The 57671-nt window shown below is 40.7% G+C and carries 45 protein-coding genes and 3 tRNA genes; 33 read left to right on the top strand and 15 right to left on the bottom strand.

Features of this window, described 5'->3' with window-relative positions:
* Positions 1-141: 141 nt before the first annotated feature.
* From miaB to BUA53_RS21175, 11 genes are all read left to right on the top strand, one after another.
* Positions 142-1599 (top strand): tRNA (N6-isopentenyl adenosine(37)-C2)-methylthiotransferase MiaB, encoded by a 1458-nt coding sequence (gene miaB, locus BUA53_RS05805; protein WP_072834398.1) that lies wholly within the window; start codon positions 142-144, stop codon positions 1597-1599.
* Between the two features lie 9 nt (positions 1600-1608).
* Complete coding sequence (locus tag BUA53_RS05800) at positions 1609-2847, top strand: sigma-54 interaction domain-containing protein (protein ID WP_072834397.1); 1239 nt, start codon at positions 1609-1611, stop codon at positions 2845-2847.
* 45 nt (positions 2848-2892) lie between these two features.
* Positions 2893-3432, top strand: coding sequence for an LPS assembly lipoprotein LptE (gene lptE, locus BUA53_RS05795; protein WP_072834396.1), 540 nt, complete (start codon positions 2893-2895; stop codon positions 3430-3432).
* 12 nt (positions 3433-3444) lie between these two features.
* The gene (locus BUA53_RS05790; protein WP_072834395.1) at positions 3445-4470 is read left to right on the top strand and encodes a hypothetical protein; all 1026 of its coding nucleotides are present in this window, start codon (positions 3445-3447) and stop codon (positions 4468-4470) included.
* Position 4471: 1 nt separating this feature from the next.
* Positions 4472-4828 (top strand): preprotein translocase subunit SecG, encoded by a 357-nt coding sequence (secG, locus tag BUA53_RS05785; RefSeq protein ID WP_072834394.1) that lies wholly within the window; start codon positions 4472-4474, stop codon positions 4826-4828.
* Positions 4829-4891: 63 nt separating this feature from the next.
* Positions 4892-5920, top strand: a complete 1029-nt coding sequence (gene mltG / locus BUA53_RS05780; RefSeq protein WP_072834392.1) for an endolytic transglycosylase MltG — start codon at positions 4892-4894, stop codon at positions 5918-5920.
* Between the two features lie 10 nt (positions 5921-5930).
* A complete protein-coding gene (locus BUA53_RS05775; RefSeq protein WP_072834390.1) occupies positions 5931-6866 on the top strand; it encodes a YihY/virulence factor BrkB family protein in 936 nt (311 codons plus the stop codon).
* An 822-nt stretch (positions 6867-7688) separates the two neighbouring features.
* Positions 7689-8603 (top strand): sugar phosphate isomerase/epimerase family protein, encoded by a 915-nt coding sequence (locus tag BUA53_RS05770; RefSeq protein ID WP_072834389.1) that lies wholly within the window; start codon positions 7689-7691, stop codon positions 8601-8603.
* Between the two features lie 333 nt (positions 8604-8936).
* The gene (locus BUA53_RS05765) at positions 8937-10634 is read left to right on the top strand and encodes a GMC oxidoreductase (RefSeq protein WP_072834388.1); all 1698 of its coding nucleotides are present in this window, start codon (positions 8937-8939) and stop codon (positions 10632-10634) included.
* Between the two features lie 467 nt (positions 10635-11101).
* On the top strand, positions 11102-11704 hold the full coding sequence (locus BUA53_RS05760; protein ID WP_072834386.1) for a hypothetical protein: 603 nt from the start codon (positions 11102-11104) through the stop codon (positions 11702-11704).
* A 631-nt stretch (positions 11705-12335) separates the two neighbouring features.
* On the top strand, positions 12336-12623 hold the full coding sequence (locus tag BUA53_RS21175; protein WP_072834385.1) for a thioredoxin domain-containing protein: 288 nt from the start codon (positions 12336-12338) through the stop codon (positions 12621-12623).
* 89 nt (positions 12624-12712) lie between these two features.
* Here BUA53_RS21175 and BUA53_RS05750 read toward each other — a convergent pair whose 3' ends face one another.
* Positions 12713-13309, bottom strand: a complete 597-nt coding sequence (locus BUA53_RS05750; protein WP_072834383.1) for a TrmH family RNA methyltransferase — start codon at positions 13307-13309, stop codon at positions 12713-12715.
* A gap of 154 nt (positions 13310-13463) precedes the next feature.
* On the opposite strand from BUA53_RS05750, the gene BUA53_RS05745 reads away from it, so the two are divergent.
* From BUA53_RS05745 to BUA53_RS05735, 3 genes are all read left to right on the top strand, one after another.
* Positions 13464-13540 (top strand) — tRNA-Pro (locus BUA53_RS05745).
* A 36-nt stretch (positions 13541-13576) separates the two neighbouring features.
* A complete protein-coding gene (locus BUA53_RS05740) occupies positions 13577-13846 on the top strand; it encodes a GIY-YIG nuclease family protein (protein ID WP_072834381.1) in 270 nt (89 codons plus the stop codon).
* A tRNA-Pro gene (locus BUA53_RS05735) sits at positions 13814-13889 on the top strand. The genes BUA53_RS05740 and BUA53_RS05735 overlap by 33 nt, the downstream gene beginning before the upstream one ends.
* Positions 13890-14097: 208 nt before the next feature.
* Here the strand turns inward: BUA53_RS05735 and BUA53_RS05730 are convergent.
* On the bottom strand, positions 14098-16353 hold the full coding sequence (locus BUA53_RS05730) for a TonB-dependent receptor (RefSeq protein WP_245793020.1): 2256 nt from the start codon (positions 16351-16353) through the stop codon (positions 14098-14100).
* 1407 nt (positions 16354-17760) lie between these two features.
* On the opposite strand from BUA53_RS05730, the gene BUA53_RS05720 reads away from it, so the two are divergent.
* Positions 17761-18741 (top strand): fasciclin domain-containing protein, encoded by a 981-nt coding sequence (locus BUA53_RS05720; protein WP_072834376.1) that lies wholly within the window; start codon positions 17761-17763, stop codon positions 18739-18741.
* Between the two features lie 403 nt (positions 18742-19144).
* Positions 19145-19218 (top strand) — tRNA-Pro (locus BUA53_RS05715).
* Positions 19219-19516: 298 nt separating this feature from the next.
* On the opposite strand, the gene BUA53_RS05710 is transcribed toward BUA53_RS05715, so the two are convergent.
* The gene (locus BUA53_RS05710) at positions 19517-19822 is read right to left on the bottom strand and encodes a KGG domain-containing protein (protein ID WP_217652939.1); all 306 of its coding nucleotides are present in this window, start codon (positions 19820-19822) and stop codon (positions 19517-19519) included.
* 239 nt (positions 19823-20061) lie between these two features.
* On the opposite strand from BUA53_RS05710, the gene BUA53_RS05705 reads away from it, so the two are divergent.
* The 10 genes from BUA53_RS05705 (at position 20062) to BUA53_RS05660 (ending at position 29918) form a co-directional block, all read left to right on the top strand.
* The gene (locus BUA53_RS05705; RefSeq protein ID WP_175546023.1) at positions 20062-20901 is read left to right on the top strand and encodes a cyanophycinase; all 840 of its coding nucleotides are present in this window, start codon (positions 20062-20064) and stop codon (positions 20899-20901) included.
* Positions 20902-20971: 70 nt separating this feature from the next.
* A complete protein-coding gene (locus BUA53_RS05700) occupies positions 20972-21997 on the top strand; it encodes a phosphatidylserine decarboxylase (protein WP_072834373.1) in 1026 nt (341 codons plus the stop codon).
* A gap of 100 nt (positions 21998-22097) precedes the next feature.
* Positions 22098-23357 (top strand): dihydroorotase, encoded by a 1260-nt coding sequence (locus BUA53_RS05695; protein WP_072834371.1) that lies wholly within the window; start codon positions 22098-22100, stop codon positions 23355-23357.
* Positions 23358-23363: 6 nt separating this feature from the next.
* Positions 23364-23885, top strand: a complete 522-nt coding sequence (locus tag BUA53_RS05690) for a DUF4199 domain-containing protein (RefSeq protein WP_072834369.1) — start codon at positions 23364-23366, stop codon at positions 23883-23885.
* A complete protein-coding gene (locus tag BUA53_RS05685) occupies positions 23885-24826 on the top strand; it encodes a glycosyltransferase (RefSeq protein ID WP_072834367.1) in 942 nt (313 codons plus the stop codon). The genes BUA53_RS05690 and BUA53_RS05685 overlap by 1 nt, the downstream gene beginning before the upstream one ends.
* The gene (locus BUA53_RS05680; RefSeq protein ID WP_072834365.1) at positions 24826-25956 is read left to right on the top strand and encodes a glycosyltransferase; all 1131 of its coding nucleotides are present in this window, start codon (positions 24826-24828) and stop codon (positions 25954-25956) included. Before BUA53_RS05685 ends, BUA53_RS05680 begins: the two co-directional genes overlap by 1 nt.
* 46 nt (positions 25957-26002) lie before the next feature.
* On the top strand, positions 26003-27025 hold the full coding sequence (locus BUA53_RS05675) for a GHMP family kinase ATP-binding protein (protein WP_072834363.1): 1023 nt from the start codon (positions 26003-26005) through the stop codon (positions 27023-27025).
* A 12-nt stretch (positions 27026-27037) separates the two neighbouring features.
* Positions 27038-27610, top strand: a complete 573-nt coding sequence (locus tag BUA53_RS05670; RefSeq protein WP_072834361.1) for a D-sedoheptulose-7-phosphate isomerase — start codon at positions 27038-27040, stop codon at positions 27608-27610.
* Positions 27611-27642: 32 nt separating this feature from the next.
* Complete coding sequence (locus BUA53_RS05665) at positions 27643-28884, top strand: HAD-IIIA family hydrolase (RefSeq protein WP_072834359.1); 1242 nt, start codon at positions 27643-27645, stop codon at positions 28882-28884.
* Positions 28885-28943: 59 nt separating this feature from the next.
* A complete protein-coding gene (locus tag BUA53_RS05660; protein WP_072834357.1) occupies positions 28944-29918 on the top strand; it encodes a hypothetical protein in 975 nt (324 codons plus the stop codon).
* A gap of 51 nt (positions 29919-29969) precedes the next feature.
* Here BUA53_RS05660 and lepA read toward each other — a convergent pair whose 3' ends face one another.
* Positions 29970-31760 carry a translation elongation factor 4 gene (gene lepA / locus BUA53_RS05655; RefSeq protein WP_072834355.1) on the bottom strand — a complete coding sequence of 597 codons (1791 nt, stop codon included), beginning with the start codon at positions 31758-31760 and terminating at the stop codon, positions 29970-29972.
* 160 nt (positions 31761-31920) lie between these two features.
* The gene (locus BUA53_RS05650; protein ID WP_072834354.1) at positions 31921-32268 is read right to left on the bottom strand and encodes an MmcQ/YjbR family DNA-binding protein; all 348 of its coding nucleotides are present in this window, start codon (positions 32266-32268) and stop codon (positions 31921-31923) included.
* 97 nt (positions 32269-32365) lie between these two features.
* On the opposite strand from BUA53_RS05650, the gene BUA53_RS05645 reads away from it, so the two are divergent.
* The 4 genes from BUA53_RS05645 to BUA53_RS05630 all read left to right on the top strand — a co-directional run bounded on the left by BUA53_RS05645 (position 32366) and on the right by BUA53_RS05630 (position 37729).
* Positions 32366-33652 (top strand): OmpA family protein, encoded by a 1287-nt coding sequence (locus tag BUA53_RS05645; RefSeq protein WP_072834352.1) that lies wholly within the window; start codon positions 32366-32368, stop codon positions 33650-33652.
* Between the two features lie 39 nt (positions 33653-33691).
* Entirely contained in the window at positions 33692-34312 is a 621-nt protein-coding gene (locus tag BUA53_RS05640; RefSeq protein WP_072834351.1) for a hypothetical protein, read from the top strand.
* 45 nt (positions 34313-34357) lie between these two features.
* A complete protein-coding gene (locus tag BUA53_RS05635) occupies positions 34358-36517 on the top strand; it encodes a hypothetical protein (protein ID WP_072834349.1) in 2160 nt (719 codons plus the stop codon).
* 144 nt (positions 36518-36661) lie between these two features.
* Positions 36662-37729: a hypothetical protein gene (locus tag BUA53_RS05630; RefSeq protein ID WP_217652938.1), complete on the top strand. Its 1068-nt coding sequence runs from the start codon at positions 36662-36664 to the stop codon at positions 37727-37729.
* A 34-nt stretch (positions 37730-37763) separates the two neighbouring features.
* On the opposite strand, the gene infC is transcribed toward BUA53_RS05630, so the two are convergent.
* Both infC and thrS read right to left on the bottom strand, forming a co-directional pair.
* Positions 37764-38378, bottom strand: coding sequence for a translation initiation factor IF-3 (gene infC / locus BUA53_RS05625; RefSeq protein ID WP_072834346.1), 615 nt, complete (start codon positions 38376-38378; stop codon positions 37764-37766).
* A gap of 168 nt (positions 38379-38546) precedes the next feature.
* Positions 38547-40490: a threonine--tRNA ligase gene (gene thrS / locus BUA53_RS05620; RefSeq protein WP_072834344.1), complete on the bottom strand. Its 1944-nt coding sequence runs from the start codon at positions 40488-40490 to the stop codon at positions 38547-38549.
* Positions 40491-40567: 77 nt separating this feature from the next.
* Here thrS and BUA53_RS05615 point away from each other — a divergent pair, with 77 nt between their 5' ends.
* Together BUA53_RS05615 and BUA53_RS05610 are read left to right on the top strand one after the other, a co-directional pair.
* Complete coding sequence (locus BUA53_RS05615; RefSeq protein WP_072834343.1) at positions 40568-41671, top strand: hypothetical protein; 1104 nt, start codon at positions 40568-40570, stop codon at positions 41669-41671.
* 52 nt (positions 41672-41723) lie between these two features.
* A complete protein-coding gene (locus BUA53_RS05610) occupies positions 41724-42518 on the top strand; it encodes a hypothetical protein (RefSeq protein ID WP_072834342.1) in 795 nt (264 codons plus the stop codon).
* Positions 42519-42570: 52 nt separating this feature from the next.
* Here BUA53_RS05610 and BUA53_RS05605 read toward each other — a convergent pair whose 3' ends face one another.
* The 3 genes from BUA53_RS05605 to BUA53_RS05595 all read right to left on the bottom strand — a co-directional run bounded on the left by BUA53_RS05605 (position 42571) and on the right by BUA53_RS05595 (position 47178).
* The gene (locus BUA53_RS05605; protein ID WP_072834340.1) at positions 42571-44139 is read right to left on the bottom strand and encodes a M28 family metallopeptidase; all 1569 of its coding nucleotides are present in this window, start codon (positions 44137-44139) and stop codon (positions 42571-42573) included.
* 97 nt (positions 44140-44236) lie between these two features.
* Complete coding sequence (locus BUA53_RS05600; protein ID WP_072834339.1) at positions 44237-46591, bottom strand: TonB-dependent receptor; 2355 nt, start codon at positions 46589-46591, stop codon at positions 44237-44239.
* Positions 46588-47178 (bottom strand): DUF3347 domain-containing protein, encoded by a 591-nt coding sequence (locus tag BUA53_RS05595; protein ID WP_072834338.1) that lies wholly within the window; start codon positions 47176-47178, stop codon positions 46588-46590. Before BUA53_RS05595 ends, BUA53_RS05600 begins: the two co-directional genes overlap by 4 nt.
* A 175-nt stretch (positions 47179-47353) precedes the next feature.
* Here BUA53_RS05595 and BUA53_RS05590 point away from each other — a divergent pair, with 175 nt between their 5' ends.
* Positions 47354-49327 (top strand): ABC-F family ATP-binding cassette domain-containing protein, encoded by a 1974-nt coding sequence (locus BUA53_RS05590; RefSeq protein WP_072834336.1) that lies wholly within the window; start codon positions 47354-47356, stop codon positions 49325-49327.
* Here the strand turns inward: BUA53_RS05590 and BUA53_RS05585 are convergent.
* The 5 genes from BUA53_RS05585 to hutU form a co-directional block, all read right to left on the bottom strand.
* Positions 49324-50379 (bottom strand): formimidoylglutamase, encoded by a 1056-nt coding sequence (locus tag BUA53_RS05585; protein WP_072834334.1) that lies wholly within the window; start codon positions 50377-50379, stop codon positions 49324-49326. The two genes, BUA53_RS05590 and BUA53_RS05585, sit on opposite strands and share 4 nt — an antisense overlap.
* Before the next feature lie 161 nt (positions 50380-50540).
* Positions 50541-51779, bottom strand: a complete 1239-nt coding sequence (hutI, locus tag BUA53_RS05580) for an imidazolonepropionase (RefSeq protein ID WP_072834332.1) — start codon at positions 51777-51779, stop codon at positions 50541-50543.
* 58 nt (positions 51780-51837) lie between these two features.
* Positions 51838-54069, bottom strand: a complete 2232-nt coding sequence (locus BUA53_RS05575) for a bifunctional alpha,alpha-trehalose-phosphate synthase (UDP-forming)/trehalose-phosphatase (RefSeq protein WP_072834330.1) — start codon at positions 54067-54069, stop codon at positions 51838-51840.
* A gap of 132 nt (positions 54070-54201) precedes the next feature.
* Complete coding sequence (locus BUA53_RS05570; RefSeq protein WP_139256350.1) at positions 54202-55134, bottom strand: hypothetical protein; 933 nt, start codon at positions 55132-55134, stop codon at positions 54202-54204.
* 217 nt (positions 55135-55351) lie between these two features.
* Positions 55352-57037 (bottom strand): urocanate hydratase, encoded by a 1686-nt coding sequence (gene hutU / locus BUA53_RS05565; RefSeq protein ID WP_245793019.1) that lies wholly within the window; start codon positions 57035-57037, stop codon positions 55352-55354.
* Between the last annotated feature and the right edge of the window lie 634 nt (positions 57038-57671).

Below are 57671 nucleotides of genomic sequence, written 5' to 3'. Positions count from 1 at the left end.
GGGATAGTAACCTTAACAATGAGCAAAAAAGAACCATGGTTTTACTTTTTATTTATTCTCTAATGGATTTCCTAAAATCTGTCATCCTGTCACTTTCACAGTCTTAATTATTTATCTTTGCAGCCAATTTTAGAGGAAATTATGTTTGAAGTAGCAACCACCAAGGTGCATGATGAGGCAAGACAGGGAGAAGCTTATGCTCCATTTGATAATGATCCTAACTTATACCAGCGTCGGTTTTATATAGAAAGCTATGGGTGCCAGATGAATTTCAGTGACAGCGAGATCGTAGCATCTATTTTATCAGCTGAAGGTTTTGGAGCAACAAGGAACTTTGAAGAAGCTGACCTGATATTACTTAACACCTGCTCTATCCGGGAGAAGGCTGAACAAACTGTAAGAAAACGTTTGACAGAATTCAGAAAGCTAAAGAAAGGAAGACCTTCAACCCTCATTGGTGTTTTAGGGTGCATGGCTGAAAGATTGAAATCAAAATTCCTGGAAGAAGAAAAATTGGTAGATATAGTAGTAGGTCCTGATGCTTACCGTACACTGCCACAACTTATAGCTGAGGCAGATGGAGGACAAAAAGGGGTTAATGTTCTTTTAAGCCGCGACGAAACTTATGCTGACATCTCCCCAATACGCTTAAATAGTAATGGCATCACAGCTTTTGTAAGTATTATGAGGGGTTGCAATAATATGTGCTCCTTTTGCGTGGTGCCTTTTACCAGGGGCAGGGAACGTAGTCGCAACGTTCAAAGTATACTGAAAGAATGCCAGGATTTGTTTGATGCGGGATATAAAGAAGTTACGCTACTTGGACAAAATGTAGATAGCTATTATTTTGTTCCTGATGAAACTGCGGTTGACAACACCATTCCCGGTGATCCGGCAATAAAACCAGGGGTTGTAAACTTTGCCCGGCTTTTGGAACTGGTAGCTCTTATCTCCCCAGACCTCAGGGTCCGTTTTTCCACTTCCCATCCCAAGGATATTACTGACGAGGTGTTGCATACGATGGCCAAATACGAGAACATCTGTAAATATATTCACCTGCCTCTTCAAAGCGGTTCTACAAGAATGTTGCAGTTAATGAACCGAAGCTATACCCGGGAATGGTATATGTCTAAAGTGGAAAGAATAAGGGAAATTCTCCCTGGCTGTGGAATCAGCTCTGACATCATTGCTGGTTTTTGCACCGAAACAGAAGAAGATCACAGGGATACACTTGACATGATGGAATTTGCCAGGTACGACATGAGCTATATGTTTTTTTACAGCGAAAGGCCTGGAACCCTCGCACAGCGCAGGTATGAAGATGACATTCCCCTGGAAATAAAGAAAAGAAGGTTGCAGGAAATTGTTGAAGTTCAAAACCGGCTTTCCCTGGAAAGCAACCTGAAGGATCTTGGAAAAACTTTCAAAGTATTAATAGAAGCTGAATCTAAAAAAAGCAAAGAGCACTGGATGGGCAGATCAGGAGAGAATAAAGTGATCGTATTCCCTAAAGGGAGCTCCAATTACAAGCCAGGTGATTATGTTCATGTTAAGGTCAGTGAATGTACACAGGCTACATTATTAGGCGAATTAGTTTAAACCATACGAATGGATCTACAGAGTATCAAAAACAGGTTTGGAATTATAGGTAACTCACCAGCGCTAAACTATGCCTTGCAGGTAGCAACGCAGGTGGCCAATACAGACCTGACGGTCTTAATATCAGGTGAAAGTGGTGTGGGAAAAGAAGCCTTCTCGCATATCATTCATTCTCTTTCATCCCGCAAACACAATCCCTTCATTGCAGTGAACTGTGGGGCCATCCCTGAAGGTACGATTGATTCTGAATTATTTGGTCATGAAAAAGGTTCCTTTACGGGTGCAGCAGACAGCCGTAAAGGTTATTTCGAAACTGTCAATAGCGGCACCATATTTCTTGACGAAATAGGTGAAATGCCATTAGGTACCCAGGCGCGATTGCTGCGTGTTTTGGAAAGCGGAGAATTTATCCGTGTTGGTTCTTCTAAAGTGCAGAAGACAGATGTGCGTGTAATTGCTGCAACCAATAAGGACCTGCTGCAACTGGTGCAACAACATAAATTCAGGGAAGACCTGTATTACAGGTTGAATACAGTACCTATCAGGGTGCCCTCTTTACGTGACCGCAAGGAAGATATTCCACTTCTATTCAGAAAATTTGCTGTAGACTTTGCAGAACGCTATAAGACCTCTCCGGTGCAACTGGATGATGAAGCCAGGCAATCACTGATGAATTATCCTTTTGCCGGTAATATCAGGGAATTGAAAAACATTGCTGAGCAGATATCCGTGTTGGCTGTGGACAGGCAGATCAATGGAAAAGAATTGGGCCGTTTTCTTCCGGAAACCAATACCAACCGTTTGCCCATTTTGGCGCATGTGAACGGACAGGAATCACATGAATTTAATAATGAAAGAGATATTTTGTACAAGCTCTTTTTCGATATGAAAAGAGATGTAACAGAATTGAAAAGATTGTTTTTTGAAGTCATTCAAAACCCTTCACTTGCACACCAGAATCCCGGTTTTTTGAACGAGGTTAAGGAATTGCAAACTTCAGATATAAGCGCACCTGTTTTAGTATCTTCAAATGTTCCTTCTGCTTCCCAGCCTGTGGTAATGCACGCCGGTGACATTCATGATCACGAAGAAGTTGAAGAAAGCCTGAACATTATGGATAAAGAAAAGGAACTAATCATAAAAGCTTTGAAAAAACACAGGGGGAAAAGAAAGGATGCAGCCATGGATTTAGGCATTAGCGAAAGAACCCTTTACCGTAAATTAAAGGAATATGATATTGACCAGTAAAGCCGGAAAGCTTTACTAAATCATACCGGGAAATAAATAATAATTATGCGCTCAAGATCTTCAATAGCTTTATTCCTCTGCATTGGGTTTATATTAATACTTATAAATTTTTCATTTTCTTCCTGTGGAGTTTATAGTTTTAATGATGTTGGCACTATACCAGACAGTATTAAAACGGTGCGGGTAAATTTTATTGAAAACAGGGCACCATATGTGAATCCACAGTTAAGTCCTACACTTACTGATAGGTTGAAACAAAAGATAACCAGCCAGACAAGACTTTCCAGCACCACCAACGATAATGCCAACTGGGATATCAGCGGAAGCATCACCGATTATTCTGTCAGCACTTCTGGTGTAACCAATACCAATGGACGCGCCCAATCTTCTTTGAACAGGCTTACAGTTTCTGTACATATCATTTTGAATAACCAGCTTTCCAGCCATGTGCAGGAGTTTGACATCAGCCGCAGTTTTGATTTTAGTTCCAGTCAAAGCTTGCAACAGGCTGAGGCAGGTTTGCTTGATGAAATGATACGTAACCTCACGGATGAAATTTTCAACCGTATATTTTCCAATTGGTAGTAAATTGCCGACATGAGCGAAAGAACACATGCACTGGCTCAACATTTGTTTGGCAAAGCGACGATTGATGAATGCGACCTGTCTGAAGTAAAAGGACTGGCACAACGCTATCCATATTTTGCTCCTGCACAATTCCTCTTGCTTGAAAAATTAAAACAGGAAGGTGCAGAAGCATATAACGCTCAGTTACAAAAAGCAATTCTATATTATCCGGACCCATTGCAATTCCAGTATTTTATTAATTCAGGCAGGTATTATACCGAGATCAGTTTTGATGACCAGGAAATTGCACCAGTTGAAATAGCTGATAAGATTTACGGTGATGAGCCAATTGCCACTGTAGTTGTGAATGAAGAACAAGATGCCCGTGATTTTAATACTACTTTAGAAGAAACTGAAGTGGGCACAGGTTTAGAGATAGCTGAAGTCCCAATGGAGGAGCCGGAGCGAGGCCATGAACCCGAGGCAGATAATGAGCCGGTAACTATTGAACCGGAAGTGCCGCCCACATTAATGGAACCGGATAAGGAAAATGAAATCAATAATACCCATATAACTGCAGTAAGTGAAACTGGCATTTCCACAGTTGATGAAACCACGGAGCAACCACCTGCTCCTGTGGCAGGCTTATTAAAAGATAAGTTAAACGAACCAGTAAAAGACACTGGCATCAGCTTTGAACCTTTTCATATGGTAGACTATTTTGCTTCGCAGGGTATTAAGATCTCCCAGGAAGAACTTCCAAAGGATAAATTTGGCAAACAGGTTAAAAGCTTTACGGAGTGGTTAAAGACAATGAAGCGATTACCAGCTACGCAGTTGACTGCTTCAGTTGATGCCGGTACTGAAACAAAGGTCCAGAATATGGCGCTGAATTCTATCCACGATGCCAGTGTGTGGACGGAAGCAATGGCTGAAGTGTGGGTTAAGCAGGGAAATGCTTCAAAAGCTATCGAAGTTTATAACAAATTAAGTTTGCTTAATCCCTCTAAAAGGGCTTATTTTGCAACGAAAATTGAAAATCTAAAGCGTTCCTGATATGACCTTGTTATTTGTTATCCTGATTATTGTGGCTTCTATAGTATTAAGTTTGATCGTATTGGTTCAAAACCCTAAGGGTGGAGGCCTGGCTGGAAACATTGCCGGATTTAGCAACCAGTTCATGGGTGTAAAGCAAACAACAGATGTACTTGAAAAAGGTACATGGATCTTTGCAGCAGTTATTGGTATTCTTTGTATTGTTTCTACCTTTTTCATATCTGGTGGTCAGCAGGTTCGTGATCGTATAGATAATGTAACAAATGGTCCGGTACCGGCTCAACAGCCCGTACAGCAACCACAGCAGGCACCAAACACTGGCACTTTCCCCGCTCAACCCCAGAACAATCCTAAATAATTAATTCTTTATAATTGGAAACCCTGTCCTGAAAGACAGGGTTTTTTATTTACTTTGAATCCTATGAAGAATGTAGTTTGGGCAATAGTGATCCTCCTCCTTATTGGAGTAATTGGCGCAGGTTGGTTTTTATTGGGACCTGCTACAGGATTTTCAACAGACAAGGAAGTATTGTACATCAGGACAAAAGCACCAACAAAGCAGGCAGTTCTTGATTCAATTGAGAAGAATAATATTGTTTATAATCTCAGCACATTTAAATGGCTGGCTTCATGGATGAACTATTGGACGAGTATCAAGCCGGGGAAATATGAAGTTAAGAAAGGAACAAGTCTTTTTACCCTTGTAAGAATGCTGCGCAATGGACACCAAACACCTGTAAAGCTGGTCATTACCAAACTACGCACCCGCGAAGACCTTGCCAGGCTAACCGGAAACAAATTTGAGTTTGACTCTTTACAAATGCTCCGTTTTTTATCCACCAGTGATTCCTTAAAAAGTTATGACCTTGATTCTACTACTGTCATGTCTGCAATAATACCTGACACCTATACCTATTTCTGGAATTCTACTCCATCTGTGGTTTTTGAGAAATTGTATGCCGAATCTAAAAAGTTTTGGACCAGTGAAAGAAAGCAGCAAGCACAGGCACATGGATTAACACCTCTTCAGGCCTACACTTTAGCTTCAATAATAGAAGAGGAAACCAATAATAACAATGAAAAAGCGAATATAGCCAGTGTGTACCTCAACCGCATGAATAAAGGGATGCCTTTGCAGGCAGATCCTACTATTAAATTCGCCCTTAGAGATTTTGGATTAAAAAGGATCTATGAGAAATACCTGCTCGTGGAATCGCCTTACAACACCTACAAAAATAAAGGCTTGCCCCCTGGTCCTATTTGCACGCCTTCCAAGAAATCTATTGATGCCGTATTAAACGCTCCACAAACAGAATATCTTTATTTCGTAGCCAGCCCTGATTTTAAACAGGAGCATGACTTTAGTACATCATATGAGGAGCATTTGAAAAAGGCTAAATTGTACCAGCAGGCATTGAATCGTAGAGATTCAGCAAATAAGGCCAAATAAGCTACTGATAATGGCTTTACACACAAGGATAACTAAACAGATCATAGAATCTGCGCCGGGGCAGCAGATAGTAACCAAAAGCAAAAAGGTTTACTTGCCAGGTTTTAAAGGATTATCCATTTATGAAGTATGGCCTCCCTTCCTGGCACAGTTGCGACGCACCAGTTTAACAGAAAGAGCCAGCGGTATATCTTTCAATATTGTCATGGCCATACCTCCTACCCTGATCTTTGTTTTTACCCTTGTGCCTTTATTACCTATTTCCCGGGAATTTATCCAGGAACTGTTTTCCCTGATAAGGGATATTATCCCTGGAGAAAAGAATAATGCAGTCATCATTGCTTTCCTGAATGATTTTTTAAGTAGCCCCCGCAATGGCTTGTTGTCATTTGGTTTATTGCTTGCCATTTATTTTTCCAGTAATGCCATGATGGGAATTCTCAGGGCCTTTGATAAAAATTACCCCGGTTTCAGGAAAAGGAAGTTTGTCCGGAGACGGTTAGTTGCTTTACAACTGACACTCATTGTTTTTGTATTGGTAGCGGTATTTGTATTCCTGCTGATCGCACAGGGCCAGGTTTTAAACTGGTTGGGTGTAAAAAGCCATTTTTGGCAAAGTCTTATCTATAACGCACGATGGGTTTTTATTGTCTTATTATTATTCTATATAGTTTCATTTGTTTACCGACATGGGCCTTCTATTACTAAAAAATGGCCTTTTCTTACACCTGGCTCTATACTGGCAACAGGCTTGATGATTATTACAACCCTTCTGTTCTCATTCTATGTCAACAACTTCAGTAATTATAACAAGCTATATGGCTCCATTAGTGCCATTTTCATTGTCATGTCCTTAATATATGTAAATGCTTTGGCAGTGCTAATGGGCTTCGAACTCAATGTCACGTTATCTAACCTAAACCGCATTAAAGAGGAAGCTAAGTAATAGTTCCTTTTTTGTTTATGTAGCCAGGACTGCAAAGTGCTAGACTTTTAAACTATGTGCTCTAAGACCGAAAACACAAATCAGCAGCTATAAAAAATTAAATCCCCTCTTTCGAGGGGATTAATATTTTCAGGTCGCCGGTACTTCGTGTTTAGGTTATTCGGTATTGGACGCCTGGGCATTCATAGGATTTGAAAAATGGATATCTGGATTTAATGGGTTCAAGGGATATATGGAAAATCGTTATTAATAATTAAAAATAGAAGTTGACTGATATTGGATTTTGGTTTTTCTTTTGGAATTGGATAATAACTTACTGGACGGTTGTTTTCTGGATACTGGATGGATTGATTTCGTATCAATCAACTTCTGACACAAAACTAAGTCCCGGACTGCTACTGAACAATAGCTTTAATACCTGATTTTTTATTTATGGTATTTACTTAACCAACCGTAAAACTACGAGTGAGGGTATAGGGAATATGCTTAGTAAAATAATTTGAAACACGGTTATTTGAAAGCTTTATACGATGGTGGTAAAGAAAAAGGCCGGATAGAAATCCAGCCTCGTGTAAAATCCAATATCCTATGAAAAACCAAGGCTAAAGTAACGGGTGATTTGTTACCAAGCAAGTAAGTTCCCAACTGTTTTGTGAAATGTTAATAACTAAGCATTAACTGGCCTTTAAAACCCTTTTTACTGTGTACAAATCAAATTGCGAATATGTCCCTTCATGCATTGGTATAAGATTAATGGTACACCATTGCCATTAGCCATAATGGTGTATATTGAAACAATAATATCATTATCTTTTTATTGATATGAACACTACTACCCGTAAAGAATTTATACAGGCCTCTGCCCTGCTCCTGGGTTCCTTGATTATAGGTAGCTCTTTTGACTTCCGAAAACAACCCGTTTTGTTGTCCTTTTCCACCCTTGGTTGTCCTGACTGGACACTTGAACAGATCACGGAATTTGCAGATAAGCATGGCTACAGGGGAATAGAAATAAGAGGATTACAACGCCAGATGGATCTTAACCAATGTCCTGAATTTAACACCACAACTAACAGGAAGGATACCTTATCGCTAATGAAAAGGAAAGGGCTGCAATTTGTCGGTCTTGGTTCATCTGCAAATATGCATGTGGAAGGTGGCGAAAGAGAAAAGAACATCGCAGAAGCAAAACGTTTCATTGACCTCGCAACTGAGATCCATTGCCCCTATATACGTGTATTTCCGAATAACCTCCCCAAAGACGAGGAAAAAAAGAAGGTTATGGAACGCATCAGCAAGAATTTATTGGAACTGGGGGACTATGCCAGCACTAAAAATGTAATGGTGCTTATGGAAACCCATGGTGATCTGACCCACTCAGATGATATCCTTGAGGTAATGCATGAAGCTTCCCATCCGCATGTTGGCCTGGTATGGGATGTTTGCAATATGTGGACGATATACAAAGAATCACCTGCGTTAGTGTATAATAAGCTACGAAAATATATTCATCATACACATATCAAGGATGCCAAATTAGTAGATGGCCAGCCACACTATACCTTGCTGGGACAGGGAGATGTGCCCATCTTTGAAGCCATTGATGCCCTTGCAAAAGGTGGTTACAAAGGTTATTATAGCTTTGAATGGGAAAAGCTCTGGCACCCGGAAATTGCCAAACCCGAAATTGCCATTGCCGACTACCCGGTTGCTATGAAGAGGCATTTTGGTTTTTGAGTTGACAAGTTGAAAAATAGTTGACAAGTTAACAGGTTGAAAGGTTGATAAGGAGGGAGAAGGAAGAAGGTAAAATAAACAGTTGACAAGTTAACGGGTTGACAGGTTGACAAGGAGTGTAATCCTAATGAATAATGTAGGTTAAAATGAAAATATGGCCTATTACTCAACGTTACTTTCTAAACTTTGAAATCATAATCCCAACAATTGACCCAAATGTTTTAAATAATACTCTTACCGTAATTTGCCATTGACCTTAAGAAACATTGCTATAATAATGTTTCTTAGAGTTAAAGAACAAGAAACAAAAAACCATAAACCAGAAACTATATCATGCCTGGAGATCCCTTACTTAACATCAAATCCAAACAAAAAAATACTTACGATGCTATTATAGTTGGATCGGGTATCAGTGGTGGATGGGCTGCAAAAGAACTATGTGAAAAAGGGTTGAAAGTATTGTTGCTTGATCGTGGGCGAAATGTCGTTCATGGAGAATATCCCACAGCGACAAAAGACCCATGGGATTTTCCACACCGGCTTTCTTTATCTCTGGAGGACAAACAAAGAAATTTTGTACAAAGCCGGCACTATTCCTTCCGTGAGGACAATAAGCATTTTTACATCAATGACCAGGAAAATCCCTATGAAGAAACCCAACGTTTTGACTGGATCAGGGGTGATATTGTGGGTGGTCGTTCTCTTTTATGGGCAAGGGCCTGCTACCGGTGGAGCGACCTTGATTTTGAAGCCAATCTAAAAGATGGGCATGGCGTTGACTGGCCCATCCGGTATAGTGACATTGCTCCCTGGTATGATCACGTGGAATCATTCATTGGGGTCAGTGGCAACAGGGATGGAATAGCCGTGATACCTGATGGAAAATTTCAGCCACCATTCGAAATGAACTGCGTGGAAAAACATTTTAAAACGCAGGTAGAAAAAAACTATAACGACCGGAAAGTGATCATGGGCAGGACGGCTAACCTTACACGGCCTGTCAAAGGCAGGGGGCAGTGCCAGGCCCGTGATCTTTGCCACAGGGGTTGTCCTTATGGAGCTTATTTTAGCACGAATGCCAGTACCATTCCTGCTGCCTATGCTACCGGTAACCTTACAGTACGCCCCCACTCTCTTGTAAACCAGGTGATCTACGATGAGCAAAAACAAAAAGCCAGTGGTGTCGAGATCATAGATACTGAAAGCAAACAAACAGAAACATTTTATGCAAAGCTGATCTTTCTGAATGCATCTACAGTAGCTACTGCCTTTATACTTTTGAATTCTGCCTCCAATCGTTTTCCCAATGGCCTGGGTAATGGCAGCGACCAGGTTGGCCGCAACCTGATGGACCATCATAAGGGAATCTCCTTCTCGGCAGAAGTGGAAGGATTTGAAGACAGTTATTATTATGGCCGGAGGCCGGTAAGCATTTATATTCCCCGCTTTCGAAATATTGCAGAACAGCACCCGGGTTTCATCCGAGGTTACCATTTTGGTGGCAGTGCTTACAGAACAAAGGCCATTAGTGATATTGCTGTTGGCGCGGAATTAAAAGAAGCGCTTACTGAGCCGGGACCATGGCAAATGGGCCTGTATGCATTTGGCGAATGCCTGCCCTATGCCGACAACCGCATAACATTAAATCATTCCAAAAAAGACCAATGGGGTCGCCCAATCATTGCTATTGACTGTGCGTTCAGGGATAATGAAAAAGCTATGCACAAAGATGTAAAGGCTACAGGGCTGGAGATTTTGAATGCAGCAGGTTTTAAAAATCCTTCCGTGCGTGGCAGTATATCTTTTCCTGGAAATGCCAATCATGAAATGGGCATAGCACGTATGGGGCATGATCCCAAAACTTCGGTATTAAATGCCTGGAACCAGATGCACGAAGTGCCCAATGTGTTTATTACCGATGGCTCCTGCATGACTTCCTCTTCCTGCCTCAATCCTTCCCTGACCTATATGGCATTGACCGCCCGGGCCTGTGATTACGCGGTGAAAGAAATGAAGAAGCTGAATATATAATATTTGTTTCTCTGGATTACTCCCGGCATTCTCCCCATTAACAACCTGCCTACTACCTATCTGGAGTATAGCTACCCCCTATCAACCCACTACCTGCGGTATAGATACTGCGTGATCATCACGCAGTATCTATACCGTAGCTATACTGCAGGTAGGGCGTTGGTATACTGTAGATAGGGAGAAGGAGGGGAATATCGAACAGATGAACAAGGAATATCGAATGATGAAGGAAGAGAAGAGCCACAAAGCCGCAAAGGCCCAAAGAATCGCAAAGGATTCCCGATAAAATAAGAAGTTTTTAGCTGTTTTCTTTTCAACCTGTTAACCTTTCAACTTTTCAACCATATTTCCAGCGGCCAAAAGCGGATATTTCCGGTCAAATCGGCCAAAAGCGGCCAAAACGGACATGGTGGTTTTGAACTGATATGGATTTTCAAAATCTTGCAGTAAATAAAATCTAATACCATATGGCTAAACAAACAGGATACATTAAGGCAATAGGAACAGTGGATGGCGACACCAACTTTTATTATGATCAGTTGTGGGGCTACCTGGTAAGAATGCTGCCCGGAGTGGACTCAAAGCGCTTCTGGAATGATCCTGCCTTTGAAGGAAGCCGCAGAAGTGCAGAAAGGTTTGGTACAGGCAATATCATGTCTTCCATTATCTACCGTTTTGTACCCACTAAAAAAAGGCACACGCACCTGTTTGCAATGTTAAGAACCATAGCTATTTTCTGTTTAAAGCAGGGAATAGATAAAGCTGCTGTATTCAATGCTATCTATGCCTTCCTGGAAGAGCAAGAGCGTATCTCTTTAACCCGGGAGCAGTTTACCCTACTTTTATCTTCCTTTGGGGAGGAACTGGAGGCAAGGTTGAAAGAGGCAAAGCAGAAAAAGGAAAAGAAGCCACAGAATAAGCTCGATATTAAAGTAGAAGCGCCACTAACTGAAGAAGACACTGAGTTCTTACAGCTTTACATGGATGACTATGACTGGAAGATAAGGTTTGAAGGAGACTTTCCACCCGATTACCAGGTACCACTGTTTTTGCTTAAGCATGCTGCTTAAGGAATTTTGTAGTTTGTGGTTTGTAGTTCTTTAGGTCAAACGGAACTATTATTTGCGGTTTTCCTATAGGTCAATAGATTTGATTGGAGAGCAATCTTGAATGCAAACGTTTTCTTGCATCATTGAATCATATCCTTTGAAGTAGCAAGCTAACTGCAATATATAAACGCCCATGCTTGTCATCCTGACGAAGGAAGGATCTTTGGACTGAACTTGAGCGGCGCTAATGTTTTATAGGAAGAGTTGTATTATGCACAAAAGAAGGTATGAGGCTTTTGCCATTCCTTGTCAACTTGTCAACTTTTTCAATTAATCAACCATGTTATATTCAAGGTCGAACAATCTTACAATAATATAAAAGTCCTCTATTTGGTTACCATAGATCCTTCGTGCCTCAGAATGAACAGGGTAATAGCGTGACTTTTATCGCAATCAGAATTCTTTAATAGTAATGTTACAAAATGTTTATTAACTGTGTTTTGTATTTGAATTCTTCTCTCCCCTTTTCAACTTTTCAACTTTTCAACTAGTCAACTAGTCAACCTTTTGTATTGTCTAGTTATCAGCCATAACCAGAAACATTAAACAAACGGTCGCTGGAAAAGAGCAGGGATACAAATGGAATTACCTGGTGGATGAACAATCAGTTTTGGCAGATGCTTTTGATGCCACGCGAACACCGGAAAACTTCCTGTTCGATAAAGAATCCAAACTGGTTTATCATGGTGCTACAGATGACAACCCATCCGATCCGGGTCATGTTAAAAGGCTGCATCTAAAAGAAGCAATTGATGAGATGATCGCTGGAAAGGAAATAACTATTGTGCTGACAACTCCTGGAAATACGGTAGTTCTTCCAGGCAGGGTTTGCAAATTGTGGCCCAGAAGTTTAAGATCAAAGGTTGGTTGGAATTGCTAATGATATTTTCCAGGTCTGCCAGTTTCCACCTGGGTATCTCCTGCCCTGCTGCACGTAAAGAACAGAACAGGAATAAGATCATTACATATTTAGAGATCCTCTTCACGATTCAATGCCCATTGGTTGAATAATGTATTGACATGTTCATTGGTAAGCTTTTGCTGATCATAATGCCCTGCAGCTTGTTTTTGTCTATAGGCTTCATACAAGGTTACCGCACAGGCTACACTGATGTTCAATGACTGAATCATGCCTACCTGTGGTATCACAAAACTTCCATCCGCCAGGGCATTGATCTCATCACTGACACCATATTGTTCATTACCAAAAACCAGCGCCATGCTCCTGGTCAGTTCCATGCTATATAAACTTATCGAATTAGCAGTTAAGCTGGTGGTGAAAATGGATGAATAGCTATTCCTGATGGCGGTAAAACAGGCAACAACATCTTCATACTGATGAACGGTAACCCATTTGGCGGCACTCCTGCTGCTGCGAAAGCCCCATTTTTTATGCCTGGGTATCCTGGTGTTCAAGACAAATATTTCCTGGATGCCCACAGCATCGCAACTCCGCATGACAGCAGAAATATTATGCGGGTCAATTACATTTTCAAGGACCACGGTCAGGTCATTTTGCCTGCAGGCCAACACCTTTTCAAATTTTTGGCGGCGCTCTTCGGTCATAATATTGCAAACTACATTACAACAATGATTTTAAACAGATTATTACCTAAATTGCACCCCCGTTCAGGAGGTTTGACTTAATGAAATAATAGTTTGACCTTCTTACTTTCGGGACGTATCCCGCCTTTGGCGGGACCGGTAATAATTAAAATTTCGGGACGTAGCGCAGCCCGGTAGCGCACTAGCATGGGGTGCTAGGGGTCGCAAGTTCGAATCTTGTCGTCCCGACCATTGAGCCGTCTTCTAAAATGAAGACGGCTTTATATTATGAGCTATTTTGTATACATTATAAGAAGTTCAAAAGATGGAAGATATTATATAGGCAGCACTGCCGATGTAGTGGCAAGAGTAAATTTTCACAATGCTGGCTTACAACGCTCTACAAAATCAAGAATACCTTTTATACTTATCTATCAGGAGGAATTTCCAGATAAAGCTGCAGCATTGAAGAGAGAAATTCAAATAAAGAACTATAAAGGTGGCGAGGCATTTAAAAGACTACTGAGGGACGTAGCCCCGCCAGAGGCGGGGCACTAGCATGGGGTGCTAGGGGTCGCAAGTTCGAATCTTGTCGTCCCGACGAATCTCTTATTAAGTCCTTTAATGTTTCAAAATGTCAGGTTTTGATACAGTAAAGGACTTTAATTTTCTCAAGTTCCCTCGCTATATGAGCTGAAACTACCGTTGCAAGTAGGACATTTGATGCTGTTGAAGAGTTCTTTACTGGCAATACTTGTGTTGTAAAAAGCTGCCGGTGAAGCTTGTTCTGTTAAAGAAGTTACTATGTCTTAAAAGAATACAGTAAAACTTGCTCTTGCAAAGAATGGTGTTCCGGGTGTGAAATGAATTTCTGAAACCGGTGCCGGTTCATTTTGCAACCTGCTTTCTGTATCGAATTGGGTTTCTTTCCACTTTACATTGAACAAGTTTTGAATGGCAAGTCCAGACTCCCATCTTTTTTTTGTGTAATTAATCGCCGCGTCGGTAACAAAGTAGCCTTTTGCTATGATGGATTTGTCTTCGTTTGCCGGTCTGTCTGCCATGTAGCGGTAACGCAGGCTACCGTTCCAGCCCTGTTCTTTTCTGTATGTAAGCCCTCCGACACTGGAGAAGCGTGGGGCCAAGGGTAAATAGCTTTCTGCTTTTTCGACACCCAATGCTCTTGGATTAGCCATACTAACATCAGCGTCAGCAAACAAGTTTTTTGCCACTTCATATCGTACCGAAAAATCAAACCCATAGCGCCTTGTTTTTCCACCCGCTTCCACTACTCCTTCATCACCAACATACACAAATTCCTGGTCGAGCCACAAGTACCAAAGAGCCGATTGGAAAAGTAATTTCCTGCCCACTTTGAAGATGCCACCCAAATCGGAGCCATAAGCCGCTGGTACTACTTTCTTCCCTCCCTCCTGCACGGCAACCCGTGTATCGTTGCTGTGAAAGCCTCTGCCGTTGTATAGATACAGTTGCACCTTGTCATTTAACCGGTAGTTGAAATTAAGTTTGGGGCTGATGATGGTTGCATTAGTGGAACTTACTTGTGAAGACAGTTTGTCGTTGTAGCGATTGGTAAAGTAGTCGAATCGAATGGCGCCTGTCATATCAAGTTGTTTTGACAGGGAAAGACGTTGCGACCAGTAAGCACCGGCATTCATTTCGTTAATGTCCCCAAGCATGATGCCGGCTGTGTTGATGGTTCTGTTTTTTGTTCTTGTCAGTTCAATGTTATTAATATCATCATACCTCACTTGGATGCCTACATTTGTTTCAGAAGGCATGTTGCCAATGAAAAAGTTTTTGTGGTAGGAACCATTGTAGCCGTAAATATTCCGGTCTTCTTTTTGCCGTATCTGGTCGCCGTTTATCGGGTCTTCCTTGTAAAACGTAAAGTTGGAATAGAGTTCAAACTTGTAGCGGCTATAAAATACCTGATTGCGAATAGCACCGCCGTTATTCAAACTTGTCAGAAGTTCTAAATTGGTATTGTACCGTGATGTTTTGCCCCCTTCTGTATTGTCAATGGCGCCATAAAAACCAACCATGCCGCTTTCTAAAGCTCTGTTGGGTATTTGCCCCGATGCGTTCCATTTGCTGGTAAATGCGGTGCCTGTCGCGGTCAATGTGCTGCTGCTGCTGATACTGCCGTGATACTTTAGAATGCCGTTATAGCGACCGAAATCCTGTGGGCTGTCGAAATACCCTTTTGTGTAAGATGCTTCACCGGCGAAGTATAAACTTTGGCTTCTTCTGTCACCCTTTGGTTTTAGCAGGTTGATGCCTGCAATGCCTCTGAAGGTGTTGAATTGCCCGCCTTCTACTTTTACAAAGTTATTTTCTAAATAATCTTTTGTCTTGAACTCCACAAAGCCGGCTGTGGTAAAATTGCCTTTGTCTGCAAAATAGGGTCCTTTGTTGAAGTTCACCTTATCTATTAGTTCAGGGATCACCCAATGCAAATCGGCATAGCCTTGTCCATGTGCGTGGCTTACCATATTTACCGGCATTCCATCAACGGATAGGTTGATGTCTGTCCCGTGGTCTAAGTCAAAGCCTCGTAGAAATATCTGTTCGGCTTTACCGCCTCCGGCGTGTTGCCCAATAAAGAGCCCTGGAACCATCCGGAGTACTTCCTGTGAATTGTTGATCGGGCGAAGGTGAATATCAAGGTCACTTATGGTTTTAAAAACGCCGCTTCTGGCCGTTGCTTTTACCTGCACTTCCTGAAGGTTGGAAACTTTTGCCTTGAGATAAATAATGGCCGTATTGTTTGTAATACTAAGCGTATCTAAATGAACTTTTTTTGTTTCAAACCCAATCCGGCTGATGGTCAATGTAGAAGCTGTTGACGGCAGGGTTTTAAAAGAAGCAAAACCGTTTTCGTCTGCTTCTATATTAAAACTGGCATCTTCATTTTGTAAGAATGCTTCCTGTACCGGCACTCTGGTCTCCGCATTGATGATGTAAATGCCTTTGATGTTGGTTTGTGAAACGGCAAGTAAACTACTTCCAAGAAAGACGCAAAGCAGTATAACCCTTGACATTGATAGAAAATTTCTCATCCTGCAATTGATGTTAACTAGTTTACGAAAAAGCGGCTGTTTCAGATTGAAAACGTAAAGTTATTGATTAAAGAAGTGTTGGATTAATAGTTAGCCTCAGTTAGCCGGCAATTTGGCACTACGACCTGAGCGGTGGTATTCTCCACAATACTTGTCAGTTAAAATGGATCTTCAATAAAATCCATTAAAGTCCTGTTTTGTTCTAAAAAGTCATTGATTATCTCCAAATCCTCAAGCAATTCGTTCGAACATTGTCCAACACTCCCGACCAATTAAAGGGCAATCAATAAAATGGTTGCCTTTTTTTATTACATCACGGTTTAATGGAAATTTTCGGGGAGTATCACGCCAATGGCGGGACCGGTCCCGCTAAGGACGGGAGCATGGGGTGCCAGGGGGGGCGTCCCGCCATTCCTGCGGGATCGTCCCGACCAGTTAAAGGGCAATCAATAAAATGGTTGCCCTTTTTTATTACATCACGGTTTAATGGAAATTTTCGGGGAGTATCACGCCAATGGCGAGACCGGTCCCGCTAAGGGCACTAGCATGGGGTGCTAGGGGTCGTCCCGCCATTCGGCGGGATCGTCCCGACTTTGCCCGCCGAAGCATTTATTGCGAAGGCGGGCTTTTTTATTATGTACATAACTCGATTCTGGCGGGCTTCGTCGGGTAAAGCCCGATAGTATACTTTCATAATCAGTACAATGGTTGCCTTATTTGTTTTCAACTATTCATTAAACCACAAGGATGAATATCATATCACGCGGGCAACTATGGATGTCATGGTTCGCCCAGACACGCCCGAAGCATTGCGGGTTTTTTATTTTGAGCAAAACTATATCCGGAGGGCTTATTTGGTTAAAGCCCGACAATATGGGTTATGAATCAGTAAAAATGTTTGTGTTTTAATAGGATAATTATAAAACATTGTTCAGTCCATTAAAGTCATATAAAAAGCATATATTTATTATTCAAGCGGTTAACTTCTCGCCTCGTTTTAGTTATTATTGTTTTTTTATTTAGATTTTTCTTTTATTAGTCAAGTTTATTTTTAAATCAGTTTTTATTATTTCGTCTTAAGAAGTTAACTCTTGTAGAGAGGGCAGCGTAAAAACTGCCCTTTTTTATTACATACATATTTGCAGCACCTAACCCAATAAATTGTATTAGATATACTCTCTCCAATAGGTTGTGTGATGTATCTGCAGAGAGATGATATTTTCTTTTTGTTTATCTTTTTTTTCATTAAGTAGCTAAGTGTTAATCAAAGGGCCCAACCTTTCATTTTTCTCAACCTTTTTACAACAAACTTGTTATTTACTTTATCATTCTGCTATAGCTGGATCATCCTGGAAAACCTACTTTTTATAACCATTAAAACAAACCCCAATGTGGAAGTATCTATTGGCGGCTATAATGCTGCCCTCCCTGCTATTTATTTCCTGTCAAAAAAACATCAGCGATGTAAAGGATGTAAATGCATCCCAGGATGGAATCGTCGCCTTATTGCAAAGTTTATCTGTTGATCTAAATAAAACCAAGGATTCCCAGGCAAGGAACAAAACGCCGCGACAAGCTAGTTTTCAACTTTTGTCATTTGCCATTGCAAAGGCAGGACTGGCAAATGAATTAAACGATCCAAAGTTTGCTTACACCTTATTTGCCCCTACCGATGAGGCATTTACAGCCCTGGGATTGGGTACACGCCAGGCCATCAATAGTGTTCCCTTAGAAAAGCTGAAAGCCATCCTTCTATACCATGTATTGGGAAGCAAGGTAATGGCAGCACAGGTTCCTGTAACTTATACAGAACTTACCATGTTGAGTAATCAGAAGGCCTACATCATTCGTCGCGATGCCAGTGTATTTATCAATGGTACTGCAGTAGTAGCGGCTGATATTGCAGCAAAGAATGGGGTTATACATGCAATTGACCGCGTGCTGTTACCCCCTGCAGGTAATATTGTGGAAGTGGCTGCGGCTAATCCCAACTTTACTTACCTGGTGGCTGCTGTACAAAAAGCAGGACTTGTTGATGCACTGTCAGGCACTGGTCCCCTGACAGTATTCGCGCCCACCAACCAGGCGTTTATTGATGCTGGTTTTCCAACCATCTCTTCTATTGAAGCTGCCCCTGGTTCTGCACTGATCCCTATTCTCACTTACCATGTTGTTGCTGGACGCACATTTTCATCAGACCTTATGAATGGACAAATGTTATCCATGCTGTCTGGTGGAATGACTACTATATCTCTGACTAATGGCGCGCAAATAGATGGTGCCAATTCTATGCCTTCTAATATTATTCAAACCGATGTTATTGCTACTAATGGCGTAATTCATGCTATCGACAGGGTATTGATTCCGTAATCCTTATTATTTTATGAGGAGGACTGCTATGGTCTTCCTCATTTTATTTGTATTAGAAGAGAATTATGCAGCTCAATTATTTGATAGAGAGCGCAAGAAACCCAAAAGATATTGATGTCTAATTTCTATTAGTCATTGCTTATGATAAACCAGCTAACAATAAAATATTCATTATATTCCCTAAAAATCGTTTTCTATTTTCTGCTAAATAATAATTTTGTGTTCTTCGGGATGTATCCCGCTGTTGGCGGGACCGGTTGCGCACTTATCGTTTTCAAAAATGCCGGTATGGATTAGTAGCATGGAAAACACTCAAAGGGGTCTGACAAACATTTCATTTGTTGTGTTTCTGCCAAAGCTCATAATCTATTATATAACTATCCAATAAATTTGTCCTGTTCTTCGGGATGTAGCGCAGCCCGGTAGCGCACGTCGTTCGGGACGACGGGGCCGCTGGTTCGAATCCAGTCATCCCGACAAGGCAGTATTTTATTATATCTAGCCATTTCCCAATCAACTACTTATTGCAAAGTATATGGCTGTAGAATAAGATGGAAAGGGTTATATATTTTTGACTTGTGTAACTACAGAACTACTTCTTATAGCAGTCTACTAATTAATTCTATTTTATCAGATTATTTTTGAAAGCGCATAATCTTAATACAATATCTAAAAACAGCAACGTGATCGGACAATATGCTGGCAATTTAATGGCATTTATGCTTTTGAATTAACTACGCTTGAACCTGATGATTCAAGCGTAGTAACTTAATAATTAACGGCCACGGTTTCCACCGCCAGAAGATTCACCACCTTTTTTACCAGCTTCTTTTGCTTCCTGGCTATTCCATTCATGTCCTGTGCCTTTTTCATGAGAGGCCATCCCTCCCTCGTTTGCGATTCTCTTATGCTCCTCAGGATCCATCCCGGCAAAACCACGTTGTGAATTATCATTTCCACCTTGATTTTTGTTTGGCATCTTTAAAATTTTAATGGTTAAATAATGATGTTTCATTATGCAGAAAAAAGATGCTAATTTTTTTAAACCCAAATCTGTAGAGCTCAGTAAATCATTGAACATCAATGTTGAAACTAAAGTACAGTCATTCTTTTAGCGCCTTTATAGATGATTGACGAGTTCAGGTTTTAAAAAGGAAGAGTATGCTTTCAAAGTATATAGCCCTATTTACTTTATATGATTTTCAATTTGAAACACAATTTGAATGGTTTAATAATTGCACACATACATATCAATTGATGAAACCAGGAAAATAAAAAACGAAAGCATTGAGTAAAAGACCCACAGAAAATCACTCACCGGTGCCAGAAGGTACATTGGTTGTAATAGGAGGAAAAGAAAATAAAGGTGCCGAAGCACCTGAAAATAAAAAGAAACCTTCAGATTTTATTAAACTTGAAGTCTTACAGGCGTTTAAGGAATCATCTCATAAGCGTGATCCAATGATTGAAGTGATCACTACAGCAAGTAGTGAAGGCCCGGAATCATTTGAAGACTATAAAAAAGTTTTCGGTAAGATTGGTGTTACCCGCATTGGCCATATCCACCACGAAAAAAGGCAAGAAATTTTAGAGGATGAAATGTTAGAAAGGGTTAAAAATGCTGATGCATTTTTCTTTTCGGGTGGCGATCAACTTCTTCTTACAGCTATATATGGTGGCACAAGCTTTCTAACCTCATTAAAGCAACGTTATATAACTGAGCCAATAGTCATTGGTGGTACCAGTGCAGGTGCTATGGCTTTATCAACTCCAATGATTTACGCAGGCAATGAGGAAGTGCAGGAACTGGGTGGCCAAATTAAAGTAGCTATGGGTCTTGAATTCCTAAAGGATGTGTGTATCGATACCCATTTCGTACATCGAGGACGTTTTGTGCGCATGGCACAGGTAGTTATTACAAATCCTACCAGTATTGGAATAGGAATAGAAGAAGATACTTGTATATTAGTAAAAAAAGGAAAGGAGATGCAAGTTTTGGGAACGGGCCTTGTTGTCATCATAGAAGGCTTTAAAATCGCAGAGGCTAATATTAGGGAATTCGCGGATGATAAACCAATAACTGCCCGAAACCTCACTGTTCATTTATTATCGGATGGGAATACCTATATGATACCACAGATCAATCCTCCACACAAATAGTAAAATAATAGGATTATTTCTCCTGGATAAAATCATCATGTATACATTTATTTGACAACCAATTGACTTTATGGCGGAACAGCAATCAATTGTAAAAAAACTAATAGGCCTTCTTGATAAGAGAGCTGATCTAAAAAATGCGCTTGAAGCCTCCCTGCAAAATGCAGGAAGGCCTGGTCTTACTTCGCTTCATAATTTTTATGATTATTTAAATAATCTGCTCATTCACATTCCAAATGAGAAAGAATTAATGCCTTCTGTAAGAGAGTTTTATTATGTCATTTGGAAGTCACCTGGTGACCTGCTTAAAAAGGATAATGATTTTAATGAGTGGATGAATGAGTTTGTGGTTTCCAGGGGTGATTTTATGGATACTACTGCCTCTGCTGAAACCTTACCTACCTTTATCGATAACCCTGATTACCATATTGAAGATTATGTCAAAGCCCCAAGTGGGTGGCTAACCTTCAATCAATTTCTGGCACGCCAAATAAAACCAGGGAAAAGGCCGATAGCTGGTTTATGTGATGACAGTATAATCGTTTCTCCAACTGACAGTGAGTACAAAGGACAATGGCCAATAGAGGAACAATCTACTTTAACGGCAAAAGGCCGTTTATATTCTATAACAGAATTGCTCGGGGAAAGTGCCTACCGGGATAAATTCAAAGGAGGACTGTTCACACATAGCTTTTTAAGTGTTACTGATTATCACCGCTATCATGTGCCGCTAACTGGAAAGGTGGTGGAAATCAAAAAAATACCAGGGCGCACCTGGATTGAAGAGTCGGAAAAGCCCGATGGTACCCTTGAAAATATTGATGATGTAGGCTTTCAGTTTACCCATACGAGGGGATGTATGATCCTTGAAACTATTGTGGGTTATATAGCCCTGATTCCAGTAGGAATGGGGCACATATCCTCTGTTAATTTTATTGTTGATGAAGGTGATACCTTAAATAAGGGAGCTGAATTCGGATACTTTGCTTTTGGTGGTTCAGATTTTATTATGCTGTTTCAAAAAGATAAAGTGGTACTTACAGCTAAAGTAGGCAAACAGTATAAACAAGGAGAAGAAATAGGACGTGCCAAGTAATCATTATAAATACTACCGGGTATATGCTTGGGACTTTCTCCTCTAGGGAAAACACCATATTTTATAGAATTTTCATTCAATCCATTATCTTCGCTCCTTAATGGATATTCTATTAAGGCAAGTACGCATAATTGATCCCTCCTCGCCTTTTCATCAGCAACAAATTGACATTCTTATTCAAAATGGAAAGATTGGACAGATAGGTACAATTGATTCCCCGGCTTCAAAAGAAATTCATATTGAAGGTTTACATGTATCTACAGGCTGGGTGGACGTATATGCTAATTTTTGTGACCCGGGCCTGGAATACAAGGAAACCCTGGAGTCTGGTGCACAGGCAGCTGCAGCAGGTGGATATACCGATGTAATGGTGCTTCCTAATACTTCACCTGTTTTACATAATAAATCAGGTATTGAATACATCGTTCAGAAAGGTAAGTCATTGCCTGTTACTATTCATCCCATAGGTGCCATCACAAAAAACGCAGAGGGTAAAGAACTTGCTGAAATGTATGATATGCATGAAAGCGGTGCCGTAGCTTTCAGCGATGGTACAAATACTATCCAGTCCTCCGGAATTTTATTAAAAGCTTTACAATACCTGAAAGCAATAGATAAAACGGTTATCCAGGTTCCGGATGATAAAGCCATCAGTGCTACTGGATTAATGAATGAAGGCATTGAATCCACCCGCCTTGGTCTTCCGGGAAAGCCTGCCATTGCGGAGGAATTGATGGTGCAGAGAGATATAGAGCTGGCTAAGTATACCAATTCAAAGATTCACCTGACTGGAATAAGCACCCTCAAGTCCATTGATCTGATCAGGGCAGCCAAAAAAGAAGGTATTGCGGTTACCTGTTCTGTTACACCCTATCATATTTGCTTTTGTGATGAGGACATGGCACAGTATGATACCAATTTAAAGGTCAATCCTCCTTTGCGCACCAGGGCTGATATGGAAGCAGTCAGAGAAGGATTACAAGATGGTAGCGTTGATTGTATTGCCACTCATCACCTACCCCAGGATAGAGATCACAAGCTCCTGGAATTTGAATATGCAGATTATGGGATGACCGGACTAGAAACATGTTTTGCTGCTATCCATTCCTGCATGCCGGAGTTATCCCTGGAGAAATTAGTAATGCTATTAAGCAGTAATCCCCGGAGGATCTTCGACCTGGAAATGAATTCAATTGATATTAATGCCATTGCCAGTTTTACCTTATTTCTGCCGGAACAAAAATGGATAGTCAAAAAGCTTGAAACTAAATCTAAAAACAGTCCTTTCGTTGGAAAAGAACTTACCGGGAAGGCTATAGGCATTATTAACAAAGACAAGCTATTTTTGAACGAATATTAATAAATCATGGAAGAAAGGAAGCCTATCACCCATATTACTGCAGGATTGGTCATTGCAGGCCTGGTAATTGTTTTTGCAATCATTACCAATTTCCTCGGATTGACACAGCAAAAAAGTCTGGGATTTCTGCAATACCTGCTCATTATTGGTGGGCTCATGTTTTTTGTTAACCAGTTTGGTAAGGCAAACAATTACACCAAAAGTTTTGGCGACCTGTTTGCTTTTGGATTCAAATCCACGGCAGTATTCACCTCTCTTTATATTGTTTTCATTATTATTTTCTTTTTGCTATTTCCAGATATCAAAGAAAAATCTTTGGAAATGGCACGCCAGCAAATGGAACAAAGTCCCAATGTTACTGACGAACAGATCGATAAAGGAATGGAGATTGCCAGGAAATTCTTCTGGGTTGGCGTAGTGGGTGGATCACTATTGGTTTTTGTAATTGTGGGCGCTATCGGATCTTTATTAGGAGCAGCCATTACAAAAAAACAACCTCATAATCCTTTTGACCAACCTGCTGTATAATGGATCTTTCGATCATAATTCCTTTAAAGAACGAAGAAGAATCGCTACCAGAATTGGCTGAGTGGATCCGTCGTGTTTGCGTCGAGAACCGGTATACCTACGAGATCATAATGGTGGATGATGGTAGTACAGACAATTCCTGGGATGTTATAGAAAAATTGCGTATAACCGATAATAATATAAAGGGTATAAAATTTCAGCGCAACTATGGCAAATCTGCCGCATTGAATGAAGGGTTTAAAGCTGCGCATGGCGAGGTGGTGATCACTATGGATGCTGATCTGCAGGATAGTCCTGATGAGATACCGGAGCTGCGAAAAATGATCGTAACAGATGGTTATGATATGGTTAGCGGCTGGAAGAAAGTTCGTTTTGATAATACGCTGACTAAGAATATTCCTTCCAAATTTTTTAATTCAGTTACCAGCAGGGTTTCACATATAAAACTGCATGATTTCAATTGCGGGCTGAAAGCCTATAGGAAGAAAGTAGTGAAGAGTATAGAAGTTTATGGCGAGATGCACAGGTACATTCCTGTACTGGCTAAGTGGTCAGGTTTTAAGAAGATCGGTGAAAAAGTGGTTGAGCACCGGCCCAGGAAATATGGTGTTACGAAATTTGGCTGGGAGCGTTTTGTAAATGGTTTCCTGGACCTATTATCCATTACTTTCGTTGGTAAGTTCTCTAAAAGACCTATGCACTTTTTTGGTTTGTGGGGCACTTTATTTTTCATGTTAGGACTAGGTATCACATTGTACCTCATCATAGCTAAGTTTGTGGACACATCGGTAGCGCTTACTAACAGGCCTGGTTTTTACCTAGCACTTACCTCCCTGATCATTGGTATGCAGCTGTTCCTGGCAGGATTTATATCAGAGCTTATTGCCCGCAATGCGCCCGGCAGGAACACCTATCTCATTGAAGATAAAATAGGTTTGTAATGCAGCGGATTATCATCATAGGTCCTGCCCACCCACTGCGAGGAGGCCTGGCTACATTTAACCAGCGCCTGGCAGATGAGTTCAATAAGGACGGAAATGATTGCTCCATTGTTTCTTTTTCATTGCAGTATCCTTCGTTTCTTTTTCCAGGGACCACCCAGTATTCTTCTGATCCTGCACCTCAGAATATAAAGATCCTTTCCATTATAAATTCCATCAACCCCTTGAATTGGGTATTGGTTGGACGAAAGCTTCGCCGAGAAAGACCAGAAATCATTGTTGTGCGTTTCTGGCTTCCATTTATGGGTCCGGCCCTGGCAACCATTTTAAGATTGGTTAAAAAAAACCGGTACACTCGCATTATATGTATCGCTGATAATGTGAAGCCACATGAAAAAAGACCTGGAGATAAAATATTTACCAGGTATTTTTTACAATCCTGCGATGGCTTTGTTACGATGAGTGAGAAAGTGCGGAAAGATTTGTTTGAATTTGAGACAAATAAACCTGTACAACTTATTCAACATCCGCTCTACGATAATTTTGGAGACATCATGTCAAAAGATGAAGCCCGGAAACAACTGGGCCTTTCGCCTGGTGGCAAGATCATTTTATTCTTTGGTTTTATCAGGCAGTATAAAGGATTAGATCTTCTATTAAAAGCAATGGCAGATAAAGAGATCCGGCAACAGGAAATCAAACTGATGGTAGCCGGTGAGTTTTATGAGGACGCCAAACAATATTTGGACCTGGTCAGCGAATACAACCTGCAAGACCAGGTGATCTTAAAAACGAATTTTATTCCTGACAGCGAAGTAAAATTCTATCTCTGTGCTGCTGATTGCGTTGTTCAACCTTACCGCAATGCCACGCAAAGCGGAGTAACCCCCCTCGCCTATCATTTTGAAAAGCCGATGATCGTTACAAATGTTGGCGGTCTCCCCTCACTGGTGCCACACGAAAAAGCGGGATTGGTTTGTAACCCTGATCCCACATCTATTGCACATGCCATTACCCGGTTTTATCAATTAGGGGATAATTATTTTATTCCGCATCTTCGCAGTGAAAAGCAAAAGTACTCCTGGAGTCATTTAACTAAAGCGATCATTTCTTTGGCGAAAAGCTTATAAGCTTTCTCCAATTATCTTCCGGTTGTACTGTTCAAGCAGAAATATCATGATCTATAGAAGTAAAGCTCCTTTACGTATTGGATTGGCAGGCGGTGGTACAGATGTGAGCCCCTATAGCGACCTGTATGGAGGTGCCATTCTCAATGCAACTATTTCCTTATATGCCCAGGCCACGATAGAATTGCTTGATGAACCAAAGATTGTCCTGGAAGCATTTGACCGAAATGAAAAGGAGGAATATGAACTGGAAAAGGAATTGCCCCTGGATGGCAGGCTGATATTGTTAAAAGGCGTATATAATGCCATTCAAAAAGATTATGAACTGAACTGCAAGGGATTCAAATTATCCACCTTCGTTGATGCGCCTGCCGGGTCAGGATTAGGAACCTCCTCTACCCTTGTCGTAGCCATTATCGGTGCATTTGTAGAAATGTTACGGCTTCCTTTAGGTGAATATGATATTGCCCATTATGCCTACCAGATCGAAAGAAAATATTTGAACCTGGCCGGAGGAAAACAGGATCAGTATGCTGCAACTTTTGGCGGGGTGAACTTCATGGAATTCTATGAAGACGATAAGGTGATCGTAAATCCTCTCCGCATCAAACAGCAGTATCTTTTTGAATTGGAAAACAACCTTGTATTATATTATACTTCCACAAGCAGGGAATCTGCACGTATCATTGAACAGCAATCAAAAAATGTGGTGGCTAAAAAAGATGCTTCCATTGAAGCCATGCACCAGCTAAAGCAACAATCCCAGATGATGAAGGAAGCCCTTTTAAAAGGCAGGCTCCATGAATTTGGCGAAATACTGGATTATGGATATCAACAAAAGATCCAGATGGCAGAAGGCATATCTAATCCCCTGATGGAAGAGATCTATCAAACAGCCAGGGAAGCAGGAGCAACCGGAGGCAAAATATCAGGTGCAGGTGGTGGTGGATTCATGATATTTTATTGCCCTGGCACAACTAAGTACCAGGTAATTAAGAGTCTTCAAAAATTTGGTGGTGTACACCGCAATTACGCATTTACTGAGCATGGTTTAAAATCCTGGACTATTTAATAATCGAAGAAAATGGAAAAAATAAAAAACATCATACAGGCATCTATCAACGTAAAGCAGCAGGTATTGGAAAGCGAAGCATTGCTGCAAACAATCGTTAAGGTGTCAGAAACCATTGTTAATTCTTTAAAAAACGGTGGACGCATTTATTTCTGTGGCAATGGAGGCAGTGCAGCAGATGCCCAACACCTTGCTGCAGAATTTTCAGGAAGATTTTATACCGACCGCAGGGCATTACCTGCTGAAGCATTGCATTGCAACACATCCTATCTTACAGCTGTAGCCAATGACTATAGCTTTGAAGTAGTGTATGCACGTCTTATGGAAGGTATTGGTAATAAGGGTGACATCCTGGTAGGATTATCCACTTCAGGTAACTCTGCCAATATTGTCAGGGCATTTGAGGTAGCCAGGGAAAAAGGCATTGTCACCATTGGCTTTACAGGAATGACAGGTGGTGTCATGAAGGAAATATCAGATTATCTCATAAACATACCTTCTACTGATACACCAAGGATACAGGAAAGTCATATACTTCTTGGACATATTGTTTGCCAGCTTGTAGAAGAAAATTATTTCTCCTGATTTATTAATTCAATATTGTAGCGTCATTGTAGATGAAAGAAGCAATCATATTAGCAGGTGGATTAGGAACAAGGTTGCGGGAAGCCGTACCCGACCTTCCAAAATGCATGGCACCTGTTGCCGGAAAGCCATTTATTTCTTATGTTATTGATTATCTCCGCATGCAGGGCGTGGAACGCTTTGTGTTTTCCCTGGGTTATAAATGGGGCGTTATTGAAAACTACTTGCTTTCCGATTATTCTACCCTGCAATACACAATTGTAATAGAAGAAGAACCCCTTGGAACTGGTGGTGCTATCAGGTTGGCATTGCAGAAAACTAAAGAAACAGATATAGTTATTGCAAACGGTGATACTTTATTTAAAGTAGACCTGGAATCTTTATTGAAAGTACATCATGAACACCAATCAACATGTACTCTTTCATTGAAACCAATGTTGAATTTCGACCGTTATGGTGTAGTAATGACAGATAGTGATGGCAGGATCATTTCATTCAAGGAAAAGAAATTTTATACAGAAGGATTAATAAATGGAGGTTTATATATCCTAGACAAAGAGAAATTTCTTGAACACAATTTCGATACTGTTTTCTCATTTGAAAAAGATTACCTGGAAAAGTATCATAAACAGGATCCTTTTTATTCCAATGTACAGGATGGATATTTCATTGACATAGGCATACCTGAAGATTTTAAAAGGGCGCAAGCAGATCTTCAAAAAGCCATACCTGATCTTTCTGTTATCGATAAAGACTGGACACTATTCCTTGACCGCGATGGTGTGATCAACGAAGAAATTCTTGGAGAATATGTAAAACACTGGGGTGAATTTATATTCAGTAAAGGTGTATTGGATATATTTAAAAAGTTAAGTGACCGTTTTGGAAGGATCATTGTTATCAGCAACCAACGTGGAGTAGGTAAAGAAATAATGACTGAAGCAGACCTGCAAAGCATTCATTTGGAAATGCAACGTGAAGTGGAAATTGTGGGTGGCAAAATTGACAAAATATATTATTGCATTGATAAGGATGATAAATGTTTTAACCGTAAGCCCAATCCTGGTATGGCTTTGCAGGCCATTAAAGAGTTTCCGGACATAGACCTTGAGAAAACGATAATGGTAGGGAACAAACCAAGCGATATGCGCTTTGGCAGAGCTGCGGGGGCTTATACAGTATTTGTTACCACTACCAATCCAGACCAACCTTTCCCTCATCGGGATTTAGACTATATTTTTCCCAGCCTGTTTGCTTTTGCAGAAGCCTTGTAATCTTAGGATAATATTTGATTTTTTTTGTCGTTCTTAGCAATAATAAAGCATCCACTATTGTGAAAAAGCCAGTTCTGATTTTAACATTTATACTTTATACGGTAACCAGCTTTTCCCAGGTTCAGCATATTAATCTGAGTGATGTTAAAGTGCTTCAGAAAAAGGAAGATTCTTTAAAGCACCTGATGAAAGACCTTTTTCTTGATAGTCTTACTGCTGGAAGGATGCGTAGTGATAGTTTATTTATCCGCACACTTGTTCGCAGCCTGCAGGTTAAAAATTCATTTTATTATCCTTTCGATTCTTTACAAGGTGTTTCAAAATTATACGCACCTGACAGTACCTTCAGAATATTTACCTGGCAGCTTGATTATGATGGAATGTATGTAAGGCAAAGAGGAGCAATTCAATATAATACACCGAATGGAAACTTAAGGCTTGTGCCGTTGAGAGATTATTCTGAATTTGCGGATAACGCTATGGATTCCATACGGAATAAGGATACATGGATCGGGGCAGTGTATTACAATATTGTGGAAACAAAATATAACGGCAAGAATTATTACACCTTATTTGGTTATGATGAGAATAGTATTCGAAGCAATAAGAAATGGATTGAGGTAATGACTTTTGATAATAAGAATATGCCAGTTTTCGGGGGGGCCTATTTTACTTTTGATAAAGACAGTGTTAAAAGAGATCCCAGGTACCGGTACAGCATTGAGTATAAAAAAGATGCATCCACAACTTTAAATTATGATCCTGAATTACAAATGATTCTCGTAGACCATTTAGTTTCAGAATCAGAAGAACCGGATAATCCATGGACATTGATCCCTGATGGAGATTATGAGGGTTTTAAATGGGTTAATGGAAAATGGCAGCATGTAGATAAAGTATTTGACCAGAAATTAAAGGATGGTGAATTCCCAATGCCTGATCCTATTCGTGATGCCAATGGGAACAACGATGAGAAGAAATTGCAGGAGCGAACGGACCAGAATAAAACCAAGGTAAAGAAAGGTAAAGAATAAAAAAGCCCTGTAGGATTACAAGGCTTCAATAATTTAATCTAAAGGTATTTTTTATTCATCCAGTTTCAATACTGCAAGAAATGCTTCCTGAGGTACTTCCACATTGCCGATCTGGCGCATGCGCTTTTTACCCTCTTTCTGCTTTTCTAATAGTTTCCTTTTACGGCTTATGTCCCCACCATAGCATTTGGCAGTAACATCTTTTCGCATAGCCGAAATGTTTTCACGAGCCAGGATCTTTGCGCCGATAGCAGCCTGGATGGCAATCTGGAACTGCTGGCGGGGAACTAATTCTTTCAATTTCTCGCATAATTTGCGACCAAATTCCTGTCCTTTACCACGGTGTATCAATGCGCTCAGGGCATCCACCTTATCATTATTAAGAAGGATATCCATTTTTACAATATCGGCTTCCCTGTACCCTATAGGATGGTAATCGAAGGAGGCATAACCACGGGTTTGGCTCTTCAATTTATCATAAAAATCAAATACAATCTCGGTTAAAGGCATTTCAAACACCAGTTCTACCCTTGTTTGTGTGAGGTAGCTTTGATTGATCAGGATACCACGCTTGCTTAAACAAAGGGTCATGATATTCCCTATATACTCCGGTTTGGTGATGATCTGAGCTTTGATGAAAGGTTCTTCAATACGATCTGTTTTTACCGCATCAGGCATCTCAGAAGGATTGTTAACGATAATCTTTTCTCCCTTTGTAGTATAGGCTATAAAACTTACGTTCGGAACTGTAGTAATTACGGTTTGGTTGAATTCCCTTTCCAGCCTTTCCTGGATAATCTCCATATGTAGAAGTCCCAGGAAGCCACAACGGAATCCAAAGCCCAGCGCCTGCGAGGTTTCCAGTTCAAATGTCAGGGAAGCATCATTCAATTGCAGTTTATCCATGCAATCCCTTAGCTCTTCAAATTCATCTGTATTTACAGGAAAAATGCCAGCGAAAACCATGGGTTTAACTTCCTGGAACCCTTTAATGATTTCCTGTGTTGGGTTCAGTGCATTGGTAATCGTATCTCCTACTTTTACCTCTTTTGCATTTTTAATGCCTGTAATGATATAACCAACATCGCCGGTTTTTACTTCTTTTCTTGCCTCGAGGCCTAATTTCAGAATACCCACTTCGTCAGCTTCATACTCCTGGTTAGTTGAAACAAATTTTACTTTATCTCCTTTCTTTAATACTCCATTAACGATCCTGAAATAAACAATGATACCCCGAAAGCTATTAAAAACACTGTCAAATATTAATGCCTGCAAAGGAGCATCTTCTTTTCCTTTTGGAGCTGGAATCCGATCGATAATGGCTTCAAGGATAGCATCTACACCAATACCTGTTCTTCCGCTTGCTAATAAAATTTCTTCTGGTTTGCATCCAATGAGTTCAATGATCTGATCCTTGACTTCCTCTATCATTGCCCCATCCATATCAATCTTATTGATAACCGGGATGATCTCCAGGTCATTATCTATAGCCAGGTAAAGGTTAGAGATAGTTTGAGCCTGTATCCCCTGTGTGGCATCTACCAATAACAATGCACCTTCACAGGCGGCCAGCGCACGGCTCACTTCGTAACTAAAATCCACATGTCCTGGCGTATCAATAAGGTTAAGAATATATTCTTCACCCTTATGCTTATGATTTATCTGGATAGCATGGCTTTTAATAGTAATACCCTTTTCTCTCTCAAGGTCCATATCATCCAGAACCTGGTCCATCATTTCCCTGTCACTGATCGTATGGGTTGTCTGTAATAAACGGTCAGCCAAAGTGCTTTTACCATGGTCGATATGTGCAATGATGCAAAAATTCCGGATGTTCTTCATGTTCTGTATTCCCTTATGTATTAAAAGCTATTTCCACGACGCACTAAAAGTGCAGAAGGCGTGCAAAGGTAACAGATTTGGATGGCATAAAAGGGATGAAATGGCTGCTTTAACAGGTGATTAAAAGCTGGTAATAGATACTAATCTTATAAGAGGGATGTTAATTAATGCCTAAAGAAGTTCTTTCCTTTTTTGTTAGTTTATTTTTTACAAGTTCATAGCTCTGTTTGACGCGGGATTTCCATTCTTCATTGTGCATGACGCCAGCATTGCTCACCAGTACCCATTTAGCCCTTGCCATATAAGGAGCTGGTGAAAAATTCCCCGTGGCACAGAGTTCTTCAAATTCATCATCTTTTACCTTAAATGAGCATTTTAATGGCTGATCCAACGAAGTAACACAAAACATCCTGCTACCTACAGAAAATACCAGGTCATTCCCCCATTTGATATCTTCTGTGACTGCAGGTAATGAAAGGCAATAACTTCTTAATAGTTCAATTTCCATTGATTTAAAATTGGGAGGTTAAACACATATAAATATTTTTTACAGATTAAATATAATTGTTAACTTAAAGGCTTCCAAAAACCATAAAACCTCCGATATGAAAAAGTTCTTACCAGTACTCTTCCTTATTTTTTTATGCCCGACCATTAATGCACAGTTATTAAAACGGCTTGGCGACAGGGCCAAACAAAAAATGGAACAAAAAGCCGGTGAAAAGGTAGATAAATCTATTGATGATGCTACCGATGGCAAAAGCAAAACAAAGACAGATGAAGGAGAAGTAAAAGAAAAGACAGATGGAAACGAGACCAAGGTTAAAACGGAAAGTAAGGGGGAAGGCATCAAAAGTTTTTCGAAATACGATTTTGTGCCGGGAGAAAAAATAGTGTACGCTGAAGATTTTGCGCAGGATGCGATCGGAGAGTTTCCATTGAAATGGAATACCAATGGCACCGGTGAAGTGGTGACCATTGAAGGCCAGCCGGGCAAATGGCTTAAAATGACATCCGATACAAAATATCAAACTCCTTTTTCAAATAAGTTGCCCGAAAATTATACTGTAGAATTTGATCTGCTTTTAAATTTCAAAGCCAGCATGAGGGTGCCGGATATGGAATTTGTTGTTTACAACAATACTTCCAAAACAACTTATCCTCCTGGCCTCAGGTTATTCATTGCGCCACAGGCCGGCAATTATGGTTCGGGCACAGAGCAAAACAGCATTGACCGCTTCCGCATTGTTACTTATGATAATAAGGGAGAACGTTTTCTGGAAAGCAAAGACCAGATGATTGGTGAATTGTATAACAACAAATCAAAGCCGGTGCATGTAGCCTTATGGGTGCAGAAAGAAAGGGCAAGGGTTTGGATTAACCAGGTCAAGATCTATGATCTTCCAAAAGCCCTGCCTCCTGATGTGGCCCTGAATAGTTTCATGATGGAAACAGGTTCTTATGGTAGCAGTTCGGAAAACTATGACTATTATCTATCCAATTTGAAAGTGGCTGTAGCATTGCCGGACACACGCAGCAAACTGATCACCGAAGGAAAGTGGAGCACTACAGGAATTTTATTTGATGTGAATTCTGATAAAATCAAACCAATTTCTTATGGCGTTTTAAAGGAGATCGCTACCACATTGAAAGAAAATCCTGATGTTAAAGTGAAGATCATTGGCCATACAGACAGCGATGGAGATGAAGCCAAAAACCTTGACCTCTCCAAGCGAAGGGCAGCATCAGTACGCATTGTACTGACAACAGAATTCGGCATAGACGGATCGAGGTTTGAAACGGATGGCTTGGGTGAAACCAAACCTGTGTCCGATAATAACACCCCTGAAGGAAAAGCTAACAACCGCAGGGTTGAGTTCGTAAAGATTTGACAATACTGTAATAACTGCCATAATACCAAAACCAAAAAAATGAAAAAGATAGTTTTCAGCCTGCTGACTATTGCATGTATTTCAGCTACCCTGCTAATGAGTATTTATGAATCGCTGAATATTTCAAAGGACGATGCTAAAAAGTGCCTGCTTATTTCAATTACCAGTGGATATTTAGCCAGGAATGGCCATCCCGATCTCTTAAATAATGCCAGGCAATTAAATGAAGAAGATAAAGCTGAAGGTATTCGCCAATTGATGCAATTGGCGCATGAATATTCTTTATCAGAAGATTTCAAGAAAGATTATAAAAAGTGGAGAAATGAAAAACTCAATCCTGATAGTAAAACAAAGCTTGGTTTACCCAAGTTTGGTAAGATCATCAGCAATAAAATAGACAACCAGGTTGATAAGGGTGAAAATGAAAAGAAGTATCCGCAGGATCCTGCTGATATGATCAGGAAAAGATTGACAGATTTCCTGGCAGTTTCCGCCAACGTTGATTTTGATGCAGCATTAACTCCAGCGCGGACTTTTGTAAGGCCTGAGTATGAAAAGAAATCAAGTGAATGGAAAATGTGTTTCAGAGCCGGACGTTCTGTAGTGGAAGCCGCAAGAGTGGAAGCCCAGAAATGGCTGGATGAACTGAATGGAAAATAAAACATTGGGATGCTTCACTATCATCCTTTTTAATTTCTACGTGCAATGAAACTTTTTATATTGTTCATAGCTATACTTTTATGTACTGGTGCTGCTGCCCAGAAAAAACCTTCCCAGGCCGAGATCAATAAAATGAAACAACGGTCCACTGAAATGCAAAAACAAATGCAGCAAGCTCAGAAGGAGATTGATGAATTGGAAAAAGAAGATCCGGAAGCTGCAAAGATGGCCAGACAACTAATGAACCAGTTGCATTCAAGATCAACCCAGGTTGCTACGAAAGATGCCCCTCTTCCACCATTTACTTCTCCTATTACCTCTGTAAAAATTCCAGCAAACCTGGCCATCCCTACTAATGCCCAGGCGAAGGACCACTTGCTCTGGTACAAGGGAAAAATGATCAATGACACCATGCTTATTACCACAAAAGGTAACATCATTGTATACAGCAGGAAAAATAATAAGATTATTGTTAAACCAAAAACTTCCGCAGATCCATTTAGTCCTTTGATCCAGGAATTAATGAAAACTGAGCAAAGGAAAAAAGAGTTTGTTGAACAAACTGCCAAAATGCAGAACAGTTTCTTTTATTATCCTTTGATAGTTAATACACTGAAAGAGATGTCCTTCATTGCTGAACGATATAGCGGAATGCTTAAAAATACCATCGAACTTCCTCCGGTTAGTTTACCCAAAGAAAAGGCGAATTTACCAGGCAAAGGTGGGGAGATTTTCCAGGGTCCCGGCCTGGTCATGGAGTCCATCAGGAAAGCATACCAGGAAACCCTGGAAATGAGAGAGGCAGCCCCTGGCCTTGATTTCCCGGTTCCTCCCGCCAAAGAAGAGAATCTGTGCTTTGATTGTGATATAGAAAAGCAGGCTACCCGATATTATCAGGATGTACATACATGGGATTCATTATTTGCGAACTACGAATCCCGGCTAACCGCGAAAGCCATTGGTGTCATGCGTATGATAGCCCTGGGATGGGATGATTCGCAATCAGAAGAACTGAAAAAGATGCAATCCGACATGGAGCGGGTATTGCAATTTAGCATGCAGCGGATCGATGAAAAACTTGCCCTATTGGAAGAAAGGTATGGTAAGGACTACAAGCGATTGCCAGTAGTCGTTGAAATGGTCATAGCTATGGAAAGACAGAAGCAGCTGATAGGGGTAAATGAAAAACTTTCTTCTTCATTCAACGAAAGGCTTTCTTCTTATTTCGCAGGTTTTGATGATTTTATACACCATGAAATGGACAATAAGAACTACAACCTGGTATTTAATATGCCCTTCATCCTTGGTATGGAAAGGCAGAAGCAACTGACTGGAAGTTCAGATGGCAGTAACAATATGGAGTATATGGCTATGATCACTGCATTTAACCGCTTCAAACTTGAGATGTCCATTGAGTTTGAAGTGCAAGCATTTGATTCGGATGGAGCGTTAACACTCAGCGCTACAGGGCAGTTAAAGCAAAAGGATCCGGTCTATGTATCCATGGGACGAAATCAGTGCAAATACCAGCTTCACCTGACTAATACCAACTATGGCGAGTCAGAAGAAAAAGAATACAGGATCCCAATGGAGATATTGGGTGGGATTAAAAAAGTGAAAAATAATGAAGGAGGAATTATCTCAATGCCCTATTCCGGGCCCAAAGATATTTATGGGATCTTTCCTAGTTTCAGGATAGATTTCTGTGATCATAAAATGGACTCTGTTTATCTGGAAATGCCCGTGTATCAGCAGGACCTGGAGTCAATGGCCAGTTCTGTAAGTAGCAGCTACTCTGTAGATTTTATGGGTTACCTGGGATTGGTATTTTTTAATGTGAAAGAAATGGAAGGAAAAGTTCCCGATATGGAGGCCATTGGGAAAAAAATGTTAGCGAATTTTGGAAGCGATCATCTTACCGAATCTACCGGGTATGCAAGCCTGGACAGGATGCAGGAAAACTACAATATGGCAAGAGAATTTGAAGACCAGCAACTGGCAATGACCGGGCTCAGTACAAATAATAAATTACTTTTTCTTTTTGATGCAAAAAATAACAACAACACGCTTGTTGACGAGACCAATAATGCAGCAAGGGAACAGGACCCGCGGATGAAAGTATCTATGGCCAAGGTACATATCAAGATAGTACATGCGCCGCTGGAACAACCAGATATCAAAAGAAAGCCACTGGTAAAAAAATAATAAGGTTTATTCTTACCTATTCCTAACAAGAAAGGCAACCAAATAATGTGTGTATAGATAATAGTTAAAAGATCTGGATTAAAAGATACAATCATTAATAATTGAACAGTGATCAAAATCTTGGGAAAGACACGGCTATATATTTTGCTTCTGTTAATTACAGGAAATAAGCATTCCTATGCACAGGTGGATTTGACACAGGTACCTGGTAAGCTCTACCGTGATTCACGAAAGGAGGCTACTAAACCCAGAATCAAAGCTCTCTTCCAGGTCATGGAAACACTTGCGTTTTTCAGCCAGCCAAAGGGAATGGATATACAGGAGAATTATATTTTTTATAATAGCCAAGGTAACAATGGATCATTGATTTTTTCAATGAATGAATTTTACCGCGACCAGTTTGGAAAAATCCATGCAAATACAGAAGAATCCCCTGCTGTAAGTGTTATATTAAACAAACCCGGGGTTTTGATGGATGAAAACAGCATTTTTAATAATGTTGAACAATCTTCCCTACCCGTAATGTTTACCGACACATTTGCCCTTACCTATTCTGAATTAAATGGATATAGGATTGGTCAATGCATTGATCATAGATTTAAAAACAAAATGTTCATCATTAATCCACGACAGTCAGCTTTATTCCGGCCGGTTAACCGGGAAGAATATTTAAAATACTATATTGGAAAACTCAACGCCGAAATCAAAGAAGACAGCCTGCATCAAATTGAAATGAAAGAAGAACTTGCGCCATTAAAAATCAATCCTTCTTTGAAAGCAACTTTAGAGGAGGTACAAAAAATTAATGATGCCATGTTGAAATATGATGCTTTCAAAAAAAAGAAAAAGCAATTTTATGAAAAGAAGCTGGCAGCGCTTTCACCTTCGGAGAAAAAACAACCGGCCTATAGGCTTGGCCATAAAGACGTGGCACTTCCATTGAAAGATGGAAAACCTTTGAATGAAATTTCCGGGCACCTGGAGTACGAACCAGACGAAGAAAATGAGGACCTGATGTTCAAATTGCCAATTTTCACTTTCAACAATAGTTTTATTGATAAGAAATTGCCTGACGGAGCTATCACTCTTATTGTTATTACAAGCCCATTTAAAGAAAACGATGTACATGCACCGGACCTGAAAGAAGTTGTTGAAAGAGAGGTTTTTCCTAATATCCCCTACAAGTTTTTAGCTGAAAGAATGTACCAATAAAAAAACCGCAGTTAATACTGCGGTTTTTAATTATTTATAACTGGGGCTTTGGTTCTGCCTTAGGCTTTTTACCACCTTTAGGCGTAAAGATCGCCAGCATTCTTTTTCCCTCCAGTTTAGGCATGCTTTCCAGTTGCCCGAAATCTTTTAACCTGTCAGCAAATTTAAGGAGCAATAATTCACCCCTATCCTTGAATTGAATTGCCCGGCCTTTGAACTGCACGTAGGCTTTTACCTTGTTGCCCTCTTTCAGGAAGTTCTCTGCATGCTTTGATTTAAAATCAAAGTCATGGTCGTCCGTATTAGGAGTAAAGCGAATTTCCTTCATTTCTGTGGTCTTCGCCTTAGCCTTCATTTCCTTTTCCTTCTTCTTCTTATCGTAAAGGAACTTGTTATAATCTATTATTTTACAAACCGGCGGATCGGCTTGAGGAGAAATTTCTACCAGGTCCAGCTGCTGGTCCTGGGCCATTTTCATTGCCTCTTGTGTGGGATAAACCCCAACGGTAACGTTGTCTCCAACTAACCGCACCTGCGGAACTCTAATGTGATGATTGATGCGGTGTTCTGCTTCTTTACGGGGAACAAATCGTCCCCTTCCGAATCCACCACCGCCAGGTCTGAATCCTCCTCTGTTTGGTAATGCCATAATTAATGGTCCACAGTTTACAGTCGACAACCGGTAAACATTGTGGCTTTACTTGTTTTTTATTTTAAGTTATTGTCGAAATTAATGAATCGTGATTAAAAACCTTTACAAATCAATCACCTGTTAATTTATAATACTATATGTTTTCCAAAAAGGAAAGGAACTATTTTATTCCCCAACCCTCTCTCTTACTTCTTTAACCACATCTATAAGGAACTCATCTACATACTTTGCCCCAAGGTCTCCCTTCCCCTGTCTTCTTACAGATACCTTCCCTTCAGTCATTTCCTTCTCTCCCACTACCAGCATATAAGGAACCTTCATTAATTCTGTATCCCGGATCTTCTTTCCTATCTTTTCGTTCCTGTCGTCGATTTCCGCACGAATATCCGCTTTTTTTAATTTTTCCAGTACAGATTTAGCATAGTCCATGAACTTGTCGCTGATAGGCAAAATCTTCACCTGCAGGGGCGCCAGCCATACTGGGAACTTTCCTGCATAATGTTCAAGCAGGAAGCCAATGAACCGCTCATGGGTACCTAAAGGAGCCCTGTGAATGATCAATGGAGTTTCAGCCTGGTTCTCCTGGTTAATGTATTCAAGTTTAAATCTGCGACCCTGCGCAAAGTCAACCTGGTTGGTTGCCAGTGTAAACTCCCTTCCTATTGTGCTCCAGATCTGTACATCTATTTTAGGGCCATAGAAAGCAGCTTCATCCGGCACTTCCACAAATGGAATTCCTGCCTCTGTCATCACCTGTCTTACCATTGCCTCGGTTTGAATCCATAACTCCGGCTCATCTATATATTTCTGTCCCAGTTTGGCAGGGTCATGCAATGATAAACGCATCACGTATTTATCAATACCGAATATCTTAAAATATTTAAGATACATATCATTCACAGCCCTGAACTCCTGTGCAAATTGGTCATGTGTGCAATAGATATGCGCATCGTTCATATGCAGGCAACGTACCCGCATCAAACCAAACAATTCCCCGCTTTGCTCATACCGGTAACAGGTACCATATTCTGCCAATCTCAATGGAAGATCTTTATAACTATGCTGCTCAGCCGCAAATATCTTGTGGTGATGCGGACAGTTCATAGACTTGAGGTAGTATTTTACACCCTCCAGTTCCATTGGTGGATACATACTATCCTGGTAATAAGGCAGGTGACCGCTGGTTATGTACATGCTTTCCTTGGCTATATGTGGAGTAACCACACGCTTATATCCAGCATCCTGTTCTGTTTCTTTAGCCAGTTTTTCCAGTTCTTCAATAATAATAGTTCCGTTAGGCATCCATAATGGCAGCCCTGGTCCTACATCATCGTCCATGGTAAATATTCCTAACTCCTTGCCCAGTTTTCTGTGGTCCCTTTTTTTAGCTTCCTCCAGCATTTGCAGGTATTCATCCAGTTGCTTTTGCGAAGGGAAAGTGACTCCATAGATACGTGTTAACTGTTTGTTCCTCTCATCACCTTTCCAGTAAGCACCTGCTATGTTGGTAAGCTTTACTGCTTTTATAAAGCCTGTAGCAGGAATATGTGGTCCACGGCATAGGTCTGTAAAAGCACCTTGCGTATAAAATGTAATAGCACCATCTTCCAAGCCTTGCAGAAGGTCCAGCTTATACTCATCACCTTTTTCGGTGAAGTATTGAACTGCTTCGGCTTTTGGAATCTCCTTCCTTATGTAGGTATTATTCTGCTTCGCCAGTTCAGCCATCTTTACTTCCAGCTTGCGCAGATCATCTTCACTGATAGTCCTGTCGCCCAGGTCAACATCGTAATAGAATCCATTTTCAACAGGAGGGCCTACCCAGAACTTTACACCAGGAAACATGGTTTCTATAGCCTCAGCCATCAGGTGGGCTGAAGAATGCCAAAATGTGCTTTTTCCATTTGTATCTTCCCAGGTCAGCAGTTTCAATGCTGCATCATCATTCAATGGTCGTGTAGCATCCCAAACCGATCCATTAATATCCGCTGCCAATACTTTCCTGGCCAAACCTTCTGATATGGATTTAGCGATATCAAGTGCTGAACTACCTTTCGGGTATTGACGGACAGCACCATCTGGTAATGTAATATTTATAAACTCACTCATAAAGAGCCGCAAAATTAACAAATCAATCGCTACAACCGGGGTTTTAAAGAAGCCTTAATAATTAATTTGCGTTTAAGATGAAATTACCCCTGTCTAAACTCCTCTTATTTCTTCTTCCTGCTGTATTTCCTTTAATTGGCATGGGTCAAAACCTGACAGGCATATGGAGGGGATATTTTATAACCGAATCAGGTGAAAATTACAGGCTTGAGTTCCAGGTGCAGCAGGCAAAGTCAAAAACGGTTACAGGTGTATCATATTCTTATTTAGATACAAGGTTTTATGGTAAGGCTACAATGACGGGTAATTTCGCAATCAAAAACAATTCATTCACCATCCAGGAATTACGCACTGTTGAAGTAAAAAATATGGGTGGAGGTGCCACCTGCCTGATGAATTATAAATTCGCATATGCACGTTCTGGAAGGGAAGAATTTTTGGAAGGTAGCTATGTTGGAAAAACTGAAGACAGGGCTAATCCAAAGAACAATGGAAAATGGGGCGATTGTGGCGGAGGTACAGTTTACCTGAGAAAGGTTACTACTTCTGATTTCTATGTGGAACCATTCCTGCGGAATAATAAAAACATCACTTCTACTGATACTCCCGTAACTAAAACAACAGTGAAACCTGCTTCTAAAACACCCCTGGCCACAAAGAAAAAAACCACAACGAAGCCTGTTGCTAAAGCTCCGGTTAAAAAGACGACTACCCCACCAGTAATATCTAAACGCTCCACTATTGATTCTCCTGTTCCTAAAACCATAACGCCGGTAATAGTAGAAAAGAAAGCTGACCTTCCACCTTACCAGGCGCCCCAGGTTACAAGGTCACGAAAGAATGAATTGACAACTGCCTTAACTGTTACCAATGAAGTAATAACGATCAGGCTTTACGACAATGGTGAAATCGATGATGATACTATTAGTGTTTACCTTGATGGAAGGTTGATTATTGCCAGCAAAAGATTGTCCGCTTCTCCTATTACCTATACATTGAAAATGGATGAAAACAATCCGGAACATACACTGGTTATGGTAGCAGAAAACCTGGGCAGGATCCCTCCCAATACATCACTCATGATCGTTCAGGATGGAGATAAGCGGTACCAGGTAAGCATAACTTCAACAGAACAAAAAAATGCAATGGTCCGCTTCAGGTACCAAAAAGCAGGTAATTGACCATTTATATAATTTTTTGTAAAGGATAAACCAAAACAATTATTTTCCCAGTGTGAAGTGGCAACTAACTACTATTTTAGTCCTCCTGCAAACAGTTGCTTTTTCGCAACAATTAAATGGTGTCTGGAAGGGCACGCTTACACAGCAGGCTGGCGGTTGCTTCCCGGTATATAATGTGGAATTACAGGTAAATATCATCAACAACAAGGTGGCTGGGTTTTGTTACCATTATTCAGATGTGTTGAATTACGTGAAGAAGAATTACAATGGCTTTTATAATGCGGCTACAAAAACAATAGACATCCAGGAAGAAAAGGTAACTACATTCCATATTCCTTCAGACTGCACCCCATGTATCAGGTATTTTAGTTTAGCCTACAGCAATAGTGGGAACAAAGAAATCTTAAGCGGTGACTGGGGAGGCGTGGTAATGAATGGTACAGCACCGTGCACACCAGGTAAAATCACTCTTCACCGTGTGGCACAATCAGATTTTAACCATATCCAGGAAATAAAAGTTGATACCGGAATGATCCGCCTTGACTTTTATGATAATGCCGAAATAGATGGAGATTCCATCTCTGTAACACTGGATAATCGCCCCTTGTTAAGCCATCAGAAATTGGGTTTGAAACCCCTTACTCTTGAGGTGAAAGTTGACCTTGATCATAGGGAGCAGGAAATTACCATGATAGCTGATAACCTTGGAACTATTCCACCTAATACTGCAATGGTCATTATTACAGCGGCAGACCGAAAGTACCGGTTATTTCTTAAATCCGACAAACAACGCAGTGCCCAGGTGCGGGTGATCTATGAAGATCCCAGGTTCGCTGGTGCAAATTAAAAAGACCGGAAAGTTATATTTTCCCGGTCCTGTATCTCATTAGGTACATCAACTAAATTGGTCGCTGACCTTCTCTTGGTTTAGGTAATTCTTTTCTTGGAATCTTTTCATCTCTCATAGCGGTATTGTAAACAAAAGATGCAACGATCACTGAAGCCTGTTTCAGATCTTCAGGAACCAGGTGATCATAAGTATCCATATTCGTATGATGGGTCCTTGTATCGTATTCTATAGGATCCTGTATAAACTGGAATCCGGGAATGCCCACAGCATCAAATGCCAGGTGATCAGTGCCGCCGGTATTATTGATAGTTACAGTAGATGCTCCCTCACCATTAAAAGGCTGCAGCCAACTGGTAAACAATGGTCTTACAGCTTCATTGCCCTGCAGGTAAATGCCACGTATCTTCCCTGTACCATTATCCAAATTGTAGTAAGCGGAAATATTTTGTTGCTCCGGCATTAATTTCATGGTAGCCGGATCGCCCAGGTGATTTTTTACATAATTGCGGGATCCAAACAAACCTTGTTCTTCACCACTCCATAAAGCAATGCGGATAGTCCTCCGGGGTTTGAAATTCATGGCTTTTAATAAACGCACTGCCTCCATCATAACAGAACAGCCCGCAGCATTATCTGTAGCCCCGGTGGCTCCCTGCCAGGAATCGAGATGGCCACCCAGCATTACTACTTCATCCTTTAATTTCGGATCAGTGCCAGGTATTTCAGCAATAACATTATAACCTTTCAGGTCCTTATCAAAAAACCTGGTTTTCACATCAGCCTCAACTTCCACAGGAACACCAGCATTTACCAATCTTTGTAATCTCAAATAATCATCACTGGATAACATGATATTTGCAGGACCTTCAGGCGCATCTTTACCATACTCTCCTCCACCCTGTACAAATACAGTTCCATCGTTCCCCCTGGGGTTAATGCTTAAAACCAGTGCGGGTTTTTCTTCATTGAATAATTTTGTAAGGTTGCGTTGAAAAGATTGCCTCGCCATAAATTGCTGGCGCGCCTGGTCATTGGCAGGCCTTTGGCCTGGCGCTACATTCATTTCAGCCTTTGCCATCTTAGCCAGGCTGCTGTCTGCCAACCTTGCACCATCGGGTTCGAAAGAAGGTTTTAATGCATCATCAACCCAAAGCATTATGATCTTGTTCTTCAATGTGCCGGCGTACTGAACTAGTGATGCAGAGTCTTTTGCCTTTAGTAATACAATGCCACCATTGATCATTTTCTTACCTGGAGTACTTCCGGTCCATGCCCTTGGAATGGCCACAATGGGTGTGTAATAGGGTTTTGTCATGGCGATATAACAACGCTCTTGCTGCCATCCTTTACCAAAATCTCCCCATGGCTCGAGTCGTGCATTTTCCAAACCCCAGCCACTCAAGGTGGTCTTAGCCCAGTTAGCTGCATTCATAAAATTGGGAGATGCAGTCAATCGCGGTCCGCTGACATCCGTTAAATGAAAAGCAATGTCCATCACTTTGGAATTTTGCGATTCTTCCTGCTTTAGCTTACTTATTATATCAGCGTCAGGAACTGACTGGCTAAAACTTACCAGTAATGCGGACTGCATAAGTCCGAACAGAACTATTTTTCTCATGTGCGTTTGTTTAAAAGGCAGAAGATACCAATAATTTCAGATCTGGAGTCGCCTTCACTCTATTCTGATCATTTTAAAAATGATACATCTGCAAACATTAAAACCTGAAATTCCAGGTGACCGAAGGCAGGATCGGAAATAAAGAAACCTGTTTGGCCTGAATCTGTACAGACCCATTATACGGGTTTCCCGTTTGGTCGAAATAAATGAAGTAAGGGTTTTTTCGATTGTACAAATTATATACACTGAATACCCAGGAACTTTCCCATTTCTTCTTTTTTTTCTTATCGGGTGTATAGGTTGCAGATAGGTCCAGGCGGTGGTAAGAAGGCAAACGGTATTTATTGATTGCACTGTATTCCTGGGTCAGCACTCCATTCAGTACATAAAAACGTTCTGGCAGTGATGTGGCATTGCCTGTGGCATATATAAATACGGTTCCCAGCTTCCATTTTTTATTCAATTCAAACATGCCTACTACGGAAAGATCATTTCTGCGGTCATATTTAGCAGGATATTTAAGTCCTTCGTTCAATTGAGGAAATTGCCTCCACGTCCAGGAAAGTGTATATCCTATCCATCCTGTCAACCTTCCCCTTGTTTTGTTTACAAACCATTCTGACCCATAGCTCCAACCCTTTCCAAATACAAATTCCTCTTCCGGATCCCTTAATGAAGGCGAATAACCTTCTTTGTATTCGATCTGGTTCTGCATGCGTTTATAGTATACTTCAACTGATGTTTCATAGACATTGTTTTGGAAATTCCGGAATAACCCGGCAGCATACTGCATACTTATCTGGGGCTTCACTAAAAATGTACTTGGCACCCAAAGGTCTGTGGGCAATGTAGTGCCGGCATTACTTACCAGGTGAATGAATTGCAGGTTGCGTGTAACGGAGGCCTTTATTGAGGTAGTGTTATCAACCGAATAGCGGATTGTGGCTCTTGGTTCTAAACCGGAATAAGTAATTATTTTTTGAAAGTTCTTGTAATAGGTGCTATCCAGTTTGTTTTGGTTGTCATCTTTTATAAATTTGGTATAAGGTCCCAACTGTGTAAAGCTGCTCCAGCGCAAACCATAATTCAGCTTGATCTTACTGGAAAGATCCCAGTCATCCTGGATATATAAGGCATTTTCCAATGCATATTTCTCTCCCCCGTTACTAGGCTGAAATACCACAGAATCCTGGTGGCCGGAAGTGACGTTCGGAATAAATTTATGGTATGTGGAAAGCCCCCCGAATTTCATCTTGTGACTGCCGGAAGGATAAAAATCAAAATCCATCTTGAAGGTTCCATCCTTAATACCTGATGAAAGGTTGATCTCGAAATTGTTCTGAGCCGCCCCGAAATTGAAATTGTAATCATTATACACCAATGTAGTATTGGCAAACAACCGTGGGTTGAAAATGTGGTTCCATCTCAGGGTTCCTGTAGAATTGCCCCAGGGAATATCAGCACGGAAAGACAGTTTTTTATCACGGAATGAAAAAACATCTCTTCCAAAATAACCACTCAGAAACAGCTTATCTTTTTCAGATATTTTGTAATTGACCTTGGCATTCAGATCATAAAAATAATAGCCAGATCCATAGGCATTACTTTCCTTAGGAATGAACGGTTTGGCCAATGCATCTATATACGTCCTGCGGCCTGAGAGAATAAAAGAAGCTTTGTCTTTTTTTAGAGGTCCTTGTATGGAAAGTCGTGAAGCAATAAGCCCAATGCCGCCTTCGCCCTGGAAACGGTTACTGTTTCCATCTTTCATGGTTACATCAAGAACAGAGGATAACCTGCCGCCATATTGAGCTGGCATACCTCCCTTTATTATGGAAGTATTCTTAATAGCATCGGAATTGAAAATTGAAAAGAAACCAAATAAATGCCCGGTATTATATACCACCGCATCATCAAGGATGATAAGATTTTGATCAGGCCCGCCGCCACGAACATAAAAACCTGAGTTTCCTTCACCGGCAGTTTGTATACCGGGAAGTAATTGTATGGCTTTAAGTATGTCAACTTCTCCTAAAAAGGCAGGAATACTTTTTATTTGTCCTATTGAAAGGTCTATTTTTCCCATTTGCGCATTGCGCACATTGGCATCCCGCTTCCTGCTATATACAACCACTTCATTCAGGTCGCCTGCTTTAGGCACCAGTAAAATATTTTGTTGAATATCATGTGTAAGCTGCACACTGACAGCCCTGGTCATGTAGGAGGTGTGTGATACCAATATTGTATATTCTCCTTCATCAAGCGTGATGGAATAAAATCCAAACGAGTTGCTGGCAATTACCTTCCCCCCAAAAGAAATACTCGCAGAAAGTATAGACTCACCACTCACACTGTCCCTGATATAACCATTAAGCGTGTATTTATTTTGGGCATAAGAATGAATGCCTGTAAATACAATGAAAACAATTAGAAGAATCTTTTTCCAGGTCATTTTGTTCCTGTAAAATTGATTATCTCTTTTGTTTCACCACATTCCACCATTCCTCCTTTATAACGTGGATGGTGAAGACCCATATAAGGATTTCTAATAGAATCTACAGGACTTAACCAATGACCAGGATCTTCATCATTAAACGCCATCGGGCATTCCTGCAGGTATAATTTCTTTCGATCATACCTTACAGTATTTAATAAAAGGAACAATTTATCGCTTAATGCGTTAAATGCATGTCTTTTAGAGGTTATGTCTGCTGATGCGTTAATAGCATTTAAATCATTCTTTGCACCATCCACAATGCCAATTGTTGTTTCGGATGAGCTATCTTTTTTTAATTCCTCCATAGGTAAACTGTCCAACCTTTCCTTTACTCTTTTTGATAAGGTAGCAGCATTGATTGAATCCCAATTGACAAATGCTTCACTAAGTTGGTAATAGCTACCCATTAATGATTCTATTGATCTATTAAATTCAGCACTATGCCTGCTTGGACCTAGAGTTTCAGTAGTTGTTTTTTTGTTATCGTTATTGCAGGATATGATGGTAAGGAGCAAAAAACCTAAAAATAAAAGTCGGTGCATTGCTGTTTTTGGGCAAAAGTAAACCCCTAAAGCACTCCATTTAACAGATTATAAGTTGTTATTCATCATATTCCTGTTAATTCTTTTTAAATAGTTTACTTCCCTGGCTACTATTCATCGAAATTGAATACATACCTGTCGGCAGGCAATTATCTTTGCAACTTTTATTAAGCTTATGTTGGCAGGTTTACAAAATGTTACTTTTGAATTTGGCGCCCGGACAATCGTTGAAGATGCTACCTGGCATATACATCCCAATGAACGTATTGGGCTAATTGGGTATAACGGAACCGGTAAATCAACCCTATTGAAGCTTTTTGCAGGAGAATACGCTCCCTCTGCAGGAACAGTTGAAAGAAGCCGCTCCACCTCCATAGGTTACCTGCACCAGGATTTACTAAGTTTTGATACCAATGAATCTATTCTCCAGGTAGCATTGCATGCGTTTGATAAAGCAAAAAAGATTGAAAGAGAACTGGAGGAAATTACTAAAAAACTTGAAGAGCATACAACGGATGAGTTATTACATGCTTACAGTGAGAAACTGCATGAATACGAAGAGGCAGGTGGATATACAATTGAACATAGAACCGAGGAAGTACTGCAGGGTTTAGGATTTTCCAATAGCGATCTGAAAAGACCTTACCGTGAATTCAGCGGTGGCTGGAGAATGCGTGTGCTGTTAGCAAAAATGATCCTTCAGCAACCAGACCTTTTGTTGCTGGATGAGCCGACCAACCACCTTGACCTTCCTTCCATTGAATGGCTGGAGAAATACCTGCAACATTATAAAGGCGCTGTAATCATAGTTAGCCACGATAAATATTTTCTCAACCGCATGGTAAAGAAGATTGTGGAATTATACCAGCGTGAATTACATATATATAATGGCAATTATGATTTTTATGAAGTAGAAAAACAACAAAGGGTCGAATTGCAACAAAGGGCTTTTGAAAATCAGCAGGATTACATTCGACAGCAGGAACGATTTGTAGAAAGGTTCAAGGCTAAAGCCAGCAAAGCTGCCCAGGCTCAAAGTATTCAAAAAAGATTGGATAAACTGGACCGGATAGAAGATGTAACTATTGAAAGGCCTAATATCAAGATCAACTTCAATGTTGATAAAACTCCCGGTCGTGTTTTGGTAGAATTAAAGCATGTCTCTAAACACTTTAAAAACATTGACATTCTTGAGGATGCTTCGGCTGAAATTGACCGTGGCGATAAGATTGCACTGATAGGTGCTAATGGAAAAGGTAAGTCAACACTTTTACGGATATTGGCTGGGGCCGAACCATTTGAGGGCGAGCGCAAATGGGGCCATAATGTGGATGATGCCTTTTACGCCCAGCATCAATTAGAAGCTCTGAATATTAATAATACCATCCTGGATGAAATGAAAGAAGCCGGCTCTAAAAAAACAGAGCTTGAACTAAGGACATTATTAGGTTGCTTTCTTTTCAGCGGTGATGATGCAGATAAAAAAATTAAAGTATTGAGTGGAGGAGAAAAAGCCAGGGTGGCACTCGCCAAAACCATGATCAGTAAGGCCAATTTTCTTTTACTGGATGAACCTACCAACCACCTGGATATCCATTCCAATGAACTATTGATAGATGCCCTGAACCGTTACCAGGGAAGCCTTATACTGGTCAGCCACGACAGGTACTTTATTTCCAAAACAGCCAATAAGATCTGGGAAATTGTCGATAAGAAGATCAAGGTATTTAAAGGCACTTATGAAGAATGGGTGGAATGGAAAGAAAGAGCTGAGTCAAGGAATCAAACTTTAGCTTCCGGATCAGCCCCTGTAAAAGAAGTAATAAAAGAAACACCAAAGGCCTCCTCTAATGGGCAACCCACCACATCAACTGGTGGTGCCAACGCTCCCATCAATAAGGAAGCCCAAAAAGAATTGCAGAAACAACAAAAAATGTTTCAGCAATTAGAAAAGCAATTAGCGGATTTGAATAAACAAAAAGCCGAACTGGAAGCAGAATTATCCAACCCATCCACCTATGCCGATCCTGAAGCATTCAAGAAAACAGAAAATGCTTACCGGCAAGTGAAGGATAAACTGGCTTCAGTTAATGCTGACTATGAAAAGGTATTCGAAAAGATCATGACGCTGGAAGAGCAACAGTCTTAAACCTCGTGCATCTTTATAAAATCACTTACAAGGTAGCTTATCAGTTTACCGGTTGAATCATTCGTCTTTCCATTATTCAGCCTGGTAGCTCCTTCACATATGTGCAGGTAGGCCGCCTTCACATGTGCGGCACATAAATTCACATATTGCCTCGCATTTAAAACGCTCACACCTGAAGGAGAACAGGCACTACTTAAAACATCTTCTACACTATCCAGGTCAAGCTCAATGCCTGCATAGTTATCTTCTGTAAATTCTATGGCATGTGAAACTGCCTGGCGGAAGCTTCGCTTCTCATGAATAAATATGTCTTCAAATGTTATGCAATCGATAAAAGGATTGTTGACAATGTCAACCCATACATTCTGTGGCAGGTAATTTTCATGAATACCTACTATACAATATTTCTGCAAGAAATTGTCCTCTTCTGCATACCTAAAGGCGTTACCACTATGCCTTCCTTCCTGGGGACGGTAATCGGTATGGGCATCCAGGTTTACACAATTTATTTGCGCAAGACTGATTTTTTGGGCCTGCAATAAACCCTTGGCGCTGCCTTTGATTATAGGATAAGCATTGTTATGCCCGCCACCAATTACAATAGGAATTTTATTGTTGGCAGTGATTTGTTTTACCAGGCCTTCTACTTCTTCATCAATTGCATTCACGGCATGCCTGTAGGCTTCAATTTTTTCTTCTTCAGTATGCGCGTTTTTATCAATAACAAACTGAATGTCACCAAAATCAAAATGGCCGATCACGGCCACTTCACCCCCTTCCAAAAAATCATTGCTTTGAATGTTCAGAAATGATTGCAGGAAGGAAAGCCATGCAGTACTGGTGCCTGCAGTGCCATAGTTTGCCTGTATGCCAATATCTTCAGGTATGCCAATGACCACATAACGGGCCGTAAGATTCTTTAGGGAATCAACAATTGCAGATGGATCATTGAGCACCTGTACCCTTTCACCCAATTTGGTTTCAAAGCGCCGGATCTTAACAAAAGAAAGTACATCCTGTTTGGTATAACTTTTAAAATGAGTTAGGTTCATATTAATTTCTTTAGGATCTTATAATTCAAGACCCACAATTTCATCATTTTTCTTTTTAAATAATATGATAATCCAAATAAATATGGAATTTATATTTAAGTGTTTCCCAGGCCGACTGAATGCATGAATAACCAGCTAAAATTTTTGGAAGTAATAATAACTTATATGAACTCTCCATTCACCATAACCTTTTCAATAAGATTGCTGCCAAATGAATAAGGCAGGTATTGTATGGAAGGAACCGGAACGGTCATCACCAGGTTAGCTCTTTTCCCTTTACTAATACTTCCTACTTCATCCTGTAATTCCATGGCATAAGCACCATTTAGTGTGGATGCATTGATAGCTTCTTCCGGAAGCATGCGCATTTGAATACAACTTATGGCTACTACAAAATTCATATTGCCTGAAGGTGAAGAACCGGGATTGAAGTCGGATGCCAGTGCAATGGCACAGTTGCTGTCAATTAATTTTCTTGCCGGTTGATAAGGCATTCGTAAGAAAAATGCTGCTGTAGGTAATAAAGTGCCGATGGTATTGGAATGTGCCAGGGAAACGATCGCATCATCGTCCATTGATTCAAGGTGGTCTACTGAAACAGCATTTAATTCAACACCTGCCTGCACCCCACCTGATGCATATAACTGGTTAGCATGTATTTTTGGCTTTAATCCAAATTCTTTACCTGCCCGGCATATCTTTTTGGTTTCTTCAGGCGTATAAAACCCTTTTTCACAAAAGACATCTATGTAATCGGCAAGGCCTTCCTTACTTACCCGGGGCAACATTTCTTCAATGATCAATTGTATATACCCTTCCCTGTTGTCTTTATATTTCTCTGGAAGTGCATGTGCACCGAGGAAGGTTGACCTAACAGGGATTGGTGAACTTTCCTTTAATCTCCGGATCACCTTCAACATTTTCAATTCATCCTCTACTGTTAATCCGTAACCGCTTTTGATCTCCACTGCACCTGTACCCGTCCGGATAATCTCCTGCAGCCTTTTATAAGATTGTTGATATAAGAATTCTTCAGATGTTTCCTGTAGTTTTCTTGCGGAATTCAAAATGCCGCCACCCTTAGCCGCTATTTCGCTGTAGCTTAATCCTTTTATTTTATCCACGAATTCATCTTCCCTGCTACCTGCAAACACCAGGTGCGTATGACTGTCACAATATGAAGGAAGAATACATCGTCCTTCAGCGCTATAATGGAACGTAAAATCAGTTACAGGGAAAAACAGGTCTTCCATGCGCCCGTAGTCCGTTATCCTCCCATCTTCAACAATAAGAAATGCATTGTGAATACAGGGCAGTAGCGCTAAATTTTTCCCATATAAAAGAGTATGGGCCTGCCTAACATTGACCAAAGTGCCAATATCATAGATTAATGTGGTCATACATTGCTAAAATAACATTGTATGCCTTGTTTAGCAATATTTAATGAAAAACTGCCTATTACGTTAACTGGGCTTGTTGTTTAGCAATGGGCTTAATAAACCTGCTTAGAAAAGGATATACCTCTCTTTGGGACATAATGGTATACTGGGCTGCAGTATTTCCCCTGCCAATTTTTATAGTATATCCTCTTTCACGCAATGAACGAAACATGTCTTCATCTGTAGTATCATCACCAATGCATAAGATAAAGTCAGGGTTCAGGTAATTAATGAGATTCATGGCTGTTGCTCCTTTGTCCACACCAATCATTCTTACCTCCAACACTTTGTTACCATCGATCACCTGCAGTGGTGTATTTGTAATGAGTTGCATCAGGCTGTTTCTTAATTCCCTTGACCTGGAAAAACCCAGTTCCTGTTGCGTATTTCTATAGTGCCAGGCCAATGTACTGTTCTTTTCTTCTATAAAAGAACCAGCGCAGCGGTCTACAAATAATTGCATCAATGGGCGTATCTGGTCTTTCCATTCATTGGGAACAGTGATATACTCCCGCCATTCTTCATTCTTGTATTTTACATACGCACCATGTTCGGCTACCAGCGTCAATGGCAGATGTCCCAGCCAGTTATCCAGGGTTTGAGCATCTCTCCCACTTATAATGATCATGTCATTGGCAGGATCTGAGGATAATTGTTTTAATAACTGCAGCAGGTCATCACTTGGCAAGGCTAACGAAGGCACTTTCTGGTAAGGTGCAAGGGTTCCGTCATAATCCAAAAGGATGCAACGCTTACTGGCATTATTAAAATCATCCTGGATCTGTGCAATGGTTGTTTCTTTTAATAAATTCACTTTTACTGACTCCTGTTCTTTTTTAGTTTCTATAAGGCAATCTAAAAATTCATCCATCCATTTAAAAACGTCATAATTTTTCAAACGTCTTTGCATATACGATAACCTGGAACGCTGTTCCACTAAAGGCATGTTCAATGCCGTATCAATGGCGGAGGCCACTTCATCTACATCCGTTGGATTTACCAATAAGGCTTCATTGAGTTCATTGGCTGCACCGGTAAGCTCACTTAATATCAACACGCCCTTGTCAATACAACTGGCAACATATTCCTTAGCCACCAGGTTCATTCCATCTCTTAAGGGCGTGATCAGTGCAACATCTGCCACCTGGTATAAAGCGCACAATTCTTCAAATGTCAAATGGTTGTACCTGTATATCAGGGGCTGCCAATGCAGCGTTGAAAACTTTCCATTAATGGTACTAACCTTTTCTTCAATGCTTCCTTTCTTTTCACTATATGTTTGGATGGCATCCCTTGATGGAATCACATTTAAAATGAACACTACTTTCTCTCTCCATTTGGGATATTTATTGAGAAACACTTCAAATCCATCAAGCCTGTAATTAAGCCCTTTTGTATAATCCAGCCTGTCAACAGAAAAGATCAGTTTTTGATTATAAAACCTTTCCTCAAGGCTGGTGCCTATTTCCACCACGGTTTCATCAATGCATGCTTCCCTGAATTTTTCATAATCAATACCTATTGGAAACAGGTCAGTCTTAATAAGCCTGTCCCTGTATTGAATATTGTTGAATTGTGACTCCACTTTCAGGATCATCTTAGCTGAATGAAGGAAATGTTGCACATATTCATGTGTATGAAAACCAACCAGGTCGGCACCAAGCATTCCCTCAAGAATTGGTTTTTTCCAATTCGTTGGCATCAGCCTGAATATCTCGTAAGAAGGAAATGGTATATGAAGAAAGAATCCAATGGCCGCATCAGGGAGTTTTTCCCTAAGCATTTGCGGTAGGAGCATTAATTGGTAATCATGCACCCAAATCACATCTCCCGGCTCTACGAAATCAAGAATTTTATCAGCAAATAATTGGTTTACCCTTTTATAGGCTTCAAAATATTCCTTTTTATTTTCAACTAATGAAGGGAAATAGTGGAAAAGCGGCCACAGTGTGGAATTTGAAAAGCCATTGTAAAAATCGTCATAACACTCTTTGGGAGGAAACAATGGAATTATCTCGAAATCTTCATTAACATTTCCCTGCTTTTGTACATTTTCCCAGTCTTCCAGGCTGGAATCCATACTTCCTACCCAGATCTTATGTGTATAACCTGTTGAGTGGCCCTGTTCTCTTTCAAAATAGCTTTTGATGGCTGATACCAGTCCACCCGAGCTTTGCCGGACGGTCATGCGATCTCCTTCCTTGTCTATTGAAAAGGGCAACCTGTTAGAAATAATTATTAATCTGCTCATGAATCCAGTCTAATGCCCTATATGACGTCCAAAAATTAGACCATTGAACTGATGAGCTTTCTTTTATACCTTAAAGGGAAACAAAAAAACCGTGAGTTTTACCCACGGTTTTGAGAACTGCTATGTGAATGATTAATAAGGTGCTATAAAGGTTTGCGAATTGCCGCCTGCTCCTGTCCATACCAATTTAAAATAATAACTTCCGGTAGCAGGGCATGAAGTAGCATTACCGTTTTTATCAAGACCAAAGGTTACCACTGCTGTGGATCCCTGCCTGGTATGTAATACTTGTCCGCTTGTCAATCTAAAATCACAATCAGAGCTGATCACTAATGGTTGTGTGATGGCAGTGCTGAAAGTCCGTCCGAACCTGTCTGTTCCCCAATCAGCAATTCCTGTCTGGCTACCTTCAGTATGCGTTCCATAAATGGTGATCAGAGGCGCACCGCCATTATAGCTATACACCCTTTTACGGGCTACGCTCCAGTCTCTTTTAGTTCCATCATCAAAAGTGATGGAAAGATTGCTGCTTCCAATAGTATGGGTGATCGTTTGACGTGTTGGAAGCTGGTAAAGCAATCCCCCACTTACATTGGTAAGCAGGTGGCTTCCGTTAATCGTAATGCTTTTATTATCGCTCAGGCGTGTCACCTTATAGTTTTGATAAGTAACAGTAAGTGCAGCACCTGCATCTTTCCAATGAACACCCGCAGGCATGGAAATGATTATATTACCAGTGCGCGAATGCAAACCTTCGCAATCTTCCCCATTATAGGTAATAGTTATTTTGCGCGGATTGCTTAATGTATCAGGTATTACATCGGCACCACAAAGGCTATTCATTTCGTACATCCTTCCGCTGAATGTCGGGTTGTTCTCAAGAGCTACATTCAAATCATAATCCACAGCATCCATCTCGCCTGATATGCGAGCCTGGTCTTCAGCGTGAACAGTCAGTTCAGGTCCTGGGTCCTGCTGGGTGGTGCTGGAATCTTTTTTACAGGCAATAAAAGTGGTGAATAGTGTTAATGTCAATAGAGACATCAGGCGCAGATTCATTCGCATAGGGCTTGTTTTAGTTTTTCGTTTATTGATCACAGATAGACGCAGTGATTTCAATAAAGTTTAAATAAGGATATTAATTTTTTTTCCTTGAACAAAAGTAAACAGCAGCCTGCAAAACAAATAAGTGTTTTTGCTATCCCACACAGGTTTTTTTACCTGGTAATAATACCTGGCCTAATACAAAGTGCATTTATAGCAACCATTCTTTATTAAAACATTATTGCCCTTCCAGTCTCGATTCTAAATTTAGACCGTTTTTTTCTGCGGTTTCCATCGCCAATTCGTAACCAGCATCAGCATGACGTATCACACCGATTCCCGGGTCATTGCGCAATACCCTGCTCAGTCTTTTAGCAGCATCTTCTGTTCCGTCTGCCACTATCACCATACCTGCATGAATACTATACCCCATTCCAACACCACCCCCATGGTGCAGGCTTACCCAACTTGCCCCACCGGCTGTATTGACAAGCGCATTTAATATTGGCCAGTCTGCAATAGCATCACTTCCATCCATCATGGCTTCAGTTTCCCTGTTAGGAGAAGCAACAGAACCAGTATCCAGGTGATCTCTGCCAATAACAATAGGTGCTTTCACTTTACCGGTTCTTACCAACTCATTAAAAGCAAGACCAGCTTGTTCTCTTTCCCCTTGTCCCAACCAGCAAATACGTGCAGGAAGGCCCTGGAAGGCTATCCGTTCTTTTGCAAGCTGAAGCCATCGCTGTAAGGAAGCATTTTCAGGAAACATACCTGCAATTAATTCATCTGTTACAGCAATATCTGAAGGGTCACCGCTCAATGCCGCCCACCTGAACGGACCTTTTCCTTCACAAAAAAGTGGCCTGATATAAGCTGGTACAAAACCAGGAAAATCAAATGCATTGTCAAGGCCTTTTTCTTTTGCCCTTGCCCTGATATTATTTCCATAATCAAATGTAACAGCACCCTTTTGCTGCAACGTCAACATCAATTGCACATGCCTGTACATGGAGTTATATGCCAGGGCAATATATCGTTCAGGATCATCTGTTCTAAGTTGTTTGGCTTCTTCATAGCTTATCTCATGCGGCCAGTATCCAATCAAAGGATCATGGGCAGAGGTTTGATCGGTGAGTGTATCAGGAATAATATTGCGTTCCACTAATCGCTCTAATAAATGAACCGCATTGCATAATACTCCTATGCTCAGGGCTTTCCCGGATTCCCTTGCCTTTATGGCAACATCAATTGCTTCGTCAATATCTGTTATCTTTTGATCAAGGTACCTTGTCTCCAGCCTTTTTTCAATACGCCATTCCTCCACTTCAGCTATCAATGCTACACCACCATTCATAGTTATGGCCAGGGGTTGTGCACCTCCCATACCTCCTAGGCCTGCCGTCACATTTAAAGTACCCTTCAGTGAGCCCCCAAAATCTTTATTAGCTACAGCAGCATAGGTTTCGTATGTACCCTGCACAATTCCTTGTGATCCAATATATATCCAACTACCCGCTGTCATTTGACCATACATGATCAATCCTTTTCTTTCCAGTTCATCAAAATGTTTCCAGTTGGCCCAGTTTGGCACCAGTTGTGAATTGGAAATCAATACCCGGGGGGCATCCTTATGCGTTTTTAAAATACCAACAGGTTTTCCGCTCTGAATAAGCAGGGATTCATCATTTTCCAGAACTTTCAGGGAGGCAATGATCCTGTCCAGCGCTTCAAAATTCCTGGCAGCCTTTCCCCTTCCGCCATATACGATCAGGTCATCCGGCCTTTCCGCCACCTCAGGATCAAGATTATTCAACAGCATTCTTAATGCAGCTTCTTGTATCCAACCCTTACAATGTAAATTGTTGCCCCTGGGAGTCTTGTATTTTACAGGGTCGTATTTGGTTCGTAGTTCAGACATCATATAGCAAATAATATTTCAAGGCTAAAATATTACTCTTTTAATGTAGTGGCGTATCAAAATATAGGTAATATGGTCCGGGTGAGTATGAATAGAAATTTAATTATCCACATGAGAAGGTCAATTCTTAATTAAGCTGTTACTTATATAACAGTCATAATGCCATGTATCTATTTTAGGTTTCTTTTGAGTATATACCGCCTTTGTGCCGCCTCTTTAAAGAGCCGTTGCAGAGCCGTTACATAGGCGGCACATAGGCGGCACATAGCCGTTACATAACGCAGGTAACTTCTGTGTAGTTCCAAAATAGGTTGTCACTTTTTAATGTTATTCCAATAATGGTTGTCATTTTAGCAGGTACACCATTTTTGGTTTACACTTTATTCCAGAATAAGTTTACAGTAGTTAATAATTAAGTTAGATAATTTTGTTTAGCAAGCCAAGCGGAGTGCAGCTCTGCTGGGGAGCATCTGCACAAGGAATAGCTTGCTCCGATAGCATAGTACCAACTTTTTGTTTAAGGAGGTTGGTACTTTTTTATTATGCGTTCGGTACATGCCTTAAAAAACCCAATATTCTTATAAATAAAGCCAGTTACCATCTTCTTATAAGTTTGCCACTGCCCTGGTGGGCTTTT

Source organism: Flavisolibacter ginsengisoli DSM 18119, assembly GCF_900129295.1.
Lineage (GTDB): Bacteria > Bacteroidota > Bacteroidia > Chitinophagales > Chitinophagaceae > Flavisolibacter > Flavisolibacter ginsengisoli.
The sequence above is the reverse complement of the archived record's forward strand: the minus strand, read 5'-3'. Positions and strand labels throughout refer to the sequence as shown.

What these genes read in the sequence shown, in the direction of transcription:
- miaB (WP_072834398.1), top strand. Translation starts at nt 142, where the DNA reads ATGTTTGAAGTAGCAACCACCAAGGTGCATGATGAGGCAAGACAGGGA.
- BUA53_RS05800 (WP_072834397.1), top strand. Translation starts at nt 1,609, where the DNA reads ATGGATCTACAGAGTATCAAAAACAGGTTTGGAATTATAGGTAACTCA.
- lptE (WP_072834396.1), top strand. Translation starts at nt 2,893, where the DNA reads ATGCGCTCAAGATCTTCAATAGCTTTATTCCTCTGCATTGGGTTTATA.
- BUA53_RS05790 (WP_072834395.1), top strand. Translation starts at nt 3,445, where the DNA reads ATGAGCGAAAGAACACATGCACTGGCTCAACATTTGTTTGGCAAAGCG.
- secG (WP_072834394.1), top strand. Translation starts at nt 4,472, where the DNA reads ATGACCTTGTTATTTGTTATCCTGATTATTGTGGCTTCTATAGTATTA.
- mltG (WP_072834392.1), top strand. Translation starts at nt 4,892, where the DNA reads ATGAAGAATGTAGTTTGGGCAATAGTGATCCTCCTCCTTATTGGAGTA.
- BUA53_RS05775 (WP_072834390.1), top strand. Translation starts at nt 5,931, where the DNA reads ATGGCTTTACACACAAGGATAACTAAACAGATCATAGAATCTGCGCCG.
- BUA53_RS05770 (WP_072834389.1), top strand. Translation starts at nt 7,689, where the DNA reads ATGAACACTACTACCCGTAAAGAATTTATACAGGCCTCTGCCCTGCTC.
- BUA53_RS05765 (WP_072834388.1), top strand. Translation starts at nt 8,937, where the DNA reads ATGCCTGGAGATCCCTTACTTAACATCAAATCCAAACAAAAAAATACT.
- BUA53_RS05760 (WP_072834386.1), top strand. Translation starts at nt 11,102, where the DNA reads ATGGCTAAACAAACAGGATACATTAAGGCAATAGGAACAGTGGATGGC.
- BUA53_RS05750 (WP_072834383.1), bottom strand. Translation starts at nt 13,309, where the DNA reads ATGACCGAAGAGCGCCGCCAAAAATTTGAAAAGGTGTTGGCCTGCAGG.
- BUA53_RS05740 (WP_072834381.1), top strand. Translation starts at nt 13,577, where the DNA reads ATGAGCTATTTTGTATACATTATAAGAAGTTCAAAAGATGGAAGATAT.
- BUA53_RS05730 (WP_245793020.1), bottom strand. Translation starts at nt 16,353, where the DNA reads ATGTCAAGGGTTATACTGCTTTGCGTCTTTCTTGGAAGTAGTTTACTT.
- BUA53_RS05720 (WP_072834376.1), top strand. Translation starts at nt 17,761, where the DNA reads ATGTGGAAGTATCTATTGGCGGCTATAATGCTGCCCTCCCTGCTATTT.
- BUA53_RS05710 (WP_217652939.1), bottom strand. Translation starts at nt 19,822, where the DNA reads ATGTTCAATGATTTACTGAGCTCTACAGATTTGGGTTTAAAAAAATTA.
- BUA53_RS05700 (WP_072834373.1), top strand. Translation starts at nt 20,972, where the DNA reads ATGGCGGAACAGCAATCAATTGTAAAAAAACTAATAGGCCTTCTTGAT.
- BUA53_RS05695 (WP_072834371.1), top strand. Translation starts at nt 22,098, where the DNA reads ATGGATATTCTATTAAGGCAAGTACGCATAATTGATCCCTCCTCGCCT.
- BUA53_RS05690 (WP_072834369.1), top strand. Translation starts at nt 23,364, where the DNA reads ATGGAAGAAAGGAAGCCTATCACCCATATTACTGCAGGATTGGTCATT.
- BUA53_RS05685 (WP_072834367.1), top strand. Translation starts at nt 23,885, where the DNA reads ATGGATCTTTCGATCATAATTCCTTTAAAGAACGAAGAAGAATCGCTA.
- BUA53_RS05680 (WP_072834365.1), top strand. Translation starts at nt 24,826, where the DNA reads ATGCAGCGGATTATCATCATAGGTCCTGCCCACCCACTGCGAGGAGGC.
- BUA53_RS05675 (WP_072834363.1), top strand. Translation starts at nt 26,003, where the DNA reads ATGATCTATAGAAGTAAAGCTCCTTTACGTATTGGATTGGCAGGCGGT.
- BUA53_RS05670 (WP_072834361.1), top strand. Translation starts at nt 27,038, where the DNA reads ATGGAAAAAATAAAAAACATCATACAGGCATCTATCAACGTAAAGCAG.
- BUA53_RS05665 (WP_072834359.1), top strand. Translation starts at nt 27,643, where the DNA reads ATGAAAGAAGCAATCATATTAGCAGGTGGATTAGGAACAAGGTTGCGG.
- lepA (WP_072834355.1), bottom strand. Translation starts at nt 31,760, where the DNA reads ATGAAGAACATCCGGAATTTTTGCATCATTGCACATATCGACCATGGT.
- BUA53_RS05650 (WP_072834354.1), bottom strand. Translation starts at nt 32,268, where the DNA reads ATGGAAATTGAACTATTAAGAAGTTATTGCCTTTCATTACCTGCAGTC.
- BUA53_RS05645 (WP_072834352.1), top strand. Translation starts at nt 32,366, where the DNA reads ATGAAAAAGTTCTTACCAGTACTCTTCCTTATTTTTTTATGCCCGACC.
- BUA53_RS05640 (WP_072834351.1), top strand. Translation starts at nt 33,692, where the DNA reads ATGAAAAAGATAGTTTTCAGCCTGCTGACTATTGCATGTATTTCAGCT.
- BUA53_RS05635 (WP_072834349.1), top strand. Translation starts at nt 34,358, where the DNA reads ATGAAACTTTTTATATTGTTCATAGCTATACTTTTATGTACTGGTGCT.
- infC (WP_072834346.1), bottom strand. Translation starts at nt 38,378, where the DNA reads ATGGCATTACCAAACAGAGGAGGATTCAGACCTGGCGGTGGTGGATTC.
- thrS (WP_072834344.1), bottom strand. Translation starts at nt 40,490, where the DNA reads ATGAGTGAGTTTATAAATATTACATTACCAGATGGTGCTGTCCGTCAA.
- BUA53_RS05615 (WP_072834343.1), top strand. Translation starts at nt 40,568, where the DNA reads ATGAAATTACCCCTGTCTAAACTCCTCTTATTTCTTCTTCCTGCTGTA.
- BUA53_RS05605 (WP_072834340.1), bottom strand. Translation starts at nt 44,139, where the DNA reads ATGAGAAAAATAGTTCTGTTCGGACTTATGCAGTCCGCATTACTGGTA.
- BUA53_RS05600 (WP_072834339.1), bottom strand. Translation starts at nt 46,591, where the DNA reads ATGACCTGGAAAAAGATTCTTCTAATTGTTTTCATTGTATTTACAGGC.
- BUA53_RS05595 (WP_072834338.1), bottom strand. Translation starts at nt 47,178, where the DNA reads ATGCACCGACTTTTATTTTTAGGTTTTTTGCTCCTTACCATCATATCC.
- BUA53_RS05590 (WP_072834336.1), top strand. Translation starts at nt 47,354, where the DNA reads ATGTTGGCAGGTTTACAAAATGTTACTTTTGAATTTGGCGCCCGGACA.
- BUA53_RS05585 (WP_072834334.1), bottom strand. Translation starts at nt 50,379, where the DNA reads ATGAACCTAACTCATTTTAAAAGTTATACCAAACAGGATGTACTTTCT.
- hutI (WP_072834332.1), bottom strand. Translation starts at nt 51,779, where the DNA reads ATGACCACATTAATCTATGATATTGGCACTTTGGTCAATGTTAGGCAG.
- BUA53_RS05575 (WP_072834330.1), bottom strand. Translation starts at nt 54,069, where the DNA reads ATGAGCAGATTAATAATTATTTCTAACAGGTTGCCCTTTTCAATAGAC.
- BUA53_RS05570 (WP_139256350.1), bottom strand. Translation starts at nt 55,134, where the DNA reads ATGCGAATGAATCTGCGCCTGATGTCTCTATTGACATTAACACTATTC.
- hutU (WP_245793019.1), bottom strand. Translation starts at nt 57,037, where the DNA reads ATGATGTCTGAACTACGAACCAAATACGACCCTGTAAAATACAAGACT.